A 57,671-nucleotide genomic window follows, 5' to 3' on the forward strand; every position below is an offset into this window, starting at 1 on the left:
TTTATTATCGAGTTCGAGGAACGCCTCGAAAAGCATATTAACTAATGGCAGTTACACAGAATCTGTTACAGGCTCGTAAAATTTTATATAAAATATGTTTGTTTTTGTAAATAACTTTCAGTTTTGTCGTGATATGTCTGTTTATTTTGCTATTTCTGTAATTAAATTACGAAAAATGCTTTATTTTTTGAAAGTATTGTTCATAATGTATTCATCACTCAGGTGATATCTAATTTAGTTACAAAATAGGAATTCAAAAATGAAACTGTCTACTTTCGCTATTGCTCTAACATTATCTGTTGCTGCCACTCAATCTTTCGCAAAAGATGTCGTACTAAAGCCAATTAACGACAACATCGAAACACAAGCATGTTTAACTGCTGCTGAAGATGGTTTTGGTCCTGCATTGCGTCTTATCCGTTCAAAAGGTTTTAACGCAGAAGAGTTCAGTGCATCTGTACGTTGCAACGGCGAATCACTTCGCACTTTTGCTTACATGTACAAAAACAACAAGGCGACTGAAAACGCGAAAACTGTAGCACTTGTTGCTAAAAACCAAGATGTTGCGTCACAGGCTTGTCTAGAAGCGCTTTCAGTAGGTAAAGAAGCGGCACTAGCGAAGTTTGGTTTGGAAGGTGAGAACATTATTTGTAACCACAAAACAATGTCTGATTTTGTTCGCGAATACAGTGCAGAAAACGTAGTTGTTCGCACTGCTGCTGAATAAGACTGCGTTTTAGGATAGCAACCTACTGCTAATATTTAGTACAGTTTCATGGCCTTTCGCTTGAAAGGGCGAAAGGCCTGACACTTTACGCTTCGCTTGATTTAATTCTACGTAAGTCTTCTCGCATCGGCCAACCTTTAGCCGCACCGTTCAGTTTTTTCATTTCGTATAGGCCTTAAAATAGGCGTAACGCTCCACCTATAGTTATTGGTTTTCATCTGAATGAATCAAATGAAACTCCGTTTGCCTGCCATCTAAATAGGTTACTGACTGACCATCAAAAAATGCATCTTCTTCCAGCATAATTCTAATTTCTTTGTTCCACTCTTTAATAAAGCTCGCTGCATTGAGTTCTATCGAATAAGTTGTTTGTGCAAACACTGGATAGTCACCTTGAACTGGTACTCCTTCCTGTGCATCCCACATTCCTATCGTTGGACCTGCCGCGTGCCCATGAAAACCAAGCGGGTGGGTGTAAATAGCGGGCGTGATGCCTTGTTCGATAGCCTGCTGTCGCGACATACTCAAAATAGTGTTACCTGTTCTGCCTACTTTAAAATTACCGGTCAGAATGTCCTGCAACTGGTTTCCAGATTTAAGTGCTTCCTTAAGTGAAGCTGGCGCGTCTTTTTCACCAGGCTTTAACACGTAAGCATGCTGCTGTTGATCAGTATTAAGTCGAAGGTAAGTAATGCCGAAATCGACATGAATGAGATCGCCCGGCCGAATGATGTTTTCACCAGGACGCTTGCTAAATGCGGTAATTTGGTCGAAGACTTCACTGTCTTTACGTTGAATTGAGACAGTAGGATGAAACCAGTTGGTCAGCCCTAAAGCGCGCGTTTGATCACGCAGCCACCACACCACATCGTCTGTAGTTGTCACGTTAGGGGTTATAACTTCATTTGAAAATGCCGTTGCTATCAGTGAATGACCAATTTGAGTAAGTACCGGATAATATTGCATTTCAAGGTCACTGCGCGTTTCCAGCCAACCGATTGAGAGTCTTTCGCCACTTACAACGCGGTTTTTCAGCGCTTTAGGAAGTACGGCTATAAATTTGTCGTGTTCGGTAGAGGTCATGCCATCAGCGAGGGCAAATGAATCAGACGTATTAATGGCGATTTTAGCGGGATTCCGGGCTTCGATAACGTGTTTCAATGCCTTCCACTGGTCGGGTTGTGCTTCCTTATCCCACGCTTTTTTAAATAGTGACCCTACCGCATATCTTGCAACGGCCAAACGTTCTAGCGGTTGACCATTGCCGGGGTTATAAATGACTAACATGGTATGACGTCGTGCGGAAATCCAAGTAGAAGGTAACATGGTTTTTAAAACGGGATCTTCGTTGTATTCCCGGGACATTAACACCCACATGTCGATGCCTTCACGCTCCATAATTTGGGGCAGCACAGAGTTGAAGCGTTCAACGGTGATCTTATCAATCAGCTCGCTTCGCTGTTTCATACTAAGAATGTTATTCGCCCATGCGTTTGCCGATAGGGACAACATTACTAAACCTAAACTTATCGCTAGTAACTTTCTCATCCATGTTTCCTGTCTATTATTATTAAAATGACCACAGTGCGCGTTCATTTTTAGTAAACAAACCTAGCAAACACAAATACAAAGTAAAACGCGCACGAGTGGGGTAACATTAATCTAACACTAAATTTGAAAGTTCAGCTAGGCGTATCACCAGATAGCCCTAGTTATATGAAACGACTTCAATCTCTATGTTTTGCTGAGCCATGAAATAAAAGCGTCTACCTGGTTCATAATCGCCATGGCTAAAAGTATTGAAATTTAGTGCCAGAACCCGCTGCTCTGTTTCGTCTAAATTAGGCACAACAATACCGATGTGGTTGATATTGGCGAGGGTTTTATAATCGCTTTCTATATCATTGATAATTTTAGGTCTGTAAAGGGCTAGGTAGTCTTTATCGTTTCCTACGTGCACCGTGTAGCCGTCATTTTTGGCGCCGCCGCTCCACCGTACTTTCCAACCAAATAGCGTACAAAGTAAGCTAGCTAGCTCATCTGGGTTTTCAACGGTGATATTCGCGTGCTCTAAGTATGCAGTTGTCATGTGTTTTTCCTTGTGTAGATAATCAACGAAAAACAGCTTAATATCTAAAGCTAACTTTAGATCAAGCGTTTTTTACCGCTATTTCGAAATTGGAAAAGGGGCGTTATGGCACCAGAACCTATGGTAAGCATTGGCTTTATTGCTAAACGTACTGGCAATGCTGTTTCATTAATTCGCTATTATGCCAACGAAGGACTAATTCCTTCTGTGCGCACAAATGGCGGAAATAGAGCATTTCCTCGATCAGTCATTCGCAGAGTTTCCTTTATTTTGATTGCGCAAAATATGGGGTATTCCCTTGCTGAGATAAAGAGTCTGTTGTCTACACTTCCAGACAACAGAACGCCAACACAAGCTGATTGGGCAAAATTAAGCACGGTGTTTAATCAGCATATCGAAGCAAAAATTGCGGCGCTGACCAGTTTGAAGACGTCGTTAGAAGGCTGTATTGGCTGTGGGTGTTTGTCATTAGACCGCTGTAGGCTTTACAATACCGACGATAAAGTGGCAGCCCAAGGTAGCGGTGCCCAGTTGCTCGATGAAAACGTGCAATCCCAGTTCTTAGTTTCACACAAAAAGTAGCGCTTCATGCACCCAAAAAATCTTCACAAGAACGGCTATCCTATGGATACGCTGTGCCAGACATACCCAGCGCTCAAGTCTTTTCTCGTTCGTGCTAAAAGCGGCAATACCAGTATAGATTTCACCAGCCCAAAAGCGGTGAAGGTGCTTAATGCGGCCTTACTTCATCACTACTACCGCCTTGAATATTGGGATATTCCTGATGGCTACTTATGCCCCCCTGTACCTGGAAGAGCAGATTATATCCACGGTATTGCTGATTTATTAAAAAGCAGTGCGCAGTGTGAGCAGAGTCAACAGGGGAAAGATCAAAACGTTCGTGGGCTTGATATAGGCGTGGGCGCAAATGCTATCTATCCTATTATCGGCGTTACATCCTATGACTGGTCGTTCGTAGGGAGTGATGTTGACGACGTCGCAGTAAAAAGTGCTAAAGCTATTGCTAGTAAAAATAGTGTGTTAGCCCATAAATTCCAAGTGCGTAAACAAGCGAATAGAGCAAGTATTTTCAACGGCGTGATTGAAGCAAATGAACGATTTACGTTTACTATGTGCAATCCTCCGTTTCATAAGTCTGCGCAAGAGGCACTGTCAGGCACGCGAAGGAAGACATCTAATTTAACCCGTAATAAACAGAAACGAAGTGGTGCGAAGTTCATCGATAATCGTGAGCAAGGTTTTGGGCATCGTACATCCAAGCTACAAGGTAAAAATGCCGCTTACCAAGGTAAGGACGCAAACTTGAATTTTGCGGGCCAAGCGAATGAACTGTGGTGCGAAGGCGGTGAACTTGCCTTTATTCAGCGCATGGTTAAAGAGAGTGTCTCTGTAAAAGACAATGTAGAATGGTTCACCTGCTTGGTGTCGAAGAGTGCCCATTTGAAACCAATTAAAACCAGTATTGATTATTACGGTGCTGCGCAGTGTAAAGTGATTGATATGGGACAGGGAAGTAAATTGAGTCGTTTTGTTGCGTGGACTTTTTAACCGTTGTAACGCTAAGTTAAATTGACCGAGTACAGTTGAAGCAGCGTAGTGCGAGCACGCATAGCATTTGCTAAGGAAAGTGGTTCTTATTCTGAAGAACCACTTTCCAATTCAACGTTTAGAAGCTGAAGGTTTTTGATACACCAAATACAATGCGCTCATCGGCGGTATCAAAATCAAGATTGGTGTTTTCAGCAGCAATTTCGAAATCGAACCCTTCATAGCTTGTTTGGTAAGCCAAACGGTAGTGGTAGAAAGAGGTGTCATCACCATTCCACAGCCACTTGTCACTGTCTAGTGAGTTAGATACGTCAAAGCTTGCACGTAAATGATGGTTGGGGGCGAGTTCAAAGGTATGAGCAACCATTGCGATAGCGTGTTTTGCGCCTGTTCCAAAGTAATCCCACGTGTACCAGAAGTTTAGTTCTGAACTACCGTAGTCACTGGCATAACCAAACTTGATATACACCTCTGGGTAATTGCCATCACTTGAATCATCGCCACCGTGATAAGAGTAATAAGCGATGCCGTAGTCCAAACTCACCGTTTCGGTTAGCATTTGGTAACGACCCACGTAAAAATCCCATTCAAGGTTTGTATCGCCACCAAAATCTACATTAGATGCCCACGTGCCTGCATAAGTGCCGTTATCAAATGCTTTATCAACGCCGCCCTGAAGAGCCGGGTCGTTTTGCGTTTGGCTAACGCCGTTGAAGGTATAATCTGAAACCGCAGAGATATTGGCGCTCCAATCAGCGAATGAAGCTGAAGAATATAACGCTGCGACAATAGCCACTGTGAAAATATGCGTGGATGTAAAAAAAGAATTCAATTTTTTCATTGTTAAACACCTGTTTTTATCATTGTTTTATTTGGCCCGCTTCCTAGTTAATGCGCTCTTACGCAAGCTTCGGGCAATACTTACCCCCATTGGCTCAAAATGAGCCAATGTTAAGAAGGTAAAAAGTAAATGATTTAGTTAGTTGAGATTTTCTATCTTGGTAAAGTCGATTTTGTTTTCTTTCGGCGATGTTTTGATGGCCGTCACCGATTTAAATTTCTGACTTAGAATGAAAGCAAAGCAGCTAAAGAAGATAGTGATAACTAACGCACCCACCCACTGAATTTGCAAGAAGTCTAGTTTGAACAGCAACGTAAGTAGCGAAAGCGCCACGATATTGAGAGCAATGTAATTGCCTTTACCGATGCGTTCAACGGTCATGTTTAGATTATCTGTGTACAGTCTAATCAGTGAATCAAGTGAGTTGATCACAAAGACGACACCCACGCATACCATGGCTAAATTGGTTATCCCCTCAGTAGGAATACCGGCACTGTGATAGTGGTACAGTACTGAAAACCAAGCCGCAATCGGGATAGATGGAATGACCATCATAGCCAACATGACTTGATAAGTTTTAAGACCGCCCACGAAACGAGACGTAAACTGACCAATCATGATGCTCCAGCTGAACCACCAGAATAGATAGAACTCGTGATACTCATTAATGGGTAATACGAAGTTATCGATGTTCGCAAAGTACCCGCCAATAAGACCTAGGTTGGTAAAATAAGCCGTTATCTCACTTTCACCAAATACAAATGCAGCCGCCCACATGCCAATAATAAGCGCTATAAATACCCATGTGGTTGTTAGGCTTAAAATACGCACGTATTTAATGCTAGTGCTCGAATATACGGCAAAAGCAATGGCTGCAAACACGATCAAGTAGAACGCAGGCACGACAGATTCTCCGTCGCCTATCGACGGTAAATACCACGGAAGGTTAGACAGCAGTAGAAACGCCGTGAAAGCACAGGTTCCGATGATTACAACGTTGTTTACGAACTTAACAACCGGAAGCTCGAAGAACTTTACTTTCGGTTCGATTACGCAGAAATAAAAACAAGTAAGAAAGTAGAATCCCCAAATTAAGAATCCCCAAAACCCAAACTCAATGGCGAGCGGATTGGTGAAGGCATATTCAGGACTTGCGCTTATGTCAGCATAACCAGCAAATTCAGTGAGCGGGAACATAATAAGGCCCACGTCCAAACCTGAGGTAAAGAGAATGGCAATAAAGGTAAAGGTTCTAACTGGCGTTACGCCGACCACTTTCATATTGCCCCATTTAACCAAAATATAGGCTACAGAAAGTAGAGTGAAAATAATGCCTGCACTAAGCCATATTGTCATTATCACCCTCCCAGTATTGATAAAAATAAAACATGTTTTTTCCTTTTTTCGTTATTAAACAGCCACCCAGCTACACACATTGTCACCTTAATCGGCTGCATATAGGCACTGTGGAAGGTGCGCTTATTGCAAGAACAAGCACACTAGTGCGAAATCGTTTTAACGTTTAGCGTTGCTCGGTTTGCCAATTAGGGTGGATATCTACCGCCACATTCTGTGGTGGTAAAGCGGGCTTACCCAGAATGATGTCTGCCGCCTTTTCCGCCACCATGATGGTTGGCGCATTTAGGTTTCCGTTTGGAATAGTGGGGAAGATCGAAGAATCCACCACTCGCAATCCTTCAATGCCATGAACATTGGTTTGAGAATCTACCACTGCCATCTCATCTTCACCCATTTTGCAAGAGCATGATGGATGGTAAGCGCTCTCAACGGCTTCACGCACAAAAGCGTCTATTTCTTCATCCGTCTGAATGTGCTCGCCAGGCTGAATTTCGCCGTCTCTGAAGTCGTCGAATGCTGACTGTGCGATGATTTCTCGTGTAAGTCTTACGCATGCTCTAAACCCTTCGATATCATCTGGATGCTGCAAATAGTTAAACAAAATTTTAGGCGGAACCGTCGGGTTAGCCGACTGAAGGGTTACGCTACCTCTACTTTTAGGTTTGTTGTGACCTACGTGCACTTGAAAGCCATCGCCATCAAACGCGGACTTTCCGTCGTATCGAATAGCGGCAGGCAAGAAGTGGTACTGAATGTCAGGCCACTCCACATCTGCTTTCGAGCGAATGAAGGCGCAAGATTCAAAGTGATTCGTAGCGCCCAACCCAGAACGGTTAAGCAACCAGCGAGCACCGATCAACCCTTTTGAAATTAAGCCCAGTTTGCGATTTAACGTAATTGGCTGTTTACACTTGTACTGGAAATAAAATTCCAAATGATCTTGCAGGTTTTGACCCACACCCGGCAGGTGGTGCTTAACATCGACACCTGCTTTTTCAAGAATATCTTTGTCGCCAATTCCAGAAAGCTGCAGGATGTGTGGCGAGCCAATAGAGCCGGCGCTTAAAATCACTTCGTTAGATGTGGCGGCAGTCTCGGTTTTACCGTTAACTACATATTCAACGCCTTTTGCGACTTTATCTTCCAGCACGACTTTAGTAACCAGCGCGCCAGTCACTATAGTTAAATTCTTACGCGATTTTACCGGGTCAAGATATTCACGGCTTGCTGAACTGCGTACACCGTCTTTCACGGTCATATGCATAGGGCCGAAGCCTTCTTGCTGCTTGCCATTGTAATCGCTAGTGATGTCGTAGCCCGCCTGTTCGCCGGCTTTAATGAAGGCCGTATAAAGCGGGTTCTTCATTTCGTTACCGTTGTTAACGCCGAGTTCACCATTGCCACCTCGGTACGCGTCGTTACCTTTGTACCAGGTTTCAGCTTTTTGGAAATAGGGGAGGCACGCCTGATAATTCCAGCCCTCTGCGCCGTGAGCTTCCCATTCATCAAAGTCTTTAGCGTGGCCGCGTACGTATACCATTCCATTAATGGATGACGAGCCGCCCAACACTTTACCGCGTGGGCAGTGCATTTCACGGTTGTTTAAATAGGGCTCTTTTTCAGTGTTGAATTGCCACGCATACTTGTCGGTATTCATAGGAATAGACAGCGCCGTTGGCATCTTGATGAAAATGCTTTTATCTGAGCCACCGGTTTCCAGTAGCAACACCTCGTGCTTTGGGTTTTCTGATAAGCGGTTCGCTAGCACGCAGCCGGCAGAACCAGCTCCAACAATAATGTAATCAAATGTCTGCATATGTACTCCTACTGCGGCTTAAAACGGGCTCTCAATTTGGCTCATACCTACATAAACCGATTTGGTCTGTGTGTAGCTATTAAGCGTTTCAACGCCGTTTTCACGTCCAATGCCAGACTGTTTGTAGCCGCCTACAGGCATTTCAGCCGGAGAGTTACCATATGCATTTATCCAGCAAATACCGGCTTGAAGTTGGTGGATAACGCGGTGCGCGCGCTGGATATCCTTACTAAATACACCGGCAGCTAAACCTAGCTCAGTGTCATTCGCGCGTGCGATCACTTCGTCTTCATCATCGAAAACTAACACGCTCATTACTGGTCCGAAGATCTCTTCTTTAACGATAGTCATATCGTCAGTGCAGTCAGTGAAAATTGTTGGCTCAACAAAATAGCCATTTGGCGCAGATGCCGGAGAGGCAGCGTTCCCGCCGGTTAATAGCGTTGCGCCTTCTTCTTTTCCTTTGGCAATATAGCCAAGTACCAGCTCTTGGTGCTTTTTAGAAATAAGTGCGCCCAGGTTTACGTTGGGGTCAAGTGGATCGCCCATAACAATGTTGTTTTCGGTACGGGCTTTAAGCTCATCAATAAAGGCTTGATAAACAGAACGTTGAACGTAAACACGGGTGCAGTTAGTGCAGATTTCACCTTGGGTATAAAAATTACCAAGCATAGCGGCGCTGATAGCTTGGCTAATGTCGGCATCTTCGAATACCACAAGCGGTGACTTACCGCCAAGCTCCATTGTCACGTCTTTTAAGTTCGACGCAGCGGCGCTTTGCATCACTTTTTTACCTGTGCCTACTTCACCAGTAAACGATACTTTCTCAATGTCAGGGCTATTTGTAAGCCACTGGCCTACTTGTGCTGCGCCTTGAACCACATTGAATACGCCGTCAGGTACGCCAGCTTCGGTGAAAATTTCAGCCAGTTTAAGCGCACCCATTGGGGTTTCTTCTGACGGCTTAAATATAAACGCATTACCTGCGGCAAGGGCGGGGCCTGATTTCCAGCAAGCGATTTGAATAGGGTAGTTCCATGCGCCAATACCGGCACATATACCTAGCGCTTCTTTGCGCGTGTAGAAGAAATCGCCACCCACAGGTTGCTGGGTACCTAGTTGAGTAGGAGCTAGGCCGGCATAGTACTCAATGACATCAGCGCCAGTTTCAATATCAACACAGTCGGCTTCTTGAATAGGCTTACCGGTATCGAGTACTTCAAGCTTAGCGAGTTCGTCATTACGCTCACGAAGCAATGCAACCGCTTTATTAAGAATGCGGGTTCTTTCAATTGGCATCATTGCTGACCACACTGAAAAGCCTTCTTTAGCGCTTTTGATTGCTTCTTGTTGAATAAACTCATCAGCCACTTCTACGTGGTAAATTACCTCACCGGTTGCGGGGTTGGTTACAGCAAAGGTTTCTTTGCTTTTGTTTGCCATCGGCTTGCCGTGAATGAAATTCTGATAAGTCGGTAATGACATGCATAAACTCCTACTTTTAAAAGGACTAAAACTTTCGCCAATTTGCGGGTACTGCGAATTAACTTCTATTACGAATACCTAATACGTAGAAATAGTTTCAAAATGATGAATAGTGTTGAAACTATTTTCTCTATTGAGTTGCTAACTTGCACGAATAGAACACTTTCGCTTAGTAAAAGTCACCCTGTAAAAACATCATCACCTACTGCGCCCATGACGCATTATTGAAGGTTTTAGGACGTAATGTCGCACGTCTTTTTACTGATGCTTTTATTTTAATTGGTCGTTCAATAAAAATAAATTGTATAGTGTTCTAACTATTGTTTCAACTTGTGAGCATTGTTACAGACGCGTAATTACTAGGAGTAACTTGCGAAACTTGCTGGTAAGTGAATGATTTTAAATGGTAAAAGTGTAAACATTAAATATATAAAGAATTAGCTATCCCCATGCTTAATTCCTTTTTGATTGACCAATTAAAGGTGAGAAAATGTTTAACTGAAACTAATTGAGTTGGAGGTAAGGGTTAACCTTGCGGGGCTAAAAGCAATTGCTCTAAGCAATTTGATACTGTTGAAAAGAGAAGTTAAAAGGGCAGCTGAGGCCCTTTCATCATGTGAGGTAAATATTAAGGTAGAGACTAAGCCTAAAACAGACAAGTAAGCGTCGATTTCGCTTTAGGTGCTTAAACTACAATGGTAATAACCTGAGTTGATCGATAGGGTAGCAACATCACCTTTATTCCAAAACACTACGTTCTTGTTGTTGGTGTATTTTGCCCCCGATGCTGAACGTGATAACTGCACAATGTGATGGGTGTTGTTTAATGATAAAGCCAATGTGTCAGGCCCCAGCGTATTTACACGTAATGTAGCGAGATTGGCATTAGGCGTTTCACATTTGTACGTTTTGGTCGACTCTTGTTCATTTGAGCCAACCACATCTTGTTTTTGCGATGAAGCCAGGTCAGACAATTTCGTATCTACATTACTTTTTGTCGCACTTGCCGATTTGTTTGTCGTCGATTGAGAAATCTGTGCAGCAATCGCTCTAATCGTTTCATTGCCATTACTGTCGTAAAGCACCAACCAAGTATTTTCCACTATCGAATAAGTTGCCGATGCGGCCAACATTTCGATGAAGCGTTGCTCTTGTTTCATCAGTGCAGGCGCACATGCCTTTTTGGTGAGAATGAGCTTATCAGTGGAAAAGGATTCAGCTGAGCTTTTATCACTAAATACCGTATCGGCTTCATCAACATCTAGCGCTCCGGTAAACTGATTACAACCTGTACTGCCGCTTACTCTGCTAGTGTCTCCGTTTGAATTTACGTTAAGCGTAACATGGCTGAAATCGATAATTCCTGCTCGGTCTATACTTTCAACCTGCCAATGACTGTCCGCTAACGTAAGTGGTTTGCCTTCGGTATGCTGTTGACTACCTTCACTTTCATTTGAATAGAGAGAGGAGACCGAGCTGCACGCTGTTAAAGAAAGAAGCGCAGAACCTGTCAAAGCCCAAAGGTACTTCCTGTAAGTCATGAAAACTCCAATTGTTTTTAATCAATTTCACTATGATTCGCGATAGCCAACTAAGTTCATCTTTAACCGTTGAGCTCAAATAGCACGAAGAGCACCACTATACCTCCACTTTGTCGTCAAAACGACAGTTCGTAAGCGAATGAACGGAGTAAACTAACACCTTGATATAACTTATGGGTGACGCAGTATGAAAAATTTAGAACAGCACTTGAGTGAGTACGCCAAGTACCACAGAGATCAAAGAAACATATACACCCATTATGTCGGTATTCCGCTAATTGTTTTCTCGGTTTTCTGTCTACTAAGTAAGCCTGCGTTTCTAATTAGCGCGCCAATTTTTGGAGATATGATCATAAGCCCAGCGCTCTTTGTTTGGGCAATTGGTAATGCGTTCTACATTAAGTTAGATATAAAACTTGGCATAGTGATGACGCTTATTACGGGGGCTATGGTCTATTTCGCTCAACCCATCGCACAGAATGAAGTGGGAACATGGCTTGCTATTTCACTTGGTATTTTTATTGGTGGTTGGGTGCTTCAATTTATTGGTCATCACTATGAGGGTAAAAAGCCTGCGTTTGTCGACGATATAATGGGGCTGGCGATAGGACCACTATTTGTGCTTGCGGAATTAAGTTTTGAGCTAGGCCTTCGAAGTGCACTTAAAGAAGAGATAGAGTGCCGCTCCGGACCCATAAAGTAACTGCTTTAGACAGCGCGTTGAAACAACTAGTCTCAACGCGCTGTTATAACATAATCGCTAAGCTTTCATCTTCTCTATCGTTTCTTTACGCAATTGTATTTTAGACTCAGCAAAAGACTGTCTAGGCAACATCTTCAACTTTTCTGCATAACCCATGGCTGTCGCTAATACCTGCTCTTGAGGTACTGCAGCATCTAAAAAGCCCGCTTTTACCGCTTCACTGCCTTGATAAATACGTGAAAAAAGCAATGCTTCAGTTTGAGACGTATTCGCTAGTCTTGCTTTGGCTAGCTCCATACCGAAAGGCGGTAGCACCATACCAATGGCGGTTTCATTAAGCCCATACTTAGTATCTGCGTCTTTACCAATGCGCAGGTCAGCAGCCATAAGCATAATTGCGCCCATTGCAATGCTGTGACCTTCAGCTGCAACGACAACTGGTAGTGGGAAGCTATATAGGCGTACGATTAACTCAGCGCCTTTTGACACCAACTCGTGCTGTTTTGCTTTGTCGTCGGCTTTCATTACCGATAAATCAAACCCGCCGCAAAACTTGCCTTCACCACCGTATAATACAACCGCTTTTGCGTTTTGCTCTGCTTCATCTAAGGCATCGTTAAACTGCTGAATAAGCTCAAACCCAACGGCGTTAACTTTTCCGTCGTCAAAGGTGATTACTGCAATATCGTTATTAATAGCTAAATTAAACGCCATGGTATGTCCTGTCACTTTCTTAGTAGGAATTAATTTACGTTACACTCTGTTAAGCGCAACTTTCTAGCAGTGATTGTAGGTAATTGATTTCTTTTATGATAGTGCTTTAGGCATCATCTTCGGGATATGTGCTATGAATATCGGCGTTGTCTGCGACGCGCTTTCGCGTTATTAGCCCGCCACTGCGCACGTTTGTCTTTCACAATTCGCTCTAGGTCTTGGCCATCCTCTATCAAAATTGCGTCGTTAATGGTTGTTCGTTTTGTCATACTAAAACTCCAGTTTTAGCTGCTTATTGCGCCATTTTTTCGAGCATTGGTTGAGTACGTGAAGCGAGACACTCTCAGTGGCTATCTGTCTCGCGAGGTTTAACGCTGCGCTGGCTTGCTCGTCGGTCAGGTTTTTATAGGCCGGCGAGGGAATGACCTCATACCACGCACAGCCGACAATATTGTCTAAAATCACCCGCATAAAGCAGTGGTCATGATGTATTGGCCAGGCGTTTTTCTTTGCAGATGCAATAGAAGGGAGCACATTTTTCGCGTAGTGTAGAAATTCTCGTAGGTTCTTCGTGTGCTCTGTTGAATTCGAAAGATAAGCGTGTGGGAATTGGTTCTGAAGGGAAGGTGTGTGCATGAGTGATTTAGCCCTCGTCCAATTCGTTTAGGCACTTTTATTACGACATAGCAAGAGTTTACACGACACCAGTGAAATTCAGAGTTACACTATTTTTAGTTTTACTGTTGTTGTTTATAGATTCTTAGTTTTATGAGTTTTAGCCTAGCGTTAAATGCTCATTGTTAATTACATGGTTGGTTAATGCGCCCTCATTTAAAAATTCTCGTTATAGAAGATGCTGTTGATTTATTAGAACAAATTACGTCGAGTATAGGCAACACCATCACTTACTTTGACCGTAGTGACGTTGAAATAAGCTTGCTTGAAGCGAACTCCGTTGCAAAGGCACTACAATTTGTTCGTGAAGACGGTGACATTCAGGCTGTGGTATTTAGCTGGGATGTGGTGGCGAAGGTCAAAGAGCTGACAGACGTAGTGCTATTAAATGGCGTATCTAATGAAAATATGAGCTCCGCAGCCGAAAGCGTTAGTTCACAAAACGCGAGCGAGAAAACCACAAGCGAAAAGCCGTCTGCACGCAACGCAGTAATAGATAACAATGCCAGAGTTATCGACGCCATTAAACGCATTCGCCCTGAACTCCCCGTGTATGTCTTAGGCGATGCAGTAAAAGGGTTGGATATTGTAAACCAAGCCAATGGCATTGAATCGTTCTTCTATCGTAACGACATTATTTCAGACCCAGAGTCTATTTTGGGTTATATCATCAACGACTTTGATGATAGAAACGAAACGCCGTTTTGGACTGAATACAAAGACTATGTGGTAGAGTCTAACGACTCGTGGCATACGCCAGGTCACAGCGGTGGCGCAAGCTTTAGAAATTCACCCTATATCAGTGATTTTTATCGTTTCTTTGGGCGTAACGTGTTTGTTAGTGACTTATCGGTAAGCGTAGACTCGCTGGGCTCACTATCAGATGGCACTCACGCTATTGGTAAAGCGCAAGCCGCTGTTGCGAATACATTTGAAGTTCGTCATTCCTATTTCGTCACAAACGGCTCTTCGACATCAAACAAAATTATTTTGCAGACGCTGTTGCGTGAGGGCGACAAAGTTATTGCCGACAGAAACTGCCACAAGTCAGTGCACTACGGCATTATTCAGGCGCGCGCTATGCCAGTGTATTTAGACAGTGTATTTAACCCTGAATACGGTATTTTCTCACCGCCTAGAATGGCGCAAATTAAGCAGCTTATTGAAGAAAATACTGATGCTAAACTTATCGTACTGACGGGCTGTACCTACGACGGGTTATTGACTGACCTTAAGCAAGTCGTAAATTTAGCCCACGAGCATGGCATTAAAGTGTTCATTGACGAAGCATGGTTTGCGTATTCCTTGTTCCATCCTGCATTGCGTGACTACTCGGCTATCGCCGCTGGGGCAGACTATATTACTCACTCTGCGCACAAAGTGGTGTCGGCGTTCTCGCAAGCATCCTTTATTCATGTAAACGATCCAGATTTCGATAAAGACTTCTTTAAAGAAGTGTTTGCAATTCACACCAGTACCTCGCCCAAGTATCAACTCATTGCCTCGCTTGATGTATGTCGTCAGCAGCTGGAAATGGAAGGCTACAAAATCCTTAATGAGCTATTGAGCAATGTTGCCGAACTCAAATCGCAAATGGCCAAGTTTAAGCGACTTAAAATACTTTCGCCTAGTGACTTTGCGAATATGTTTTCTCACTTTGAAAGTGACAACATTGGGCATGATCCGCTTAAAATCTTAATTGACGTATCGGCGCTTGATTATTCAAACCAAGAAATACATCGTTTCTTAATGGACGAAGTTGGTTTAGAAATCGAGAAGTTTACTCATAGCACTATTCTAGTACTGCTTACGCTAGGTGGAATGCGCTCTAAAATTGTAAGGCTATACAACGCGTTAAAACGTCTTGATGATGGCGCCGTTAACCTAAGCAAGCGCAAGAGCAAGAGTCCGTTACCGGCAGACATTCCGCCAATTCATTTAGACGACCTTCCGTCAAAAGCGTTTTTCAGCCCCAGGGAAGCCATACCATGGCAAAACAGTGTTGGACGCACAGCAGCAGGTTTAATTACACCGTATCCGCCTGGTATTCCGCTTATTGTCCCTGGACAGAAAGTGGAACAAGCGCATATTGATTACCTTCAGGCACTGGCAAGCCAGAAGCTTACCGTCCAAGGTATTTACGACGGTGAAATTTATGTTGTAGCTGACCAACAGTAGGAAAAAAAGCGAACCAAACCAGTTTGGACGGTGCTTTAGCTCTTAAGTGTTTTAAAACCCGTCCATCGAACAGTTTCTATTTGTTATTCCATTTTTTACCCTGTTTTTGGCTTCGAATGGAAGCCTAATAGAACAAGGAAATGTAAATGAAAGAGTTAAATACAAGTGAAATTGAGATGGTGTCCGGCGGCTTTGATGGTTGGGAGCAGCTAGGCGTTGGCATTGCTATGATTGGTTTGGGTATTGCCATTGTTGGCACAGCAGGGTTAGCAACTGTGCCCATTGCTCTTGCGGGCGCTGCAACGCTTGGTGAAATCGGAGTTGGTGTCGTTGGTATTGGTTTAGCAGGTGCAGGTGGATTTGCCGCTGGCACGTCATTAGCGTCAACGAGTGATGATACTCAAGAAGCAACAACATTAGACGAGTAATTCAATGTTTAAAGTACAAATTCAAGGTGGCGATATCACCTCAGTTGCATCGTTAAGAGTATTGCGTACTTTGTGGCCCCTTTCACTAAAAGCGGTAGAAGAGTTGGCTACAGCGTTGAAAAAGCAAAACGAGTTTGTGCTGGTGGAAGGTGTGACGGAAATATTTGCAACAGAACTTGCTCACGAGTTTAAAAGTGCAAATGTTGTATGTCAGATTTTACCAAGTGAAAAAGAAGAGGCCTGCTTATGTATTCCAATTGGTGAGCCACGCAAACGTTGGAACGCTTTAGGTGTCTTGGTATCTCGGTAATTAAAAAGGCGTTTACAAGTATATTTGAAACGCCTTTTTGATACTCTCTTTTATCCCGTATTTTTCCACTACAATCTTTTTCTCTCATTATTTGTTTCACTATTAAGCGTTGCCGCTTTGCGTTTTGGGTTTCATACCTTACACTTGCGCCGAAAGTTATAAAAAGGGCAATGCAAATGAAACTAAGTGACGTGAAAAAGCTTCATCAAAAGAAATTTAGAACGCAGTTCGGATTCTATTTGGTGGAAGGAGAGCACTTAGTTTTAGAGTTAATTAATGTTGCTCAGCATGACAGCAGTACATTAGGTGATATCACCCTTTATGTGACAGCTGAGCATGAGGCGTGGGTGAAAGAAAGACTTGATTCTTCAGTCTCTAATATGAAGGTAGAAACGGTATCGTCCCAACAAATGCAGCAACTCAGCGATACTAAGTCACCTCAAGGTATTATTGCTCGCGTTCCACTTCCTAACTCCGCGTTATATTCAGAGCGGTCACAATCCAGCATTTCAGCAAACAAATCTAGTGCCGAAAAGTACATTTATTTGTATGAAGTTCAAGACCCCGGCAACTTAGGCACCATACTAAGAACGCTAGCGTGGTTTGGTGATTTTACGCTATTACTAAGCCCGAACAGTGTGGACCCTTATAACTCGAAAGTTGTACGCTCAAGTATGGGGGCTATTTTCCATGTGAACATGGAATTAAACGTAGCACTTGCAAGCCTAGGCGAGCGGTTCAAACGTTTCGCTTTCTTGGATATGAAGGGTAGTAATATCACCTCTAACACCTTTGGTGATTATCAGTGTTATCTGTTTGGTAACGAAGCCCGTGGCGTGCCTGTTGACGCACTATCAAAGCTAAACGCAACGGCGTATACCGTTGCGGGAAGCGGTAAGATTGACTCGTTAAACTTAGCCAGCGCTGTGAATATCTGCGCTTATGAATTAACCCGTTAAGCACACTCCCCTCAACTCGATTACGATAGGAAACGACCATGGCATTACAATGGTTCCCAGGGCATATGCACAAGGCCCTGAAAGAAATTAAAGAGTCGCTTAATCAAGTAGACATTCTTATTGAGGTGCTTGACGCACGTATTCCATATTCAAGTGAAAACCCTGAAATTGCAAAAATACGCGGCGATAAGCCCTGTATTAAAATTCTTAATAAGTATGACCTGGCAGACCCAGAAATTACTGCGCGCTGGCAGGAGAGCTTAGAGAAAGAGCGCGGCGTGAAGACGATCACGACCTCTAGCGATAACCCGGGCAACAGCAAGCAAATTATGCAGTTGGTTAAAAGCATTTGTTCGTATAAAGAAGGTCAGCCAAAAGCAATTAAAGCTATGATCACAGGTATACCTAACGTGGGTAAATCGACGCTAATTAATATTCTAGCCGACCGAATCATTGCTAAAACAGGCAACGAGCCCGCTGTAACGAAAAGCCAGCAGCGCATAAATTTAGGCAGCGGTATTATCTTGTTTGATACACCGGGAGTACTGTGGCCTAAGCTTGAAAACCCACATTCAATTTATCGGTTAGCTTCATCGGGCGCTGTTAAAAATACTGCCATGGAATACGACGATGTCGGTTTTTTTGCGGCAGATTACCTCATTAAAGCGTATCCAGAGGTAATGAAGGAGCGCTACAAGCTGGACGAGTTGCCAGATACTGAAATAGAGTTTCTGGAAGCCGCCGCCAAAACGCGTGGGGCAATTCAAGCGGGTGGTCGTGTAAACCTTCATAAAATATGCGAGATCCTGCTTAAAGAACTGCAGTCGGGTAAGTTAGGGCGAATAACCCTTGAGACACCAGAAATGCTGGAAGTCGAAAAAGAAGAAATGGCACTTGAGGCGGCGAAGAAAGCTGAAGCGAAAGCCAAGCGTAAAGCAAAATTCAAAACAGGCTCGTTAACGCCGGATAAGAAAGATCGGAAAGAAAAACGAGAAGAGAAGCGTCAAGAACAAAGCCGTAGGATGAAGAAAAATAAGCGCTAACCAAAAAATAGGCTTAATCGATTAAGAAATAGGTTGCAAAAATTCGCTATCACTTGATACTAACATTAGGTTAACAACTTTTGTTGGATATTTGATGCGCGTATTTTTGCTCCTTCTATTGGCCGTCTCCTTGCCTTCAATAGCTAATGAGTTGTCGGTTCTCTCCCCAGATAAAAAAGTAAAGTTATCGTTCACAGATGATGGCGAATTAGCGCAATATCGGGTGTCATTTAATGGAGAACCCGTTTTAGGGCTCGGTAAGCTTGGTTTTACTTTTGCAAAAGCCGCCCCTTTATATCGCGACTTTAAAGTAGAAGAGATAAGCAGGAATACGGTGGATCAAACATGGCAGCAGCCGTGGGGAGAGCAGCGAAACATTCGCGACAACCACAATGAGCTTTTGGTCAAGTTCTATAACCCTAGCGATAAAGACCGCACTTTTCTTGTAAGAGCCAGAGTTTTTAACGATGGTATCGGCTTTCGCTACGAGCTACCTGCAAGCGGTAATCGCATAATTACTAGAGAGCTGACTGAATTTAACTTAGTCGATTCTCATCAAGCAAAAGCGTTTTGGATCCCTGCCCATGGTCGAGATAGATATGAATATGTTTATCAATCCACTAATCTGCAAGACGTTCACACCGCTCACACGCCATTCACGGTGAAGTATGAAAACGGCACTCATGTCGCTATTCATGAAGCTGCCCTTGTTGATTACGCGGGTATGAGCCTTAAAAGACAAGAGTTAGGGCGTTTTACAGCGTCGCTGGCACCTCGTCACGACGGGAGTTTGGTGCATAAAACTGGCAGTTTTGTTACTCCATGGCGCACTATTACGTTAGGAAATGACGCAACGGATTTGGTTAATTCATACCTTGTTTTGAATCTTAATGAGCCAAATAAACTCGGTGACGTGAGCTGGGTTGAACCAGGAAAATACATAGGTATTTGGTGGGGAATGCACATTGATGAGTATACGTGGGGCTCTGGAGACAAGCATGGTGCTACTACTCAGCGCACAAAGCAATACATGGACTTCGCCGCTAAACACGGTTTTGATGGTGTATTGGTTGAAGGTTGGAATAAAGGTTGGGATGGTGATTGGATAGCGAATTCAGAGTTATTTTCTTTCACAGAAAGTTATCCAGACTTTGATATTGAAGCGGTGACCAGCTACGGCGAGAAAGTTGGCGTGAAGTTAATAGGACACCATGAAACATCAGGAGGAATAACCAACTACGAAGCGCAGATGGAAGACGGTTTTGCCCTGTACAACAAGCTGGGGGGCTTTCAAATTAAAACGGGCTATGTTGCCCATGGCCAAAATCTCAAAGTGCGCGACGACAACAACGTACTGCGCTATGAATATACCGACAGCCAGGACGTGGTAAATCATTTCATTAAAAACGTCACAACCGCTGCGAAATATCAGTTGTCCATCAACACTCATGAATCGGTAAAAGATACCGGCCTTCGCCGTACTTATCCGAACTGGATATCGCGAGAAAGCGCTCGTGGTCAGGAATACAACTCAGGGTGGGCGGCACCTAATCCGCCTAACCATATTCCCATGTTGGCGTTTACTCGCATGCTCGCTGGTCCGATGGATTTCACACCTGGCATTTTCAATTTTGACTACATAAGAAAAAATGACGGCGGAATAGAGTGGGGCAAAGGAGAGGTTATGCGCCCTCAAACAACGCTTGCCAAGCAACTGGCCCAATATGTAGTGCTGTACAGCCCTATCCAAATGGCAGCAGACTTACCTCGTAATTATGAGAATAATTTACCGGCGTTTCAGTTTATCAAAGACGTCCCTACAGATTGGTCTCATAGTAGAGCGCTTCAAGGAGAAGTGGGCGAATATATTGTAATGGCGCGTAAAGCGAGCAAGCACACATCCTACTCTGAAAACGATTGGTTTGTTGGTGCGATTACGAATGAAGAAGCCAGAGAATTATCACTACCGCTAACCTTTCTAGAGGAAGGTCAGCAGTATGAAGCGCAGCTCTATCTGGATGGAGAGAAAGCGCATTGGAAAACAAACCCCTACGCAATGAACATCGAGAAAAAGGTAGTGACGTCTGCCGATGTCTTGTCATTAAAGCTTGCGCCATCGGGGGGAGGAGCGATACGCTTTAAATTACTAGCGCAATAATAGACAGGGTGTGATGTTGGATAAGATTCAGTATTTTGATAAAGCGTTGTTTGAAACGCTTAAACAGTCGGCTGAGGAAAGTCCTCGCCGACGGGCTAATTTGAACGTACATAAATCTTATACCGACATGGTACAGCGTTTGTTTATTGCAATGATGCCTGACTCCTACGTGCGGCCTCATCGACATGTACAGTCTCATAAGTGGGAGTTCTTCATGGTGGTAGAGGGCGAATTAGACATTCTATTTTTCAGCGACGATGGCGAAGTCGAAAACAGAGTAACGCTAACCGCTCGTGGAGAGACCTGCGGAATTGAGATTCCTCCTAATACCTGGCACGCAACGGTGTGTCATAGCCCAGTAGTTTTCATGGAAGTTAAACAAGGGCCTTACGAAGTCACCGATGATAAAGGTTTTGCAAGCTGGTCTCCTGAAGAAGGAAGCGACCAGGTCCCCAATTTTCTAGCATCACTTAAGCAAGCGGCGGTGGGTGATAGCGTACGTTTTTTAAAGCCTCTACTTGCCTAATAAAGCGCTTATAGCCGGCTTTCGGCACTTTCCTTTTCGGAAAGTCATTGCTATTGCTTATCTACATGGTATGGTTAAGGATAAGTGACAGAAGGCCGCTGCTATATATTTAAAAAGCACCGAGGCCAATACATTTAGCTTAGTCGCGGCAAAGGGCCGATTGTACAAGCACATTGTGAAAAGAGAATTATCATGCAAAACGTTTCAACTGGTTATTTTTATAATTTTAATTACTGATTGCACCTGACCGTCGGTGTTCAGGGGCAAGTATTGGCTTCTGGGCACTGCAGGTAGAACGTTTTGCAAAAGCCCAGAAGGTATCACCATCTGGGCTTTTTTAATGCCCGTAATTCTCGGTAAAAGACAATGAAAGAAATCACATTAGGTGACATCAGAAAGCAGCACAGAGTTAAACAGGAAGTCGTAGCAATGGCGTTATCGGTCACAGCTTCTGGTGTAAGTAAGTTGGAATCAAAACGTATTCAGGACGTTTCACTTCAACGTGCGGCTGCATATTTAGCTGCGGTTGGCGGGAACATGAAAATTGAAGTAACTATGCCTGATGGCGCTACTTTGCAAGTTGGGTAGTAGGGCGTGTTAATTTGTTGCTGCATAAATGCACAGCAAGGAACGACAAATCCTAGTTTTAATACCAGTCCTTATAGATTATTACCCACTCAGCGAGACTTAAAATGTTCGTAATCGCGGCGTGTTAACGCAGGTGAAAATATGGCTAATCCAACCACTGCTGGGTTGGACTTGCCATGTTATTGATTACTTTTTATTACAAGTTCGCACTACGTTTCCTAGTGATAGTATGCCGCGCTATTTTCTCTAAAGCGGCGTGACGTAGCAAAGGTGTGTAGCCATTCGTTAAAGGAAATACCTCGCGCACTCTGCTCATGATAAAATGGGCTAGGTGAGGATACTGGGAAGGCATTATCTTCACAAAAATCGTTTAGCACCATGTGGCAGGTGCCTTCACCAAGGTAAAATTGATAATTCCAAGTGAAAGCTGACAGCGCATGAAGTGACGCATTAGCCTGAAGCTGCCAGCCAAGTATGTAGCCTAAATCAGATTCTGTTACACCCCATGTCGTTGGGTCTAAATTACCTCTAGAGACCTGATCAGAGATTTTAGAAAACTGAATTTGAACAATGTCGGTTCCTGTTGAATATTGCGCAAAACGGTTCCAAGGGTACTGATAAGCTAATCGCAGCATCACCTGCTTATTGAGCGTTAGATGGTTAAAATTGCCAATCAGTGATTGGAAATTACGTGGTAGTGTATCTTCTATCCCCCATGGCCCTTGATAGTTTAGGACTGTTTGCGTAAAGCCTCGGGATATAACACCAAGCGACGCATCAGCGAAGAGGGCAACCTTTGTGCGACCAAACAGCGATTGGAAGTAGGGGAAGTTGAACGTTGCACCATAACCGCCCGCACTGCTTCCACTGAGTAGAACTTTGTTGGGTGATAAATCATCGTTGTTCAGTTTTTCTTTAATCCACTGCATAACAACTAGCGCGTTGTCGTGACCACGGTGCTTTAAAGTAACTTCGGCACCAGGTAGACCTGTAACGATACCAAGCTCGTCAACGTACTGCGTGTCTTTTGAGCCTAAGTGTAGGTCGCCAGTACAGTAGGGAATGAAAACTTTTGACCAAGTTTGAAAAGGGTTCTCTTGTGTATCTTCAAATATTCCGCCTGAAATAAATGGCGTATTTTCGATTACGGCTGATGGGTTATATGCGGCTCGCGACATCGGGTTGTCGTCAAACTCAAGCTGCATTGACGCTAAGCAAGTGGCACTGTCCCAGCAGGCGCCGCCACCATTGAAGTAGATAAGTAGGTTATCACTTTCTCCTTGTTCGAAATAAAACGAGAATGGGTTGGGTGCTAACCCCTCTGGTCCCGGTAAAGCGGGAAGAGAACATGATGGGTACACGGTTTTTTCACCGCCGCCAGGTACTGATACCACCACCTCATTTTCAGGAGTGATTTGCTCCCATTGTGCAAAGGCATTATGGGCACAGAAACTCAGTGCCATTACAGCAAAATAGCGAAAACGTTTAGCGTAAGAATGCATAAACAATTCCTTTTGACATAGATAAACATGGTTTGAATAGTAAGTTTGATTCGGCTGTTATGAGAAAATTGAACTTCCTGAAACTTTCTCAATCGATCTCATTAGCGCGTAACTACGACAATTCATAGCGAGCGCTATACATTCATGATCGTGAATTGCGCCACGAACTGTGGCTATAGCCTACGCACTAGGTTATAGCATTTATCCACTCTGTCTAGCGTTGATGTGGCGTTTTAAAGCATTGAATAAACATATTTTTACGACTAATCGCTTTAACTAAAATACTTCTGGGTTAAAATATAGCTAAATCGATTACAAGGAGTCTTACATGGCCGTTCACGAAATTACCCACCCGCTTATTGCGCACAAACTAGGGCTTATGCGATACGCTAAAATTAGCAGCAAAGACTTTCGCGAGCTTGCCTCTGAAGTAGGGAACCTTCTGACTTATGAAGCAACGCGAACACTGCCTACTGAAAGAGCGACGATTAAAAGTTGGTCGGGCGATGAGGTAGAAGTAAGACAAATTAAAGGCAAAAAAATTACTGTCGTTCCTATTCTTCGTGCAGGCCTAGGTATGCTTGAAGGGGTACTTGAACTAATTCCAAATGCGAAGATTAGCGTAGTGGGTCTGTACCGTGATGAAGATACGCTTCAGCCGGTCGCCTACTTTGATAAAGTGGTTAAAAATATTGATGAACGTACTGCACTAATTGTTGACCCGATGCTAGCCACTGGCGGTACTTTGATTGCAACAATCGACCTTTTGAAAAAGAAAGGCTGTCGAAAAATAATGGGACTATTCCTTGTTGCTGCGCCTGAAGGCATTAAAGCCGTTGTTGAAGCACACCCTGATGTTGATATCTTTACCGCCGCAATCGATGATAGATTGAATGAGAAAGGCTATATCCTACCGGGATTAGGAGATGCTGGAGACAAAATCTTTGGCACGCGCTAAGAGCGAAAATCTCTAAAAATTAAGCCATTGAGCAATTTGTTACACAACTCATCGAATTAGCGCTAAATTTCACGCGTTAAACGTTTAAGTTAATGATATAGTCAGAGGGTAGTCAGAGCGCACGCTTGCTACCCTTTTTTGTTTTTAAATCTGGGTAGTTAGTTTCGTGAAAAGAGCTAAAAATAATGAATAAAACAAAACTTACCCTAAAAGATGTTGCTGAACAGTTGGGCGTTTCAACGGCAACCATTTCAAATGCGTTTAACCGCCCGGACCAATTATCAAAAGCGAAGCGCGAAGAGATTTTAGCGCAGTGCAAAAAGATTGGTTACAGCGGCCCCAATAAAGCAGCACAGATCCTCAGAAAGGGCACATCAAATATTGTGGCTTTAGTATTAGCCGACAGCATTTCATATATGGTGAGTGACCCCGTCGCGAGTACTTTTATTAAAGGTGTTTCTTCTGCGCTTCAAGAAAATGGCAAGCATTTGTTACTGTACGCGGGCGACTCTGACAGCATTCTTGATGTTGTAGATTTTGTTGATGGTTTTATCTGTTACGGACAACCGCGCAACAGCAACTTGGTAGCGGAGTTGGCAGTGTCGCCAAAACCTGTGGTCACCGTTGACTTTGATATCGAAGACAAACCATCTATTAATATTGATAACGAAGAGGCGGCCTATCGCGTTGCGTCTCATGCGTTAAATGAAGGTGATAATGTGGCAATTTTTGGGCTTCGCCTGATTGACTCGCCTTCTACATGTCGTATTTACGATAGTCCGTTGATTGACGTAGACAGCTCAATTGCTCACCGTCGACTTGATGGTTATTTAAGGGCCGCTGAAGAAAAGAACATCACGGTAAGCAATGAGCGTATTTGGCACCTTCCAGAAAGTGACAGACATTTTGCAAGACAGGCTGCCAAAGAAGTACTGACCAGCTCTCCAAGACCTAATGTGGTTTTGTGTATGAGTGACATTATAGCCCTTGAGCTACTTCACTTAGCCTTGGATATGAATATTAAGGTACCGGAAGAGCTGAAAATTACAGGGTTTGATGGTATTGGGGAAGCCGAGCGTGCGCGCCCGCGTCTTACTACAGTTTGCCAATCCAGTAGTGGCAAAGGCGTAGAAGCAACAAAAGCACTGCTTAATCAAGTAACAGCAAAGAGTACGCTGCCTTTTGAATTGCAAGTCGGCGAGACGGTATAGGCTGAGCCAAGAGGTTCAGCCCGCGTTAAATAAGGTAGATTGCTTATCAAAGTTTAACGAGCAGCGATTAAAAAATGCGGCAAGTTTCTTTTCTTCAAAAAGGTCGCCGCTTTCCTTCAAAGAAGCGGGCTGATTGAGTGCCGGTGGCGGGAATACACCATAGCCAGACAACAAACAATGCCATGAGGTAGTGCTGAAATGTCGACCAATACCTTGCCGCTTTATTTCCTCAACAATATCCCCTTTTCTGTACCACACATCAAGTAAACTAAGCAGTGATTCGGACAGCTTCATATTAGCTCTGTTGTCTCTCCAGTAGTCACTGTCGTTGCGCCCGTTTAGCTTGTAATGACACACGATATAATCTCGGACGCGTTCAAAGCGCTCTGAAACTTCCCGATTAAACGCCTGTCTCTGTTGAGCACTTGTTTCGTTGAAAGAATAGTTGTCCGCGAAAAGCTCGATGCTCGTTTGAACTAGGTGTAGTGCCGTTGCTTCTAAAGGTTCAATAAACCCTTGCGACAAGCCTAGTGCAAGACAATTCTTCTCCCAGTGCCTTTCACATTGCCCTACACGCATAGACAAGTGCTTTGCTTCAACATCGGTATTTTCCATCCCCAATGCGCGTCGCAATTCACATTCTGCAGCGTCTTTCTCTTGGTACTGCTGACTATACACATATCCGTTTCCCGTGCGGTTGCGAAGCGGTATCTGCCAACGCCAACCGTTCGACATGGCAACCGACTCGGTTTCAACCGGTAAATTAGCGCATGCTGGTGTAGGCAACACAACGGCCGAGTCATTGAATAGGTTGTCACTAAAGTCCCTAAACGGTACGCCTAGCGTCTTTTGTAAAAGGAGTCCTGAAAAACCCGTGCAATCTATGAACAGATCTCCATCAAGTTTTTGTCCGTCTTGACAAACGAGATGTGAAATGTCGCCAGATGGTGAGGTATGCACCGATTCAATATTACCAACAACGTGATATACGCCTTTTGATTTAGCGCGCTCGCGTAAGAATCGTCCAAGTTTTAGAGAGTCAAAGTGGTAGCCGTATTCTATATCGAATGGAAAATTATGTGAGGGAAGAGGGGCAAGGTTTTTCTTTGCCAAATACCCCGCCATAAGAAACTTATCAGGTCGAGTTTCAACATCGAGACCCAGCCTTCTGGTTAAGGCATTAACGTGAAATGCTCGTTCACTAAAAACATCTAGCTGGCTAATAAAGGGGTGAGAGTAGCTGTGTGAATTATTGCCATTCCAGCCCGTGAACTTGATATTAACTTTATACGTTGCTTGGCACTCTTCCATCCAATCATACTCAGGAATATCAAGAGTTTGGAAGAAACGCTTGAGAGTAGGTGTCGAGCCTTCGCCTACGCCTATTGTGCCAATGTCTTCTGATTCTATGAGTGTGATGGTCACAGCTTGATTAGCCCAGCGGTGAGCTAAAAGGTTGGCAGCCATCCAACCTGCTGTGCCGCCTCCAGCAATAACAATTCGGAGTGGTGTTGTCATTAAAGGCTCTGCAATAAAAGAAGGGTGAAATTATACAGTATCAGAGTTGCGCATTACTGCCACACTTTACATGGCAGTAATGCAAGACACGTATCCACTATCTAAAGATGCGTGCCATTATTTTCGTACGTTCAAAAGGGATGGTCCCTTTTAATAGAACGAATAGTTGAGGTTTAGCATATAAGAAGGACCAAACTCGCGGCGGAGCGTAACAATGCCTGCATCATCAATGGTTTCTTCTTTCTCATCAGTCAGGTTGACGCCTTGTAACGATACTCTTAGCCCTTCCAAGTACTCAATTCCGCTATCTGCAAAATCGTAGCTAATTTGAGCATCGACTTGGGTAACGGCGTTACGAGTTGCTGGCTCAATTTTGTTTGAACCTCCACGCTGATATGTGAGGAACTCAGAACGATCGGTTGCCGCAACCCTAATCTCAAAGCCGTTCATCTCATAGTACGCTGTAATGCTGTACGTATTGTCTGATTGGCCTGGAATGGCTGTGCCATCTTCAAGCTCCGCATCTAGGATTGTTGCAGAAGCGGCAATACCAAATCCATCCAGAGAGTCAGTGAGCATTCTCAAGGGAACATTGGCCGTTAGCTCAACCCCTTTCATTTCACCTTTCAGGCCATCTTCGAAGAATGAATAGAAGCCTTGGTCTGGCGGAGTTACTAAATCGCCCACTTCGTAAGGCGTGTCTTGCGGGCCGTAGTTACCAGCAACGTCCACGATCCTGTCATGGAATCCAGGGATGAAGTAGTTAGCACCGTCATTGGTCACGTCATTCGTGAAATCAATAAGCTGGTTGCCGTCGCGGGTCCAATTAACCAAATCTTTATAGAAAAGCGCAATTGAGACATAACCTTCTTCATCGAAGTAGTTTTCAAATGAAATGTCAAAGTTGTTGGCTTCTAACGGACGAAGGGTTGGGTTACCCGTAAACTTAGACCAAGGCGATCCGAACTCTCTCACCGCCGCCTCAGAATTCTCTGTAGCAATCAGCTCAATATTTTGATCAAACTTAACAAAGCCCGATGCTTTCATTTGGTCGATACGCGCTCGACTAATGGTTTTCGATGCCGCCAAGCGCAGGTAGCGATTCTCATTAAGTTCGACACTTACGTTCAGGCTAGGTAGGAAGTGAGAGTAATCATCGCCATCGGTAATAATACAGTCCGCATCAACTACTTGGTTGCCATCGTCGTCACACACGGCAAAGTTCGGGCCTACAATACCAATGAAACCCGTTGAGCTTTGGTCTGTTTGTACATATTGTGCACCCACGTTACCTTTTACATTGAAACCTTGAACTTCAGTCTCAAAGTCTAGCTGGGCGTATAATGTAGTTACTTCTTCATCAATGGTGTAGGTATCACCTAAACGATCAGGTTCTAGAAGCCCTGCATCATTAAGCGTATATTCACCATCGTTGTAAGGGGCAAATCCGTCGTAGGCTACAACGTAACCCATGCCAGCCCAGGTTAAGTCAGCTAAGCCGTTGTACAGATACTGCTCAGGGATCGCTTCAGAAAATGGATAAGATGATGCGGTTGCGAAGAAACCTTTGTTATCTTTTGCTTTGTATCGGTCGCTATAGTTTACGCCGGCCGTAAAAGTGTTGAAGATTCCCCAATCTACATAACCAACTGCCTCAAAACGTATTGTGGTCAGCTCTTCTTCAAAATCAGCAAAGTTCAGGAAGCCGTCTTGGGCGTTGAAATAGCTGTAAGGTTGACCATTTGCCTGTAACACATCGGTGGTAAACTGATCGGCAATGTTAGCCATACCGCCCCCCCAAACTTGAGGACCCGCAAGCTGTAACATGGTGGGATCAGAGAATGCATCAAGGCCGCTACTGCCGGTAAAGTAAATACCATCAGTGCTCATTTCGAATTGACGTGAACCTAATTGCCCTTCGCCGAGCGCACCAGAACGCGCTAAACCAGCGTATGATTCACCACGCAAGTCACGTTTGTTCGACTCACTGTCTGCCACGTCTAAAGTAAGAGACCACTCATCGGTTATGTCGTATTTGATATTTAAACCGAAGGTTTTAAGCTCGCCATCTTTTTGCGCGGGATCTGTACGCAGTACTGGATTCGCGTTAACTTGCGTGCCCGAGTTGTTAATGCCTGTACCGCTTACATTTGCCGCAGCGAAGGGTTCGATGAAACCGCGAATAACACCTGAGTCGGAATAATCAATATCTAGCGCATCAAAAACAATGTCTAGTCTATCGGTGGGACGCCATTGAAGAATGGCTGAAATCGTGTCGCGTTCTAGCACGCGGCTAATGGCCTGAGTGTCTAAACCAAACGGAAGCACCTGACCATCGTCATTCTCACCATAACCCCACACACCGTATTTTCTCTCGTTTCTGGGGGACTCCGTTGATGCAATGGCAAGTGCGAGACCCACAGTGTCATCGGCAAACTTTTCTACAAAGGAAAGGGCGAACCGGTTGCCGCTATTGTCGAACTCTGGATTATCTAAATCGTTGCCACCAAGTTCGTAGACCCCAGTGACGGTAAGGGTTTCTTGGGCTGCTAGAGGGCGTACTGTTTGCAAGTCTACTGTACCGCCAATACCTTGGACAATAAGCGACGCGTCAGAGGTTTTGTAAATTGTGGCACCTGTCATGATTTCAGCAGGGTATAAGTCGTACTCTACGCCACGGTTATCGCCAATACCGATAAGCTCTCGTCCGTTCAGCGAGGTGCCGGTAAAGTCTTCTTTGAAGCCACGTACCGAAATACCAGACGTTCGTCCGCCTACGCGCTCACCTTATAGGCCTGGCAAGCGGGCAAGTGATTCTGCGATTGAAGAGTCTGGAAGCTTACCAATGTCTTCTGCGGAAATGGCCTCAACAATGGAATCGTTGTCCATTTTCACCGCTTGGGCGCGCATTAAAGAGCCTCGAATACCCGAAACTTGAATAATTTCTACTTGTTCGTCGTCTGGTGTGTCTTGTGCTACTACTGAACCGCTGTTAAGGGCGGCGGTAATTGAAATAGCGATTAACGCAGGTTTAAACGTACTGGTGTGCTTCATGAGTCATACCTTGCTGAGTGTGTTAAACAAAGGTTTTATTATTTACAACGTTTTAACAATAGTAGTTGTTTTACTCATACGCAAGTGTTTTCTTGATTGTTTAAGAAAAGTGTTTTCAAATACAGGTCATAAACGGCTATTCGTGGCTAGCAAGAATGCTTAATGCTTTTTCTTGCTACTTCTAGATAGTACCGAGAAAGTTTGGATAACGCCGATTGAAATCTGGCTAAGAGCAGAAGGGGGAGTGGCAAATTTTTTAGAGAATGAGAAGCGGACAATAAATGCTATAGCCCGCAACAGATATGAGGTTCAGTGACTGCTTATTTTAGTTAGGTTACTTGACGTTGGGATTTAGTCCCAAACCAGTTCTTTAAAGTGCTTGCGACACATTGATTCATAGGTGTCGTTGCCGCCAATTTGTACTTGATCACCATTTTTTACTGCATTGCCATTTTCGTCTAAACGTACCACGAAACTTGCTTTTTTACCGCAATGGCAAACGGTTTTTAGTTCAGACAGTTTATCTGCCCAAGCCAGCAAATAATGACTGCCTTCAAAGGTTTCACCTAAAAAGTCGGTACGCAGGCCGTAGGCTAGTACCGGCACATCAAGTTCATCAACTACGTCCACTAGCTGCTTTACTTGTGCCTTTGTTAAGAACTGTGCTTCGTCAATAAAAATGCAGTCTGGCTTTAACGCTTCGCAGTCTTTGCTTATTGAGGCAAACAAATCATCGCCTTTTGCGTATAGCTTGGCATCTGCTTGTAAGCCGATACGAGAAGTGACCTTCCCAACGCCGTATCGATCATCTAGCGCTGCGGTATAAATCACGGAATGCATACCGCGTTCACGGTAGTTATAAGCTGATTGGAGGAGTGATGTAGACTTCCCTGCGTTCATTGCAGAGTAATAAAAATAAAGTTGAGCCATGGTTTTTAGTAGTTTTCGTTATACCAAGAAATAAGGTCGTTGGCGTTCATTGGTCTAGCGAAGTAAAAGCCTTGCAAATAGTCGGTTCCAAGCTGCGACAAATGTTGCCTTTGCTGCTCAGTTTCGATGCCCTCTGCAATGGTTTTACAGCCAAACTCTTTAGCCATTAAAAGTGTTGCTCTTATTATGGTATCACTCTCTTCAGAGCTATTCTGTATAAAAGAGCGGTCAATTTTAATAAAATTGAATGGCATAGATTGAAGACGGTTTAAAGATGAATAACCTGTACCAAAGTCATCAATTGATATTTTGACATCACGGGCTACGAGTTCGCTCACTCGTTTAGTCACTAGATCTTTATCAATAGCGAATACGCTTTCAGTTATTTCTAGATAGAGGCGTTCTGGTGAAATTTTAGTTGTGCTGAGGGCATTGTCTAAAACTTTAAAGAAGCTGTCATCGAGCAGCTGCGCGACTGATACATTTATCGACATTGCGAGGCCGGGTTTGAACTGCCAATGTGAAAGGTCGATAAGCGCTCTATTTAATACCCTCGCACCTATTTCAGGCATTAGCCCGCTGCGCTCTGCAAGGGGGATAAACACCGCAGGAGAGATGTTTTCTCCGTCGCAGTTCCACCGTAAAAGCGCTTCTACTGACGACAAGGAGTTTGTCGTGACGTCAATGATAGGTTGATAAAAAACAGTAAATTCACTATTTTCAATGGCTAATCTTAAGCGTTCACAAAGGCGCTGCTCTCGCTTTATTTCGTTGTGCAACGTTTCGTTAAATACGCCAATAGAGCCTCTTTGCTTACGCTTTTGATCATACATAGTCAGGTCGGCCTGTTGAATTAAATCAACAGCACTGTCGCCATGGACGGGGAACATAGCGATGCCGATAGTGGCGTCTAACGTTACCTGATTGTCGTTAGCAATAATGGGAATAGTGACGCCACTGCGCATAGCGTGTGCTACGGCCTTTGCGGTATCAACATTAGCATAAGGAATTACGGCGACGAATTCGTCTCCTCCCCATCTTCCCAGGTGATTTTCTTCCGTATAGTTACGAAGTCTGTTGGCAATTTCGGCAAGGACAATATCGCCGACTTTATGTCCTAAACTGTCGTTAACTTGCTTGAATCCGTCTAAGTCGATAAATAGAAGGGCGAGCGAGTTATCAAGGGCTCGTGTGGTGTCTATCAAATTGTTGAGATGCTTGAGAAAGCCATTGCGATTAAGCAAATTTGTCAGTGGATCTCTGTTAGACAACCGATATAAATCCGCCGTTCTTCTTTCCACTTCCGCTTCAAGGTTGGCGTTAGATGCATCGAGCTTTTCGTTTGAAGCTATGAGTAGTTTGTTTACTTTAACTGTTTCACTACGCTCAATACGCATCTGTTCCATCAAACTATTATTCTTAGCTTTAAGGTGTAATGTACTGATGAAAAAGCGATGGTAGCGAAAAGCACTGGCGAAAATGCCAAACCAGAAAACCAAGCCAAGCACACCTAAAATAAAAAATTTCCCGCTAGCATCAATTAACGCACATAACGACATAGGTACAAGAAGAGCAGTAGAGTAGAACCCGACGAGTTTTATGTTCGGAGACAGGACGGTACCAGCTCCGCCGGACATCGCGGCGAGTACAACCATAGTCGCTGCTAGTTCGACAGTTGCCATGGATGAATAGAAAAGCACTGAATAAAGCGCCCAAATACAACCCGTAACATAAAGCCCGGTCGAAAACCGAATCAAAGCAGGGCGCGGGTTATAAGCTTTTCCTGCCAAATTAGTGCGCCAATACAATGCATCAATTAGCCTCAGAAGTGAGACGCACACCATTACTCCCCAAATCTGTAGTTTGTTTGCAAATGTTGAAGGGGAGTCGCTTTCAAAGAAAAATACCAGGCCAGAAAAGGCAAATATCGTCATCAAGAAGCCGACAAAGCTATTGCCAATTAGCATGTCGGTGGTGTCTCGTTCTATTTCAGTTTGTGATATCGATTCTTGATACGTGTTCTACCGGATAAAGCCTTAATTACATTGTGATTCAAATTTAATGCGTTACTTCAAAAGCAAATTTAGTCGTACAGAATAGAGCGAAGCGTACAAACTTAAGTGCACTAAATGATTGTAGTATAGGCTAAATATAATACATATGACGGAGTCATTTTAAAATTCGACTAAAGCAACCCGCTTTTGTTTATCTATGTTTTTTCACAGTTCGTTCTGAATACCTGAAAGTGTAGTGTTCTTAATCGATATTGCTTTTTATTTCTTATCTGCGATGTGAACCGCTGAATATAGCTAAAACTTTAGTATATAAAAGTTAAATAAGGCGCTGCGCAAGAGTAAAAACTCTTCACAGGATGTTTACAATGTTGTTCCTTTGTTATAAATTCTTAATCGATTAAGTTTGAATTGTGTTGCCTCCTCCCTACGTTAAAGGGGCAGAGGCTACCTTGGATTTAACAAATTCAACACATTGCCGGAGAAAAAATGAACAAAAATCACACACTCAATGCTTTGACCCTAGCGATTTGCGCCGCTTTTTCGGGCTCAGTTATCGCGCAGGAATCATCAACAGCTGATGCTGACGCAAAGTCGAAAGAAAAATTCGAACAGATTGTGGTTACCGCTGCACCGGGTGGTGCAACGATGCAAGAAGCTAGTGTTTCTGTAAGTGCATTCGATGAAGACGATATTCTTAAACTAGCTCCTCGTTCTACCGCTGAGGTATTTCGCGCATTACCCGGTATTCGTGCCGAGTCTTCAGGCGGTGGCGGTAATGCAAATATTACTATTCGCGGTATTCCACTTGCGACGGGTGGTTCTAAATTCTTGCAAATCCATGAAGACGGTTTACCTGTTTTAGAATATGGTGATATTAACTTTGGCAATGCCGATAACTTTTTACGCTACGACTGGTCAGTAGCGAATGTGGAAGCAGTGCGCGGTGGTTCAGCGTCAACATTCGCAAGTAACTCGCCAGGCGGTGTTATTAACTTGATCAGTAACACGGGCGAAGTAGGTGGCGGTGCCATTGGAACGTCATTTGGCGTCGATTACGAAGAGTTTCGTTTAGATTTTCGCTATGGCGGTGAAATTAGCGACGACCTTTACTACCACATTGCTGGCTTTGCCCGTGGTGGAGAGGGCCCGCGAGAAACGGGATACAATGGCGACCAAGGCGGTCAAGTTAAGTTCAATATCACTAAGATGCTAGATAACGGTCACATCCGTTTCTTCTATAAAAACCTTGATGACAAAGTATCAACATACCTTCCTTCTCCGGTATTGGTGAAAGGCGATGGTGAATATGGCCCGGTACCTGGTTACGATGCCAGCTCACAGGCATTAAACTCAGCTTACAACACAAACATTTCTACTTTTGACAGCTATGGTAACCCAGAGAATCGCGACGTCCGCGATGCTATCGAATCAAAAGTAAACTCATTTGGCGTTGAAGTTGACCTCGAAGTGGCTGAAAACTTGTTCTTATTAAACAAGTTCCGTATTTCAGATATCTCAGGTGGTTTTATTGCTCCATTTACTGATGGATTTCCAGCGGGCCCTGGCGATGTATCGAATTTCGCTTCTGCACTTTGTGCCGGCGCTACTGACGGTGACGGAAATGCGCTGAATTGCGACAGCACAAGTGTTGTGCTCGCGAACGGACCTGGCGCTGGTGAAGTGTACACAGGACAAGCATTTACAAACCTTCAGTTCGACACAAGAATCAACGATCTGGGTAACATGATCAACGATTTCAGCTTGCGTAAAGAATTTGATAACGGTATCGACCTCACAGTAGGTTATTACTACTCAAACCAGGACATCGCCACAAGCTGGTCAAGCTGGCAGACATTTATACAAACTCTAGACGGTGACAATTCACAGCTTCTAACAATTACAGATGGCGATGGCGTGGAACTTGTTTCAAACGGTTTATTGTCACCAAGCTTCCTTTCGTGGGAGTGGGACTTAAACTATGTAACAAAAGCGCCGTACATGAACGTTGGTTTTGAATTGTCTGATAACATTCTTATTGATGCATCGGTACGTCATGACACGACCGAAGCTTCAGGTGAACTCATCAGCTCATGTTGCGGCGGAAATGCTGACTTCGACCTAAACGGTAACGGAACTATTGAGCAAATTGAAGATGCTTCAGCAATCAACAGCGGCTTCATTAGCGGTGGTGTCATCAACTTAAATCGCGCCAGTGCGTCTTCTCAAATTGTTGATTACAGCGCGAATAATACGTCTTATTCAATCGGTGGTTCGTACCTGCTAAGCGATAGCCAGACGTTCTTCGCTCGTTACTCTAAAGGTGGCCGTGCCATTGCTGACCGCCTACTTCAAATTGGCGGTACGTTGAACGCGGATGGTAGCCTAACAAGCACAACTTCAGGTTACGACACAACCAAGCAGTTCGAAATTGGTTACAAGTACGGTACTAAAGACCTAATGGTTAACGCTACTTTGTTTGATACTGTTACTGAAGATACGCAAGCAGAAGTAACAAGTGGTCTAACTTTCATGCGTGAATACGAAGCAACTGGTCTTGAGCTAGAAGGTCGTTGGAATGCAACTGACAATTTTGTGATGTCAGGTAACTTAACATGGACAGATGCTGAAATCAGTAAAGATGTTAATGACCAATCGCTCGTAGGAAATACGCCTCGACGTCAAGCTGATTTGATCTGGACTATTACACCTGAGTATGTCACTGACAATTGGTCAGTTGGTGCTTCGCTGCAAGGTTCGACAGAGTACTACGTACAAGATAATAATGACCTGAAACAAGAAGGCTATAACCTTGTAAACTTATTCGCTACGTATTGGGTTAATGACCAGTTTTCAGTGTCGTTAAACATGAACAATGCTACAGACGAATTTGTAGTAACTGAAGTAGAAGGAACACCTTTTGGAGAGATTTCAACAGGTGATTATGTCCGCGGAAGACCGCTAAATGGTCGTACTACGGTACTTTCACTAAAGTATATGTTTGAATAGGCCAGCAACTTCGAGCACTCGATGGACAACACATCGAGTGCTTTTCAATTAGGAATTGAATACAAACAACGATGTTGGATGCTTCATTGCCGTAACTGCGTTATCAACAACTCTAAGACATCCTATAAAAATAATTAATAGGAAATATCAATTTATAAGGATTTAATAAATGAAATTAAAAGCTGCACTTATTGCATTACTTAGCGCTTCTTTTTCTTCTCATGCTGTTTATATCGATACCAACTACGAATACAATCCATCTGAGCCTTCTTGGTACAAGCTTTTGGATTTGGCGGAAAGTTGGGTTAGAAAGCAAGGTTCGAAGACTGAAGGTCCTAGTGAGATTGTTTATGTAGGACAAGCCCCGTCTTTAGGAGCTTGGCGAAGAGCTACGAGAGATTGGACCCCAGGTGCGTGTCTTAGTTCTGTTGCTGACAATACTGGCGTTTGGATAAGCGATCCGTCCAAAGCAACTAGTAAAAGTGACACTTTTTTTACCTACGATGGTTTAGCAGGTAAAACCTCTTCCTATAAAGAGTATGTTGTTTCTACGGGGGCACCTTTTGAGTTCGAAAGTAAAAACTACAAATCAGCCGGGTTGAAGCGATTTGCAGACTACTACCACTCATTTAGGGTCGATGGTCCCAACGGCCTTTCCACAGTAATTGACAAAAAACAAAAACATAGTTACCGAACTTCGCATGTTTTTGCTCTAGGCCAGTCTACGCTCAATAGCACAACTCTAAGTAATTTTGAGTTTTTCATTGGAATAGGTGGAGATTTTTCAGATTTTAGCTACCAAGAGGGATTCAACTGGGCCGATTGGTCGAAATACAAAGTAAAAGCAAAGCTGAAGGGTAAAAATTTCTATTTAAGTGATTGCGGCTTTTCGAGCGTCATTGCTGAGCGAAATACTAAGCCGGTAATTCATGGTGTCGACTTTGATAGGACTACTCAAGTTGGTGGTGGGGGCTTCCTTAATACTAAGAGCATTACATTTAAACCTAGAGCAGAAGATAAGCATTCAGCGGAAAAAAACTTGATATATTCATGGGTAATAAACGGGCAAGTACATTATGGTAAAACACCACATTTTACCGTCGGAACTTATGTTGCGCCAAAAACGTACAGCTACCGCTTGACTGTGAGTGATGGAGATATGTCCACGCTTTATATTGGCTCAACCAGATTCTAGAGATGGGAAAAAGAGGCATTCGTTTGCCTCTTTAGAATTAAATGCTAAAAAAGAAAACTCTAACATTTGTTCTGTTGGCTCTCAGCTTCTTTCTTTTGGCCTCTATGGCTTTTGATTCAAGTGATAAAACTAAGCAAGCAGCGGGCTTACCAGCTGACTTAGAAAAGAATATGCAAAGTTTTGCAGGCCACATTGATCCCTCCTTCGTGATTGAAATCTCCCAAGAAAGAGAAAAAAGCCATATAGATGAGCGTCCTATTGAATCTACTAAATCACTCTTTAACGAAATCGAAAATCGAAACTTTACAAATATAAGTAAGTTCCACCAAGAAAATCTAGTATGTTCTTCAATAAAAGGGTTTTCTAATATGGATGAATACTTGGCCGAGCTTGGGCAATACTCTGACATTGACATTGGAGAAGCGTTAAAAATATTTGAATCATGCAGTAAAGTTGACATAAAAGGCTTCAATGATCTGGAAGCGCTGTATTTCGAGGCTTTAGAGGCAGGGGTTGTAGAATCAGAATTTTTATTGGGAGTTTTATATCCACCGAGTTTTAGCGATAGTATTTACTGGTTGTCTAGGTCAGCTACCTGGAATGAAGAAAGTATCCGTTTGCTGAGCGAAACAGTTTATTCCTCTAGTGCTAGCGATGTTTACAAAGCATTTTGGTCCTATGCCTTCATAGGGGAGAATAATTTGCGAGTTATTGATTTAGATAACCATATAGCTACTCTAGAAATGCGTTTAAATGAAGAGACTCGTCAGGTTTTAATAGATTTAGCAAATTCATGGGGGGCAGCTTCGTCTGAGAGTGAACGTAGGAGAATAATAAAAAAGCTTGAGGCTCTTTAATTGATTTTCAATGACATATATTGTGAAGAATTGTTTCCACTCACTCTTCAATATTGTCGAAAGTCTCACCTCTCATTGTCTAATCTATTTGAAATTGCATTTGACAATGCACTGTAAAGATATGCATGCTTCTTGTTTATAACATGTACCAATTTATGTTCAACAATGGGCAAAAACTCAATGCCTTGCTTTTCGAAAATAGCATTTTGTGTAAAGTCGCTGGGCAGAATGGCGTAATTAAAACGACCATTCACAAGCAGTTCTAAAACATGATTGAAATCATCAAACTCGAAAATGTTAGCCGCAATACTGGCTTTGGGTTTACCCATGTTAGAAAAAAACGAGTTGTTACCGCTATGGCATTACTGGCATCATTAATGATGTCGCTGTGACACGGTGCATTGCGAATGCACAACAAAAAAGACGCACCCTGTGAGAAAGGCGGTTCAATCGCTATGATATTGTTTGAAGGCGTAGCAACAACGTCGTAGCGGATAACATCGGCATCAGTCATTCCTTCTTCTAGCAGGCGTAAACCTCGCTCTCCACCCACTTCAACAAATTCGGCAGTAATACCAATATCGGCATACACCTGCTCCATGAATGGTTTGTAATGGCTTAGTACTCTGGGGTGACTGACGTAGCCAATAATAAAGCGGTCTTCGTTTGCTGAAACACAAAGTCCAATAGACAACAATGTTATTGCTAACAGTAAAGTAAACGCAATTCTCACTCTTACATCATTGAAACTCGAAAAATACGCATGTTTGCAGCTATGGTATATCGAAATAAAAGTTAGACTATAGTTGAAGTATTGTCTAATGAAGTGGCGCGTTAAGAAGTTAAATTTTATTCAGGTAAAAAAAGCCCCGGCATTGCCAGGGCTTTGGGTTACTAACGCTGCTTAGGCTGCGTTTTGACCGCCATCGATTGCTTTAAGCGTTTGAGACGCTGGAACAAGTTCCATATCGAACGTGTATTCGTCTACACGAACTGCTAGCTTGCGCTTCTCGTTATAGTCGTGAAGCTTAGCGGCTTCATCAACCGTTACTACACCTTTTTCTTGAAGCTTGTTAAGTGCATGTTCAAAAGAAATGAACGGCACTACAGGCTCTTTGCGAAGTGCTTTTTGCACTTTACCAAGAAGGTGCGCTACCGCGTGCTTCGCTTTGAACGCTTGCTCGTTGATGTCGTTGCCATCTCCCGGCGTAACGCGAACAAGGTGAGTAAGCTGCTCTTTCACGCTGTTATCTTGCATAGACGCGATAGAAAGCTCACGCACTAGGTCATCGCTGATACCCGCAACACTGTTGGTGTAGGTATTTGTAAGAAGACGCATTAGACCACGTGTCGCCGTGTTCGGGAAATTGTTGATAAAGTTAACAATTGCCTGATCAGCTTGTTGTAAAGACCACTGCATTGCGTATTCGAAATACGGTAGCGCAAGTTTTCTGTCTTCAATGCGCTGCTCGTAGAAACGAATTGCCGCCATTGCGCCGTATAGGTAGCTCATTACGTCACCTAGACGTGCTGATAAAAGCTCAGCTTTCTTAAGGTCACCGCCTAGTACTGCAAGTGACAAGTCAGCAAGTGGAGCTAGCTTTGCAGAGATGCTGTTAACACGCTTCTCGTACTTGCGAACTTCTGGTAGTGCAGACTCGCTCTCGCGTAGGAAAGGAAGGTAGCCTTTACCTAGGCTGCGGAATGCATTTTTAACGCTGAAGCCAACTGTTTTACGAAGTACTTTGTTGAACTCTGCATCCGCAGAACTTTCGTTGCTGTGGATTAGGTCAACCATGTCTTTCAAGTACGGGTGACAACGCATTGCACCTTGGCCAAAGATCATCAGGTTACGGGTAAGAATGTTTGCACCTTCTACCGTAATAGCAATAGGAAGCGCAGCATAGCCGCCCGCTAACGTATTCTGAGGACCGCGTTGAATCGCTTTACCAGCCTGGATGTCCATAGCAGAGTTCATCACATCACGACCTAGTTCAGTCATGTGATACTTAGCAATAGCGGTTACTACTGATGGCTTCACGCCTAAGCCTAGACCTTCAGTTGTAAGAACACGCATCGCTTCAAGTAAGAACGTCTTACCCGCGATGTCTGCCATTTTCTCTTGAATACCTTCAAAGCGACCAATTGGAAGACCAAACTGCTCACGTACGAATGAATACTCAACCGTGCCTTTAAATGCTGATTGTGCAGTTGCTACGCCCATTGCTGGAAGTGAAATACCACGACCTGCACCTAGACAGCTAACTAGCATCTGCCAACCACGACCAATGTTATTTTGACCACCAATGATGAAGTCCATAGGAATGAACACATCTTGACCACGAGTAGTACCGTTGTAGAAACGTACGCCCATTGGGTCGTGACGGTTACCAAGTTCAACACCAGGGTGAGACTTAGGAAGAAGGGCACAGGTAATGCCAAGCTCTAGTTTGTCGCCAAGTAGTTGGTCTGGATCGAATACTTTAAACGCAAGACCTAGTACGGTCGCAATTGGTGCAAGTGTAATGTAGCGCTTGTCCCAGCTTACGCGTAAACCAAGCACTTCTTCACCGTTGAATTCGCCTTTAGTCACGATAGCCGCGTCAGGAATAGCACCAGCGTCAGAACCTGCTTCAGGGCTGGTAAGCGCAAAGCACGGAATATCGCGACCGTCTGCTAGACGAGGTAGCCAGTAATCTTGCTGCTCGGTCGTACCATAGTGCATAAGAAGCTCGCCTGGACCTAATGAGTTAGGAACCATAACGGTTACTGCAATGGCACCGCTTTTCGCTGCGATAGTGGCAACGATTGTAGAGTTTGCATACGGGCTGAACTCAAGACCACCAAATTTCTTTGGAATGATCATAGAGAAGAAGCGGTTCTTACCTAGGAAGTCTAAAACGTCCTGAGGAATGTGCTTGCCGTTGCCTAATTCAAAGTCATCGATCATGTTCAGCAACTCGGTTACTGGACCGTCCATGAATGCTTGTTCTTCTGCGCTCAGTTTTGCCTGAGGGATATCGCGTAGCGCCTGCATGTCAGGCTTACCCTGATAAATAGAAGATTCAATCCACACGTCGCCTGCATCTAAGGCTTCTTGCTCTGTGATTGAAATTGGGGGTAATACTTTCTTTAAGCTAGTTCTGATACTCATAATAACTCATCCGCTCATCTGACCAGTTGTTTAGGTTAATACTACACTTAATTTAAAAAAGATCAAATTTTGTAAAAATTATCAAATAATCATGTGGTTATGTGAACTGTCTGCGTCTTTTTTATACGAAAGTGTGATGTAAGGGATTAACATTGCTGATATTTAATGGTCAAAAAACGCTCTGGTTGTTGTGTCACCTTGATGTAGAACCACTATACCTGCGGTAACACGCCGCGATTACGAACATTTTACTTCTCGCTGTGTGGGAAATTATCTATGCGGACTGGTATAAAACCGCTTTTTCGTGCAGCTATCAGTTAACTGTATTCATCTAAACTCTGTTTGTTCGTTTTAATCAGAGGCATTGTCTTTTATAGTGAGCGTTCTTTAACATGGAGAAGTAATTAAAATGCGCCGTCTTTCATCATTTTTCGCTAAGTTCCTTATTGGAAGTTCAGCTATAACAAGCTTGGGTTTTTCTGGACTAGCATCAGCCAACGGATATGCAGTGGCAAATATTGGCTTTGGCAACGTAGATACTGAAATAGATAATGAGTCTGATATTAGCTATTCAGCTGCTTTAGGCTATCAATTTCACCGTCAGTGGTATGTAGAAGGTGGCTATATCTCTTTTATTGATACAGATAACGACGAACAATCAATCTCATCTAAAGGCCCTTATTTGGCGTTACTAGGTAAAGCGAGTAGCCAGAAAGGTGAGCTGTATTATAAATTAGGCGTGGCAAGCGTTGACATCGAGCACGCGTCGATAGATAGCAATACCTGTGGCCCAGAAGCCGCTGTGTGTGAATACGATGACACAATTATCGCAGGATTAGCTGGGCTAGGCTTCGATTACTACTTAGGCTTACAGTCGATGGTACGCGTGGAATACACCTACTTTGGTGGCAAAGATGATTTTTCTGCGCATATTGTAAATTTAGGTTTTCGCTACAACTTTTAGGTTGTAGTTATTAACTCGCATAGTCGTTTTAAATATAGGCCCTAGATAAATCCAAAAATCGTTTGATTGTGTAAAAATAGATAAATTCTCAACAATGGATTTACAATGAAAAACGAATTAGACAGCAAGTTCTTACTTCAGGTTTTCGACAAGATCCGCCAGCATGGCGCGAAAGAAGATGAACAGTATAAGCTTAATGGGATCACTGCGTTTACAGATCACGATGGCTATACGCTTTACATTGAAGACGTTAATGTGAAGCTGCAGTTCGGCTTTCACAATCAATACCATTTTGACTATGACTCAAAAGAACAATATGAATCGTTTGAGAAAAAGTTGAAGCAAATCGATAAAGAATATTAGTGACCTGATTTCAGTTTGTATTGATAACAAGCAATATGTTTCTTAAGCAGAGAAAGCAAGTATGGGCTCTCTCTGCTCAAGCGCTTTTATTTATCGCAAGGGCACTGTGGGCTGTCTGTCTCAATTAGCCCCACCAAAAACCTTCTGCTACAATGCCGCCCACTTCGTTTCAAAGGATACAGACATTGGCGGCGGCAATTAAAGCTCCTAAATTTAAACTAGCATTTTTAGGCCCTAAGTTTTGGCCTGTATGGTTAGGTGTTTTCGTTCTTTATACGATTACATGGTTGCCTTTACCCGTGATACGCGCTATCGGTGGCGGTACCGGTAAACTTATCGCATTAATTGTTCCTAAACGGGCAAAAGTCGCAAAGCGTAACTTGACGCTCTGGAACCCTACACTTTCCGCCAGTGAAGTAGAGGCGCTTTACAAAGAAAATGTGCGGCGCACAGGCATGGCACTATTTGAAACTGCTATGGGATGGTGGTGGCCTAGCTGGCGCGTAAAACGAGCTATTGAGATTGAAGGCACTGAGCATGTTGAAGCGGCCCTTGCAAATGGCAAAGGTGTCTTTGGTATGGCACTTCACAATATGAATCTGGAATTTGCCTGTAGAGGAATTGGCTTCTTCCGTCCAAGCATCGCGTTTTATCGCAAACACAACAACCCTCTCGTTGATTACCTTCAGTATCATGGGCGAAACCGCTCGAACAAATACATGATTGATAAGCGCAACGCAAAAGCCTTACTTGCTGCACTTGACGATAAAGAACTTTGTTTGTATTTGCCCGACCAGGATTATGGCCCGAAACAAAGTATCTTTGTTCCATTTGGTGGGGTGAAAGATACCGCGACAACTACAGCAACGCTGATGTTTATTCGACGTAGTCACTCTGAGCCAATGATCATCACGTCGCAATACACCAAACGCGGTTACAAAATTAAAATCTATCCACCGCTTTCTCAGTTAGGTGATATGGAAGACGCTGAAGCACTAACATTACTGAATCAACATGTAGACGCTGCGGTTAAAGAACAGCCAGAAAGCTATTTGTGGATGCACAAGCGATTTAAAACCAGACCGGAAGGTAACCCTGAATCGCTGTATAAATCACTATAGCTGTGTATGAATAAACACCTAGCGATGAAAATTAGATAAATAGAATAATAGGCTTTCCGTTCGAAGGTAGACTAAAATAGAAGAATTATGCTTAAGTTCATACACATAGCATAAGCTGATTTTCGATTAAAAGTGGCTACACATTGGTAAGGTATGGGACAGACAAGTTATTCAAGTTCATCGTTTTGGGCAAAGCAAATTGGCATAGCAGCAGTGCTTGTGATCATTGCTGGCGTACTCATTTACATGCTTCAAACACAGGACCAAGAGCCTGTTCCGCAAGGGCAAGCGGAAGAAAAGTCTGTATCACGTGGGTTAAGTGAGTTCTATCGAGACTTCCGTATGTCTGCTACTGACCCAGAAGAAGATGAGCAGGGAGATTTTGTTCTGGATATTGCGGGCGTTGATCCTAATTTAGACAACAAGCTTGCACAAATGTCTAGCCAAACCCGTCCGGTTGAAAAGAATTGGACCGGCGAACATAAATACCGCACGTTCCAGGAAGGGAACACACTGCGCGAAGCTATTTCGCAATACGCTCAAGCTGAAGGCATGCAGGTGATATGGAACCTGGAGCAAGACTTTGTTATTAAGCACCAGTTTCAATTGGACAACACGGTTGCAGGATCGCTTGCTAAAATTGCCAGTGCCATAGACAGTAGTTTTGAAGGGCAAGTAAAAGCATATTTATGTGCAGAGCAACGCTCGCTGGTGGTGACTGCTCAAGAAACAGAATTTCTCACCACCAACTGTCGTTTGGTTAGAGGTTAAGCTTCATCGCCTAGCCGCTACACGTGCCAAATAGTGCATTCCAGTGAATGGTTACTTGTTCTCGTATGGCATCTAGTTCTTCGCTCTGATCTGCGTACTTGGTATCAGCTAACGTTAAATGGTGGTATTGCTCTCGCAGCTTTAAATACGCCTTTTGCAGTTTGTGCGCAGTGGCGACATCAATAATGTTGCTCTTAGCTGCGGCGTCAAAAATGCGAAGATTGTCAGGATATTCTGTCATGGCAGCCTGTGACTTTGCATTAGCGAGTACAAGATATTGAGCCATGAACTCAATATCGGTAATACCACCTACACACTGCTTTAAGTCTACCTTGTCGTTGTCCTTTGAAAGCAAGTGCTCCCGCATTTTTAAACGCATTTTGCACACATCGTCAGCCAACGTTTTAGCGTTTCTAGAGCGAGTTAGTATGGAACTTCTTACCTGCGTGAAGTCATTCAAAAGGCGAGGGGCTCCGCAAATGGCTCTTGCACGAACCAGCGCTTGATGTTCCCAAGTCCATGCTTCTTCGGTCTGGTATTTCTCGAAACCATCGATATGGCAGCATAACAATCCCGCATTTCCAGAAGGGCGTAGACGCAAGTCGGTTTCGTATAATTGTCCAAACAACGTCTTCGTATTGAGAAGATGCATGATGCGCTGCGCCAACTTAATGTAAAACTGTTGCGCTTCAATAGACTTCTTGCCGTCTGTACTTATGCCGCGAGGAGCATTATGCAAAAACACTAAATCTAAGTCTGAGCCGTAACCTAATTCATACCCGCCTAGTTTTCCATAGCCGATAACGGCAAATCCTTTGTCAGTTCCCTCTAGGTGTGCTGGAACGCCATAGCGCTGTTGCATTTGCATCCAGGCAGCATCTACTACGTTCTCCAATATCACTTCAGCTAGTACCGTAAGCTTATCGCTCACGTTGTTTATAGGTAGTGATTCACTGATGTCGCTGGCGGCTATGCGAAGCTGTTGGCAAAGTTTGAACTGCCTCCACCCATCCATAAGCATTTCAACATCGTCTTGTTCAATACGAAGCATGATTTCACGCAGTTCCAGCTGATATTCCTGCTTGCTGGTATGGATATCGGTATTTTGCTGACCGAGGTATAACGGCGTGAGTAATTCGTCTAATAGTAACGGGAAGCGCTTAATTTCTTGAGCAATCCAGTCGCTTCGTTCACATAGCCTTACTAACTGTTTTAGTACATCCGGATTTTCAAGTAACAAGTCAAGGTAAGTGGTTCGGCCTGTAATCGCTTCAATAACACCGAGTAAACGGTCGAGTACTTGTGGGATGTAGTTTGGATGTTGGTTGATGAGCACATACAAAATTTCGGGAAGCAACTTATTTAACGTGTCTTCACCTTTTTGGCCTATGCGATAATTGCGTTGCTTATCCTTGAAGGCGACAAGAATAGAATATACGCCTTTAATATCGCTAGCAGACAGGTATTGGCCAAAGGTTTCAGTAAACTCATCCTCTTGCAATGCAAGACGCCACGCATCTTGGCAGGCAGTGAAAAGCTGGTCTTCTTCTGAGTGCGTGTCATGAGACTCTTCTACTAACTCGTTGAAATGGGCATGAATACGCGCCATTACAGTATCTAAATGCACTAAAAATTCACTGTAAGAATCAAAACCCATGACTTCAATAAGCGCAGCTTGTTGCCAAGGTAACTCAGGAAGAGTCTGGGTCTGGCGATCTTGTGCTTGTTGAAGCGTGTGTTCTACTTTTCTTAGGAATAGATAGTCACTTTTTAGCTGTTGCGTTACGTCGCGTTCGACTATATCGAGTTCAGTTAATGCATCTAACGTGCGAAGTAATGACTTACTTTGTAATGCTGGCTCTCGTCCTCCGTGAATCAGCTGAAAACTTTGGGCAAAAAACTCCACTTCACGAATGCCACCTGCGCCGAGTTTTATATTGTTACTCAGTCTGCGTCTGCGTATTTCTGTGGCGATCAGCTTTTTCATGTTACGAAGGGCATCTAATGTGGTGAAGTCTAAGTAACGACGGAAAGTAAATGGGTGTAAAATGCTCTTTAACCATTTCACATCTTGCGAATTATCATCGTTAATCACCCGCGCTTTTACCATGGCAAAGCGCTCCCAGTGTCGCCCCTGGTCTTGATAATAATCTTCAAGTGCCGCGAAATGCATCACAAGGGGGCCAGAATCGCCGAAGGGGCGTAAACGCATGTCAACGCGGTATACTTGACCGTCATTAGTCACTTTGTTCAATGCTTGGATTAGTTTTTGCGCGAGTTTGGTAAAAAACTGCTGATGCTCAACGCTTTTTCGACCACCTTGGGTTTCGCCTTTTTCTGGGTACGTAAAAATTAAATCGATATCAGAAGAAAAGTTGAGTTCCTTTCCTCCTAATTTCCCCATACCCAAGATATACATGTGCATGTCTTGGTTATGGCTTTGCGGTTTTCCATAGCGCACTGCTAAATGTTGATAAAGCCAGTGGTACGCACCGTTAATAAGTACATCAGCTAATGCTGAAACCTGCATAAGTGATATTTCGATGGGTTGCTTGTTCAAAACGTCGAGGAAAGTAATCCGCGCCATCTCTTTATTTCTAAATTCCCTCAACACTTGCAGTAAGTCATCTTCGCTAGCAACGGTGTGCAATTCATTGTTTAGGCTTGCGAGATAGCTAGATGACATGGTATTGCCAAGAGATTGAAGCGTTTCACTTTTCTCAAGGGTTTGATAATGCTCAACGATGCGAGAAACAAATGAAGGATTTTGAATCAATGTCTCAGCCAAGAAAGAGGAGCGCGTGAAGGAGAGAATTAGTTTTTCACAATGAGCCTCAATTACGGCTCTGTCACTTTCGCTAATTGCTGGCGCTGTTAACAACTGCTGCCAAAATTTTTCGGCAAGTTCTACGTTTGTCATGCTATTTTCGTTGTCTGTTGGCATAATGCTCGCGTCTTATGAGATATCGCTCGTGTTTTACGGTTGAATACTCACAATTGCCATTGCAAGTACTCAAAACAAGGTCTGCTAAGTGCGCTAACGTGCAGCTCTGCATTCAATGTGGTTAAGTGCCTGCTAACCCAGGGTGTGATCTACAGGTCATTTAGCCCTAACTAAAATAAATCTGAACAAGTTCGATGTCATCGTTGTACAAGTTTGTATTAGATGAACGCTATTCAATTAGCCATCACTGATTTTTCGAAACTACATCAAAAACTAATCAGAAGAACTTTGTGTGTTCAAGGAGCAAAGATAACGTGGAAGCCTTAGTAAAACTAGTACCTCTAACGCAAGAACTGCTGATATATCTCGCTATGGATGTCGCAATTGCGTTAGTACTGCTAATGATTATGAAGTGGCTGACAGGCGCATTTAGGAAATACTCGGTAACAGAAGAACTGGGTGTTAAAGATAATTTCGCATTTGGGATAAGCATTGCGGGAGGCATGCTGTCGTTGTGCATAGTATTGAGCTCGGTTGTTGGCCGTCATATTGGCGTGGGTTATAAAGAAGCGGCGATTGGAATGGTAACTTTCGGCATTGTGGGCATTATATTGGTGAAGTTCGGACGCTTCGCTCACGATAAATTAGTACTTAATAAAGTTGATACGCATGCGATGATTGCCGAAAGGAGTGTGAGTGTGGCGCTGGTTGATGCGGCTAGTTTGGTGGCAAGCGCAATTGTTTTACGCAATATTATGGTGTGGGTTGATGGCAGCGACATGAACGCAATCATTGCTATTGTGACCGGCTTTACCGTGGTTCTGACCATGTTGCTTGTTATGACGCGTATTTTAGAGTTTAGATATGCAAGAGATAATCAAAACGACTCATTTCAAGGGGCGCTAGAGAAGGGGCAGTTAGCACTCGCTATCGAGCACACTGGTAATTTACTTGGAACTGCTATGATTGTGTCGGCAGCGAAGAATTTACTCATTTATAACCCATCAGGCTACGTGAGCAATATAACAGGTTGGCTGATTGTTAGTGTTGGCCTAGCAATCGCACTTCATATTTTGGTACTAGCGAGCAAAAAAATTATTTTGTTTGGCATGAATTTCCGGCAGGAAGTCGACCAACAGCATAACGTTGGTGTAGCTGCACTTGGGTTTACCCTTAGCATAGGAAACGCCATGATCATTAACGGTGTCTTAGGCGGGTAGGGGAATACTCTTTTCTGGATAACGAACCTAACGCAACCCAATGTCTTAATCTTCAAATTGGGTTTTCATACACATTAGCTCATTGAGTTGCCCTTTACGAATAATCCCGTTTTTTTGAGGGCGGCTCATTCTCTTTACCTCATATTCAAGCTTTGAGGCATGTGACTTGTCAATCATTTCGAATATGGCTTTAAAGGTCAGTGGTGCCTTACCTTTTAAGGCCTTGGCGCCCCCTTTTAACTCTCCTCGGTGTTGCGCTATGCGACGCTTGGGGTTAGTGGTAATTCCTGTGTAAAGTTGGCCAAGCTTATTTTCAACTAAGTAGAGATACCACGTAGCTTTTGTACTTCCCTGGTGGGTATTGCCTTCGTTGGCTGGTATACTTTGTGCCAATGTAATTCAATGTATAGAAATTTCTCGTAGCTTTATATTAGCAGAATTAACTAGTGCTTGTTGACCTTTGCTGTACAACATAGATCAACCAGCCCTTAAGACTCGGCGTGAATATATTACTTCGATAATCGCGCGATGTTGGTTACCATATATACGAGAATAAGCGCGCTGTTTCGAATTCACGTGTTCGCACTCATGTTTTCGAACGCACATTTTTAATGGAAAAACGGTAAATTGCATGTACGAAAGTTATTATGGACTTAACTCGAAACCGTTTCAGTTAACCCCAGATCCAGAATTTTTCTTCGCAAGTAAATGGCACAAACGCGCCATGTCTTATCTACAGTATGGACTTTCTCAAGCTGAAGGGTTCATTGTTATTACCGGCGGAATTGGAACCGGGAAAACCACCGTAGCAAACAGCTTGCTTGAAGAAATTGAAGACGACATTGCGGCAGCTCAAATTGTTACGCCAAAGCTGTCGCCAGACGAACTGGTAAAAATGGTCGCGTCTAAATTTGATATTCCTACGGAAGGTCGCTCAAAAGCCGATATTTTAAAAGCGCTTGAAATTTTCTTATACGATCTAAACAAAGCGGGTCGCCGCGCCTTACTATTGGTTGATGAAGCGCAAAACCTTCCGTTAGAGACCATTGAAGAATTAAGAATGCTGAGTAACTTTCAGCTGAACGGCAAACCGTTGATTCAAAGCTTTTTGCTGGGGCAAGAAGAACTGCAGCCTATTCTGCGCGCACCGAATATGGAGCAATTTAGGCAACGTATTGTGGCGTCTTGCCATCTCGCTCCGCTTTCATTGGAAGAGTGCAAAGAATACATTGAGTACCGATTGCACCACGCGGGATGGAACGGCTCACAGTTATTCAGTGAAGAGGCGTTTGAACGAATTCACATGTTCTCTCGCGGTATCCCTCGTAAAATTAATACCCTAATGGATAGGGTAATGCTCTATGGCTTTTTAGAAGAACTAGAGAGCTTTGACGCGGACGCGGTAAACGAAGTAATTGAAGAAGTAAAAGCAGAGATGTTCGAGCCTGATAAAACGGGCGCGGAAGTGACGGAGCATATGGGCTTTGCTGACCACCCGGAAAGCCAAACTATCATGACACCTAAAGGCAATGTTATTCGCGACACCAAATACTACTTGGATATGTTAGCTGAATTAGTTGATGCCTTAGATGACGCCATTTCACAAAAAGTGAAAATGACGCAATACGTCGATAAGCTTATGAAAAAGAAGTTCAAAACGTATGTCCGACTTAAAAGTGATGATAAGAAAGAGTGATACTTTCTTTGTAGCCACCATCATTTGATAAACAAAAAAAGCGCCTTTTTACTAACGTAAAATCGGGCGCTTTTTTATTGAGTTTAGTTGACTAGTACTGCCTACAAACTACAACCGGTTGATTGAAAAATTCAGTGAATTAGTCATAGGTGTAGGTAATAGATGCGCTTAAGCGTCTGTCGGTATAGTTGTTACCAAACTGAGATATGCCTGTATTCAAATCTCCCTCTTGCTTGAGGTACCTAGCATCAATACTTGCTTTTAACCGGCGACCGAACTCTCTTTCTAAACCAATGGATGCATTCCAGTTGTCGCTTTCGCCTCTAAATACGTCTTCTGCACCCTGACCTGTGATATTGGCGTAGTTAATACTGCTAGTTATGTTGGTATAGCTACCAATTTTATAGGCTACGTTTGTACCGAAAGAGTAGGTGCGTCTTAGTCTATCTTCGTCTAAGTAATCATCTTCGGCATATCGCCAAGAAAAAGCGAGGGTAATTCTAGAAAAGTCATAACCTGCTTGAAAATTTGCACTTTTTCGCAGAATGATGTTGTCATCAAACTCTAGATTTTGTGAAGTAAGCTGCACCAATTGCTCTCCCGCGGAGGGTGTATAACTTAAGCTATTGGGCTGAAAACAGTCAGCAATGGATGTCGATGAAGTTGGGCAAACAAATACGCCTAAGTTCTCTGGGTCAGCTAACAAGCGAGAGGTGTTAGTAACGTCTTCCGAATAGCTGAACGAGGTTCGTAAGTATTTGGAATTGTAGCTAATATTTGCCGATGCCGATTCACCATAGAAACGACGCCCGTAAGTAGCAGCAATCCGTGTGCGAGTGCTCAGTGCCCATTGCATATCAACACCTACGAATGTTTCACCATCGTCTTCCCCTAGATCGGAATCACTCTTATTGGCCGTTAACGATATATAGCGATTCTCAGCTTGACGGTAAGTTAACCCCACCCCATAAGAATTAAACTCCCTAACCAAACTGTTCGTGTCATCTCTGTCTGAAATTTGGTTAGCTTCGTGCCTTGCAGTCAAACGAATGGCCCAGTCGCCATAAATTCGAGTATCTATATAACCGTCACCAGTTCTCGATTCAAAGTCACCATTGTTTGCTTGACCTCGCTCAGTATTCTGATAAGTGCCCGTAACTGACCAAATGAAATACTCGGCTTCATCACCGTTTATTAACTTGCCGCTCAGTTGATAACTATCATTATCGAGAGCATTGCTGTTAGTCAAAGACCGTTCTGAAGCTGTATCTGAGTAGGAGGCTGTGCCTTGTCCTCTTACCCAGTCGCCTTGGTCAAGTGTCAGCGTTGATGAGAGTCTGTTGGAGCGTGTTTTTGCCAAGCTGTCAGAATTAGCAATAAAATCTGTTACCAGAAAATTTGAAGCATTAGTATTCTGATAGCTTAATGCCCCAGCGGCTTGAAAAGATAATAAATTTTCAAGAGGTTCCCACTGAGCAGAATAGCTGTACTCTGCATAATCTTGGCGCTGGCTAGCATCGTCGTTATCGCGTTCCAGATGGGTGTATGTACCGGACCATAACCCTCGAAATGTTCTTGTTTGATAAGTAGCGTTTACTTTTGGTGCCACAGTCACTGTTGTAAGTGAACGGTTTCCATTTTCCTCAGTATCGACACTTTGGTAGATGGTTTCGGCTGTGGCAACAGCATTCACGTCAAGTTTTGCAAAAGCAGGTAGACTTGTTGCGACGGCTGCAGCAACAAGTGTCGGCTTTATTATTCTTCTTTTAGGCATTGTATTGCGCCTATTCGCTGCGCTCTGAGTAATAATACCCATAATATCCGCTTCCATCGGTGTCGTTATGTACAGACTTGTTCACTACAAATCCTATGGCCATCTCTGGGTTCAATCGCTCCACAGACATTTTAATATCGCCTATCTTCGCTTTGCCCTCTTCTACGACAACAACCGCTTGGCCAGCGAAATTAGCGAGAATAGCACTCTCGTTTATACCAATGAGAGGAGGCGTATCAAAAATAACTATTCGATCTGGGTATCTATTTGCAAATTCATTAACAGTGTCATGCATTTTCTGGCTTGCTAGCAGTTCGGTAGACAAATGGTGCGATTTTCCAGCAGGAATAATTTTCAGCTTATCGATGTTGGTTGGGTACAGCACATCTGAAATATCGTCAACGTCCCCGGTCAAGTATTCCATTAGCCCTTTACGACGCTCTAACCCTAAAGTGTTTAATACATTAGGCTTAAGTACGTCGGCGTCCACAAGAAGTACGGTTTTATCCTGCTCCGATGCGATACTCATCGCCAGGTTGGTTGCAGTGAATGTCTTCCCTTCAGAAGGGCGACTACTGGTAACCATAATAATGTTCGGGTTGTGAAGGGTTTTCGCTAGTGAACCAAAAGCATTTGCTAAAAGCTTACGCTTTATTTCTCGGTACTCTTCATTAATTTGTTTTCTCTCACCGTTAAGCGAAATATGTCCGTTCTTATCAAGTCGCACGAAATCAATAACAAACTCGTCAAGTGGAGTTTTTTTATTGATAAATTCCTTTTCTTCAGCAATTACGGTTTCAACAGGAAGCTCTGCGGGTGCAGGTTTGTCAATTGATACCTTCGACTCTTCAGGCGCGTTTGAATGACTAGCGTCTTCAATTTTTTCTGTAGACGAAGTCTTATGACTTGCTGCTTTCGCCTCTTTTTGTTTTTGAAGTGCCTTCTCAATTGTATTTTTCATTAAAGAAGCCCTCCAAACAAATCTATATTCATAATTTCAGCGGCGACCAAGGCGCCGTACATTGCCAAAATAGTACCACTGGAAAGCAGAAACACTAAAAGACGGTTTCTGTTTGTTTTATTTATTTGCTCAATGTTCAAGTGGGTTACAGTACCCCATATAGGATAATCTGACACATTGAGTAACTGCTTAGGCCTAATCAAAATAGGATTAAGTTGGCTTATAAGAAATGCGATGCCAATTCCTGTACCGAAACCCAAAATTAACACTGCAGTGTAAAAAATTAGCCTGTTGGGGCCTGAAGGGCGCTTGGGAAGAAGCGGGGGCTCTATAATTCTGAATTGAAGGTCTTCTGCTGACACATCAGCTCTTCGAGATAAGTCTGCTGATTCTTTTCGTGACAAAAGTTCTTCATATTTTCGTTTTGTAACATCGTAATCTCTATTCAATGCAGAGGATTCTGCTTCAATCTGAGGAATCAGGTCTACTTTACTTTCGAGTTCTGCAATTTTTCTTTGCAAATCACTATCTTTAACACGAAGGGATGCAATTTGGCTCTCTAGACGGCTGGCTTCGAGCTTAATCTCTCGGTTCAGTTCCGTCAAAGGTTGAGTATTATTACTTTCATCAGCGTTTAGGAAGGCATCTATCTCTTTTTGCCTAGACTTCTCAAGACTTTCTAATAAAGCTCGTGATTCAACGACGTCAGGGTGAAGATCTGTAAATCGAAGAGATAGTCTATCTAGTTCTTCCTCTAGCGCTTTTATTCTTTCGTCATATCGTGTCTGTAAAACTGAGTCATTCTGATTGGTAACACTAAAACTGTCAGCTCGTTTTACATTACCGATTTGATTTTTAAGTGAATCAACTTGTTGCTGAGTTTGCCTTATCTGCAATCGAGTAGCTTCAAGTTCATTATTTAAAGTCTGTAGGTTTGAATAATATGTCCCGGCTAGCGGGAGAATATCATTATATTGTCTCTTAAAATTAGCCAGACGCTGTTCCGATTCTGATAGTCTCGATTCATACTCCGCAATTTGTTCATCTAAAAACCTACCAGCGGTGTCTGTATCCTTCCTGTTATTACCCAGTGCGCCTTCGACAAATAAGTCTAGCGTTTCTTGAACCACACGTTGAGCTGTGTTGGGAGATTGGTTGGAATACGTTATATTGTAAATATTATCTCTACCAGTTTTATTCAACTGTATGCTATTGGATAGCCTGTTGACCAAGTCATCAAACTCATCTTCATTTTGCGTCGTTATATCAAGGTCACTCTCTCGAGCAATTTTCTCTACATTACTTCTACTGAGTAATGTTTTGGCCATCATTTGAATCTCTTGGTCAGGATTAGTCTGAATTGCTAATCCTTTCAGTAATGGCTGTAAAACCGAGCGAGTATCTACGAACACTTGGGCTTTTGAAGAGTAGACATCGGGAAGGCTGGCAACATATAAAAAGCCAATAGGGCAGATAAGCCATGAAAAAATAATCACGTAACGCTTTTTAATCCAAACCCCTTTAATGTAATCAAGAATTTGGATTAGCGTTTGTTGTAAGTCCTGCATTTTATTATTTGTTCCGTTTACTGCTTTACAACTAGAACCAAGCTTCTGGAATAATTACAATATCACCAGGTAGCATATCGACATTTTTTGAGATATCACCATCTCTAATCAAATCGTCAATGTTTATTTCGAACGTTTTTTGTTTTCCGGCGATTACTCGAACCAGTTTCGCGTTATTTCCGTCTGCAAATTCCGTTAAACCACCTACGGCTATCATTAAATCCAGTAACGTCATGTGCTCTGAGTAACTTACAGCACTTGGATTTGTAGCTTCACCAATCACGCGAACCTGTTCACTCAAAGGACCAGTGAAATTGTTCACACTTACCGTCACTCTCGGGTTGTTTATGTAGGTAGAAAGCTGTTCTTCTATTTCCCTTGCAAGCATTGTTGGCGTTCTACCAGCCACATCAATATCTTCCACTAGAGAAGTGGTCACCTTTCCGTCCGGTCGAACAATAAAATTGCCAGAAACCTCTGGGTTTCTCCAAACAAAAATAGTTAGGGAATCACCTGGGCCAATTAAATATTGGTAATCATTAACATTGGTAGTTAGTGAAGGTCGGGTAGTTGCTTCAGGCAGAGTGCCAGTGTTACTGCAACCATTAAGACCGATAAGTAAAAGTGGAGCACAGCACGTTATTAGTTTTTTAAAGCGGAACATAAGAGATCATCCTACACTCATTATGGTTAATTTATGGCTTTTGCCGTTTACCCTACGGTAAATGTCACTATAATGCCAATAACAATTGTAGTCTATTGGAATAAATCCCTTTATGATGGGAAAAACGCCGCAGTTTTAGGGGGCCAGGGGTGGCAGTAAACAAGCGCAATCAAAATAAACGCTCAAATATACTAGTAATAACAGAAGCGTTGCTCATTGCTTACATGGGTTATATTTCTCACTTTATCCTTACGCAAATTGGAATGTCGCCAAATGTGGCGGTGGAAAAACTGATAATCAACGTAGGAATGCTTACAGTTTCAATATTGTTGTGTTCGTTATCCGTTGGGTTGTATGAAGCGAAGTTAAGAGAAACTTTTCGGGGTATCATCCGTCGCATATTCGTAAGCGTGGGACTGAGTTATTTTTTAGTCGAAGTGCTAAGTCGAGCATTTTTTGATGACTTGGTTATGGATTCTTATTTCCTGCCGGCATCGGTTTGTTCAATTATTATAACCTTAGTTGTTTTCAGATATTTCACAAACCGTCTTGGCTTGTTAGGCCTAGGGAAAGTGCGCATATTAGTCCTTGGGCAGGGGAAAGAGCTTCAATTATTGAAAAGCGTATGCGCAGAGATGTGGATAGAATTGGGTTTGAGCTTGTAGGGTTCATCCCAATTCCAGGAGACAATCGCGAAGACGGAATTCGAAAAGAGAAGATTATTCATCTTAAGGTAGACGAGAGTTTTCAACAGTTCATTGCAGATAATGAAATAGAAGAAATAGTCATCGCTTGCGACCAACGTCGTGGAACGCTTCCTGTAGAAGTGCTTTTTGACTGCAGGCTTAGAGGGATTGAAGTTACCGAGCTTTTAGATTTCATGGAGCGAGAAACAGGGCAAATAGTGGTAAACCTGATGTACCCGAGTTGGGTCATTTATTCCAATGGATTTCAGAGCCAGAATTATTTGCGAGACGCGCTAGATTACACCCTCAACGCGTTCCTAGCGTTCATCATATTCCTCTTTGTTTGGCCAATTATGCTGATTACCGCATTCATTATTTATTGCGATGATGGCAGACGTACAGGTGTGTCCGTTTTCTATAAACAAGAGCGAGTGGGGTTAAACGGAAAGCTTTTCAAAATAATTAAATTCAGAAGTATGCGACCTGATGCAGAAAAAGATGGCGCTAAATGGGCAAGCAAGAATGATGATCGCGTTACTCGTATTGGCCACTTTATTAGAAAGTACCGCGTAGACGAATTACCACAGCTTTTAAATGTGTTTAAAGGTGAAATGGCATTTATCGGACCTCGTCCAGAGAGACCTCAGTTTGTAGAGCAGCTTGTACGCGAAGTGCCCTATTACAATCAGCGTCATAACGTTAAACCAGGTTTAGCTGGCTGGGCACAGCTCAATTACCCTTATGGCGCCAGCGTAGAAGACTCTATGGAAAAGCTTAAGTTCGATCTTTATTATGTAAAACACCAAAGTTTGCTGTTAGATATTTTGATACTTATCCGTACGGTTGAAATTGTACTGTTTGGCAAAGGGCGATAATCATGAAGCTAGATAATCGACTCAATGCCATGACAGTAGATGTGGAAGACTACTTTCAAGTTTCTGCTTTTGAAGGCGTAGTAAACAAAAGTGATTGGGATTCGATTGGCTTGAGAGTGGGAGATAATACCCATCGCCTTCTAGATTTGTTTGCTCAAAATAACGTTAAATCGACATTTTTTACGTTAGGCTGGGTGGCGCAGCGCTGTCCGGACGTAATTAAACGGATAGTAAGTGAAGGTCATGAGCTTGCGAGCCACGGACTAGCGCATCAGCGCGCTACAACGATGTCCGAGCAAGAGCTTTTCGATGATATTAAGCAAAGCAAAGAGATTCTTGAAGATATAGGCGGTGTGGCGTTAAAAGGCTATAGAGCGCCGAGTTTTTCAATTAACGATTCGAACACGTGGGCGTACGATATCCTAAAGGAGCTTGGCTTTGTTTATTCTTCTAGTACTTATCCAATCAACCACGATCTCTATGGTGTACCAGATTGGCCGCGCTTTAAATACAAACGTGAGAATGGTCTGATAGAGATTCCAATACCAACAGTTCGTAAGAAAGGAACAAATATTGGGATTGGTGGTGGCGGTTATTTTCGTCTTTATCCTTATTGGTTATCTAAACGCCGTATTACTGAGTTCATGCAATCTGAAAGTGCGCCATACAGTTTCTATTTTCATCCTTGGGAGATAGATGCTGATCAACCAAAATTTAATTCTGCTCCATGGAAGTCTAAAGCTCGTCACTACATCAACTTGTCAAGAATGGAAGGCAAAGTAGAAAAGCTGCTTAAAGACTTTAACTGGGTAACAATGCAGCAAGCTTACGAGATAAAATAGGCTGTAACTATTAAAGTAAGAATAAAGGGGCAGGGAAATGCATCTGGGTAATACTGGCGCGAGAGACAATAACCAGCGGAAAGCGGTAAACCTATCTTTTGCGAAGAACAAAG

47 protein-coding genes and 2 pseudogenes (1 of these 49 running past the window's edge) are annotated in these 57,671 nt (G+C 43.3%); 26 read left to right on the forward strand and 23 right to left on the reverse strand.

Annotated elements, in window-relative coordinates:
- Positions 1 to 259 precede the first annotated feature (259 nt).
- Positions 260 to 727, forward strand: coding sequence for a hypothetical protein (locus WA381_RS14345; protein WP_014950289.1), 468 nt, complete (start codon positions 260 to 262; stop codon positions 725 to 727).
- Between the two features lie 204 nt (positions 728 to 931).
- Here the strand turns inward: WA381_RS14345 and WA381_RS14350 are convergent, their stop codons facing one another.
- The gene (locus WA381_RS14350) at positions 932 to 2,275 is read right to left on the reverse strand and encodes a M24 family metallopeptidase (RefSeq protein ID WP_156086714.1); all 1,344 of its coding nucleotides are present in this window, start codon (positions 2,273 to 2,275) and stop codon (positions 932 to 934) included.
- Between the two features lie 160 nt (positions 2,276 to 2,435).
- A complete protein-coding gene (locus tag WA381_RS14355) occupies positions 2,436 to 2,816 on the reverse strand; it encodes a VOC family protein (protein WP_131136797.1) in 381 nt (126 codons plus the stop codon).
- A gap of 105 nt (positions 2,817 to 2,921) precedes the next feature.
- Here WA381_RS14355 and soxR point away from each other — a divergent pair, with 105 nt between their 5' ends.
- Complete coding sequence (gene soxR / locus WA381_RS14360; RefSeq protein WP_014977126.1) at positions 2,922 to 3,398, forward strand: redox-sensitive transcriptional activator SoxR; 477 nt, start codon at positions 2,922 to 2,924, stop codon at positions 3,396 to 3,398.
- Between the two features lie 6 nt (positions 3,399 to 3,404).
- Positions 3,405 to 4,385: a 23S rRNA (adenine(1618)-N(6))-methyltransferase RlmF gene (gene rlmF, locus WA381_RS14365; RefSeq protein WP_156086713.1), complete on the forward strand. Its 981-nt coding sequence runs from the start codon at positions 3,405 to 3,407 to the stop codon at positions 4,383 to 4,385.
- Between the two features lie 118 nt (positions 4,386 to 4,503).
- On the opposite strand, the gene WA381_RS14370 is transcribed toward rlmF, so the two are convergent.
- The 5 genes from WA381_RS14370 to WA381_RS14390 all read right to left on the reverse strand — a co-directional run bounded on the left by WA381_RS14370 (position 4,504) and on the right by WA381_RS14390 (position 11,427).
- The gene (locus WA381_RS14370; protein ID WP_156086712.1) at positions 4,504 to 5,226 is read right to left on the reverse strand and encodes a TorF family putative porin; all 723 of its coding nucleotides are present in this window, start codon (positions 5,224 to 5,226) and stop codon (positions 4,504 to 4,506) included.
- A 138-nt stretch (positions 5,227 to 5,364) separates the two neighbouring features.
- Complete coding sequence (locus tag WA381_RS14375; protein WP_156086711.1) at positions 5,365 to 6,582, reverse strand: BCCT family transporter; 1,218 nt, start codon at positions 6,580 to 6,582, stop codon at positions 5,365 to 5,367.
- A 166-nt stretch (positions 6,583 to 6,748) separates the two neighbouring features.
- A complete protein-coding gene (gene betA, locus WA381_RS14380; protein ID WP_156086710.1) occupies positions 6,749 to 8,401 on the reverse strand; it encodes a choline dehydrogenase in 1,653 nt (550 codons plus the stop codon).
- A gap of 18 nt (positions 8,402 to 8,419) precedes the next feature.
- Positions 8,420 to 9,886, reverse strand: a complete 1,467-nt coding sequence (gene betB / locus WA381_RS14385) for a betaine-aldehyde dehydrogenase (RefSeq protein ID WP_014950281.1) — start codon at positions 9,884 to 9,886, stop codon at positions 8,420 to 8,422.
- A gap of 677 nt (positions 9,887 to 10,563) precedes the next feature.
- Positions 10,564 to 11,427, reverse strand: coding sequence for an META domain-containing protein (locus WA381_RS14390; RefSeq protein ID WP_156086709.1), 864 nt, complete (start codon positions 11,425 to 11,427; stop codon positions 10,564 to 10,566).
- Positions 11,428 to 11,614: 187 nt separating this feature from the next.
- Here WA381_RS14390 and WA381_RS14395 point away from each other — a divergent pair, with 187 nt between their 5' ends.
- Positions 11,615 to 12,130, forward strand: a complete 516-nt coding sequence (locus WA381_RS14395; protein ID WP_156086708.1) for an Mpo1 family 2-hydroxy fatty acid dioxygenase — start codon at positions 11,615 to 11,617, stop codon at positions 12,128 to 12,130.
- A gap of 57 nt (positions 12,131 to 12,187) precedes the next feature.
- On the opposite strand, the gene WA381_RS14400 is transcribed toward WA381_RS14395, so the two are convergent.
- From WA381_RS14400 to WA381_RS14410, 3 genes are all read right to left on the reverse strand, one after another.
- The gene (locus WA381_RS14400; RefSeq protein WP_156086707.1) at positions 12,188 to 12,844 is read right to left on the reverse strand and encodes a crotonase/enoyl-CoA hydratase family protein; all 657 of its coding nucleotides are present in this window, start codon (positions 12,842 to 12,844) and stop codon (positions 12,188 to 12,190) included.
- Positions 12,845 to 12,975: 131 nt separating this feature from the next.
- Entirely contained in the window at positions 12,976 to 13,113 is a 138-nt protein-coding gene (locus tag WA381_RS14405; protein ID WP_168463548.1) for a hypothetical protein, read from the reverse strand.
- A 1-nt stretch (position 13,114) separates the two neighbouring features.
- Positions 13,115 to 13,480 carry a hypothetical protein gene (locus WA381_RS14410; RefSeq protein WP_156086706.1) on the reverse strand — a complete coding sequence of 122 codons (366 nt, stop codon included), beginning with the start codon at positions 13,478 to 13,480 and terminating at the stop codon, positions 13,115 to 13,117.
- Between the two features lie 183 nt (positions 13,481 to 13,663).
- Here WA381_RS14410 and WA381_RS14415 point away from each other — a divergent pair, with 183 nt between their 5' ends.
- The 8 genes from WA381_RS14415 (at position 13,664) to WA381_RS14450 (ending at position 21,709) form a co-directional block, all read left to right on the forward strand.
- Positions 13,664 to 15,697 carry an aminotransferase class I/II-fold pyridoxal phosphate-dependent enzyme gene (locus tag WA381_RS14415; protein ID WP_156086705.1) on the forward strand — a complete coding sequence of 678 codons (2,034 nt, stop codon included), beginning with the start codon at positions 13,664 to 13,666 and terminating at the stop codon, positions 15,695 to 15,697.
- 146 nt (positions 15,698 to 15,843) lie between these two features.
- Positions 15,844 to 16,125 (forward strand): hypothetical protein, encoded by a 282-nt coding sequence (locus WA381_RS14420; protein ID WP_014950274.1) that lies wholly within the window; start codon positions 15,844 to 15,846, stop codon positions 16,123 to 16,125.
- A gap of 4 nt (positions 16,126 to 16,129) precedes the next feature.
- On the forward strand, positions 16,130 to 16,435 hold the full coding sequence (locus tag WA381_RS14425; protein WP_014977116.1) for a hypothetical protein: 306 nt from the start codon (positions 16,130 to 16,132) through the stop codon (positions 16,433 to 16,435).
- Between the two features lie 176 nt (positions 16,436 to 16,611).
- Positions 16,612 to 17,394 (forward strand): TrmH family RNA methyltransferase, encoded by a 783-nt coding sequence (locus WA381_RS14430; RefSeq protein ID WP_156086704.1) that lies wholly within the window; start codon positions 16,612 to 16,614, stop codon positions 17,392 to 17,394.
- A gap of 38 nt (positions 17,395 to 17,432) precedes the next feature.
- The gene (ylqF, locus tag WA381_RS14435; protein WP_014977114.1) at positions 17,433 to 18,437 is read left to right on the forward strand and encodes a ribosome biogenesis GTPase YlqF; all 1,005 of its coding nucleotides are present in this window, start codon (positions 17,433 to 17,435) and stop codon (positions 18,435 to 18,437) included.
- Positions 18,438 to 18,531: 94 nt separating this feature from the next.
- Positions 18,532 to 20,595, forward strand: coding sequence for a glycoside hydrolase family 97 protein (locus WA381_RS14440; protein ID WP_156086703.1), 2,064 nt, complete (start codon positions 18,532 to 18,534; stop codon positions 20,593 to 20,595).
- Positions 20,596 to 20,608: 13 nt separating this feature from the next.
- The gene (locus WA381_RS14445; RefSeq protein ID WP_156087354.1) at positions 20,609 to 21,121 is read left to right on the forward strand and encodes a WbuC family cupin fold metalloprotein; all 513 of its coding nucleotides are present in this window, start codon (positions 20,609 to 20,611) and stop codon (positions 21,119 to 21,121) included.
- Between the two features lie 366 nt (positions 21,122 to 21,487).
- The gene (locus tag WA381_RS14450; RefSeq protein WP_014950268.1) at positions 21,488 to 21,709 is read left to right on the forward strand and encodes an XRE family transcriptional regulator; all 222 of its coding nucleotides are present in this window, start codon (positions 21,488 to 21,490) and stop codon (positions 21,707 to 21,709) included.
- 218 nt (positions 21,710 to 21,927) lie between these two features.
- Here WA381_RS14450 and WA381_RS14455 read toward each other — a convergent pair whose 3' ends face one another.
- A complete protein-coding gene (locus tag WA381_RS14455; protein WP_156086702.1) occupies positions 21,928 to 23,211 on the reverse strand; it encodes a pectin acetylesterase-family hydrolase in 1,284 nt (427 codons plus the stop codon).
- Positions 23,212 to 23,539: 328 nt separating this feature from the next.
- Between WA381_RS14455 and upp the strand changes: the two genes are divergently transcribed.
- Together upp and WA381_RS14465 are read left to right on the forward strand one after the other, a co-directional pair.
- The gene (gene upp / locus WA381_RS14460) at positions 23,540 to 24,169 is read left to right on the forward strand and encodes a uracil phosphoribosyltransferase (protein WP_156086701.1); all 630 of its coding nucleotides are present in this window, start codon (positions 23,540 to 23,542) and stop codon (positions 24,167 to 24,169) included.
- Between the two features lie 185 nt (positions 24,170 to 24,354).
- On the forward strand, positions 24,355 to 25,380 hold the full coding sequence (locus tag WA381_RS14465; RefSeq protein ID WP_014950264.1) for a LacI family DNA-binding transcriptional regulator: 1,026 nt from the start codon (positions 24,355 to 24,357) through the stop codon (positions 25,378 to 25,380).
- A gap of 15 nt (positions 25,381 to 25,395) precedes the next feature.
- Here the strand turns inward: WA381_RS14465 and WA381_RS14470 are convergent, their stop codons facing one another.
- The 4 genes and pseudogenes from WA381_RS14470 to WA381_RS14485 form a co-directional block, all read right to left on the reverse strand.
- Positions 25,396 to 26,898 (reverse strand): tryptophan halogenase family protein, encoded by a 1,503-nt coding sequence (locus WA381_RS14470; RefSeq protein ID WP_156086700.1) that lies wholly within the window; start codon positions 26,896 to 26,898, stop codon positions 25,396 to 25,398.
- A gap of 150 nt (positions 26,899 to 27,048) precedes the next feature.
- Positions 27,049 to 29,952, reverse strand: a pseudogene (locus WA381_RS14475) (TonB-dependent receptor).
- 351 nt (positions 29,953 to 30,303) lie between these two features.
- Positions 30,304 to 30,882 carry a thymidine kinase gene (locus tag WA381_RS14480; RefSeq protein WP_014950261.1) on the reverse strand — a complete coding sequence of 193 codons (579 nt, stop codon included), beginning with the start codon at positions 30,880 to 30,882 and terminating at the stop codon, positions 30,304 to 30,306.
- 5 nt (positions 30,883 to 30,887) lie between these two features.
- The gene (locus tag WA381_RS14485) at positions 30,888 to 32,849 is read right to left on the reverse strand and encodes a putative bifunctional diguanylate cyclase/phosphodiesterase (protein WP_156086698.1); all 1,962 of its coding nucleotides are present in this window, start codon (positions 32,847 to 32,849) and stop codon (positions 30,888 to 30,890) included.
- A 534-nt stretch (positions 32,850 to 33,383) separates the two neighbouring features.
- On the opposite strand from WA381_RS14485, the gene WA381_RS14490 reads away from it, so the two are divergent.
- The 3 genes from WA381_RS14490 (at position 33,384) to WA381_RS14500 (ending at position 37,955) form a co-directional block, all read left to right on the forward strand.
- Positions 33,384 to 35,903: a TonB-dependent receptor gene (locus WA381_RS14490; protein WP_156086697.1), complete on the forward strand. Its 2,520-nt coding sequence runs from the start codon at positions 33,384 to 33,386 to the stop codon at positions 35,901 to 35,903.
- Between the two features lie 169 nt (positions 35,904 to 36,072).
- Positions 36,073 to 37,098, forward strand: a complete 1,026-nt coding sequence (locus tag WA381_RS14495; RefSeq protein WP_156086696.1) for a hypothetical protein — start codon at positions 36,073 to 36,075, stop codon at positions 37,096 to 37,098.
- Positions 37,099 to 37,139: 41 nt separating this feature from the next.
- Positions 37,140 to 37,955: a hypothetical protein gene (locus tag WA381_RS14500; protein ID WP_156086695.1), complete on the forward strand. Its 816-nt coding sequence runs from the start codon at positions 37,140 to 37,142 to the stop codon at positions 37,953 to 37,955.
- 262 nt (positions 37,956 to 38,217) lie between these two features.
- Here WA381_RS14500 and WA381_RS14505 read toward each other — a convergent pair whose 3' ends face one another.
- Entirely contained in the window at positions 38,218 to 38,688 is a 471-nt protein-coding gene (locus WA381_RS14505) for a hypothetical protein (protein ID WP_156086694.1), read from the reverse strand.
- 171 nt (positions 38,689 to 38,859) lie between these two features.
- Complete coding sequence (locus WA381_RS14510) at positions 38,860 to 41,109, reverse strand: acyl-CoA dehydrogenase (RefSeq protein ID WP_156086693.1); 2,250 nt, start codon at positions 41,107 to 41,109, stop codon at positions 38,860 to 38,862.
- A gap of 409 nt (positions 41,110 to 41,518) precedes the next feature.
- On the opposite strand from WA381_RS14510, the gene WA381_RS14515 reads away from it, so the two are divergent.
- The 4 genes from WA381_RS14515 to WA381_RS14530 all read left to right on the forward strand — a co-directional run bounded on the left by WA381_RS14515 (position 41,519) and on the right by WA381_RS14530 (position 44,328).
- Complete coding sequence (locus WA381_RS14515) at positions 41,519 to 42,073, forward strand: outer membrane protein (RefSeq protein WP_156086692.1); 555 nt, start codon at positions 41,519 to 41,521, stop codon at positions 42,071 to 42,073.
- 105 nt (positions 42,074 to 42,178) lie between these two features.
- Entirely contained in the window at positions 42,179 to 42,436 is a 258-nt protein-coding gene (locus WA381_RS14520) for a DUF3081 domain-containing protein (RefSeq protein ID WP_014950255.1), read from the forward strand.
- A gap of 185 nt (positions 42,437 to 42,621) precedes the next feature.
- On the forward strand, positions 42,622 to 43,557 hold the full coding sequence (lpxL, locus tag WA381_RS14525) for an LpxL/LpxP family Kdo(2)-lipid IV(A) lauroyl/palmitoleoyl acyltransferase (protein WP_014950254.1): 936 nt from the start codon (positions 42,622 to 42,624) through the stop codon (positions 43,555 to 43,557).
- Positions 43,558 to 43,710: 153 nt separating this feature from the next.
- Entirely contained in the window at positions 43,711 to 44,328 is a 618-nt protein-coding gene (locus WA381_RS14530) for a TcpQ domain-containing protein (RefSeq protein ID WP_156086691.1), read from the forward strand.
- A gap of 10 nt (positions 44,329 to 44,338) precedes the next feature.
- Here WA381_RS14530 and glnE read toward each other — a convergent pair whose 3' ends face one another.
- Complete coding sequence (gene glnE, locus WA381_RS14535; protein ID WP_156086690.1) at positions 44,339 to 47,272, reverse strand: bifunctional [glutamate--ammonia ligase]-adenylyl-L-tyrosine phosphorylase/[glutamate--ammonia-ligase] adenylyltransferase; 2,934 nt, start codon at positions 47,270 to 47,272, stop codon at positions 44,339 to 44,341.
- A 314-nt stretch (positions 47,273 to 47,586) separates the two neighbouring features.
- Here glnE and WA381_RS14540 point away from each other — a divergent pair, with 314 nt between their 5' ends.
- Complete coding sequence (locus WA381_RS14540) at positions 47,587 to 48,492, forward strand: DUF350 domain-containing protein (RefSeq protein ID WP_014950251.1); 906 nt, start codon at positions 47,587 to 47,589, stop codon at positions 48,490 to 48,492.
- 45 nt (positions 48,493 to 48,537) lie between these two features.
- On the opposite strand, the gene WA381_RS14545 is transcribed toward WA381_RS14540, so the two are convergent.
- Positions 48,538 to 48,885 carry a GIY-YIG nuclease family protein gene (locus WA381_RS14545; RefSeq protein ID WP_014950250.1) on the reverse strand — a complete coding sequence of 116 codons (348 nt, stop codon included), beginning with the start codon at positions 48,883 to 48,885 and terminating at the stop codon, positions 48,538 to 48,540.
- A 238-nt stretch (positions 48,886 to 49,123) separates the two neighbouring features.
- Between WA381_RS14545 and WA381_RS14550 the strand changes: the two genes are divergently transcribed.
- A complete protein-coding gene (locus WA381_RS14550) occupies positions 49,124 to 50,188 on the forward strand; it encodes an XrtA/PEP-CTERM system-associated ATPase (protein WP_014977100.1) in 1,065 nt (354 codons plus the stop codon).
- 139 nt (positions 50,189 to 50,327) lie between these two features.
- On the opposite strand, the gene WA381_RS14555 is transcribed toward WA381_RS14550, so the two are convergent.
- Genes WA381_RS14555 through WA381_RS14570 form a run of 4 tightly spaced genes read right to left on the reverse strand, consistent with a single transcriptional unit; the run spans position 50,328 to position 55,155 of the window.
- On the reverse strand, positions 50,328 to 52,004 hold the full coding sequence (locus WA381_RS14555; protein WP_069944662.1) for a hypothetical protein: 1,677 nt from the start codon (positions 52,002 to 52,004) through the stop codon (positions 50,328 to 50,330).
- A complete protein-coding gene (locus tag WA381_RS14560; protein WP_069944661.1) occupies positions 51,973 to 52,923 on the reverse strand; it encodes an XrtA-associated tyrosine autokinase in 951 nt (316 codons plus the stop codon). The genes WA381_RS14555 and WA381_RS14560 overlap by 32 nt, the downstream gene beginning before the upstream one ends.
- On the reverse strand, positions 52,923 to 54,491 hold the full coding sequence (locus tag WA381_RS14565) for an XrtA system polysaccharide chain length determinant (protein ID WP_069944660.1): 1,569 nt from the start codon (positions 54,489 to 54,491) through the stop codon (positions 52,923 to 52,925). The genes WA381_RS14560 and WA381_RS14565 overlap by 1 nt, the downstream gene beginning before the upstream one ends.
- Positions 54,492 to 54,522: 31 nt before the next feature.
- Positions 54,523 to 55,155: an XrtA/PEP-CTERM system exopolysaccharide export protein gene (locus tag WA381_RS14570; protein ID WP_014977096.1), complete on the reverse strand. Its 633-nt coding sequence runs from the start codon at positions 55,153 to 55,155 to the stop codon at positions 54,523 to 54,525.
- Between the two features lie 149 nt (positions 55,156 to 55,304).
- Between WA381_RS14570 and WA381_RS14575 the strand changes: the two are divergent.
- From WA381_RS14575 to xrtA, 3 genes and pseudogenes are all read left to right on the forward strand, one after another.
- A pseudogene (locus tag WA381_RS14575) lies at positions 55,305 to 56,716 on the forward strand (TIGR03013 family XrtA/PEP-CTERM system glycosyltransferase).
- A gap of 2 nt (positions 56,717 to 56,718) precedes the next feature.
- Positions 56,719 to 57,558 carry an XrtA system polysaccharide deacetylase gene (locus tag WA381_RS14580; protein WP_069944659.1) on the forward strand — a complete coding sequence of 280 codons (840 nt, stop codon included), beginning with the start codon at positions 56,719 to 56,721 and terminating at the stop codon, positions 57,556 to 57,558.
- A gap of 37 nt (positions 57,559 to 57,595) precedes the next feature.
- Positions 57,596 to 57,671 carry the 5' portion of an exosortase A gene (gene xrtA / locus WA381_RS14585; protein ID WP_069944658.1) on the forward strand. It continues 1,418 nt past the right edge of the window, so 76 of the gene's 1,494 nt are visible here — the first part of the coding sequence; it begins with the start codon at positions 57,596 to 57,598; its stop codon lies off the right edge, out of view.

It is taken from the genome of Alteromonas sp. CH_MED4-4 (assembly GCF_037029575.1).
Lineage (GTDB): Bacteria > Pseudomonadota > Gammaproteobacteria > Enterobacterales > Alteromonadaceae > Alteromonas > Alteromonas macleodii.

Excerpts from the sequence above, each read along its gene's own strand:
- WA381_RS14465 (WP_014950264.1), top strand. The coding sequence starts at position 24,355 with ATGAATAAAACAAAACTTACCCTAAAAGATGTTGCTGAACAGTTGGGC.
- WA381_RS14565 (WP_069944660.1), bottom strand. The coding sequence starts at position 54,491 with ATGCAGGACTTACAACAAACGCTAATCCAAATTCTTGATTACATTAAA.
- WA381_RS14520 (WP_014950255.1), top strand. The coding sequence starts at position 42,179 with ATGAAAAACGAATTAGACAGCAAGTTCTTACTTCAGGTTTTCGACAAG.
- soxR (WP_014977126.1), top strand. The coding sequence starts at position 2,922 with ATGGCACCAGAACCTATGGTAAGCATTGGCTTTATTGCTAAACGTACT.
- WA381_RS14395 (WP_156086708.1), top strand. The coding sequence starts at position 11,615 with ATGAAAAATTTAGAACAGCACTTGAGTGAGTACGCCAAGTACCACAGA.
- WA381_RS14420 (WP_014950274.1), top strand. The coding sequence starts at position 15,844 with ATGAAAGAGTTAAATACAAGTGAAATTGAGATGGTGTCCGGCGGCTTT.
- WA381_RS14490 (WP_156086697.1), top strand. The coding sequence starts at position 33,384 with ATGAACAAAAATCACACACTCAATGCTTTGACCCTAGCGATTTGCGCC.
- glnE (WP_156086690.1), bottom strand. The coding sequence starts at position 47,272 with ATGCCAACAGACAACGAAAATAGCATGACAAACGTAGAACTTGCCGAA.
- ylqF (WP_014977114.1), top strand. The coding sequence starts at position 17,433 with ATGGCATTACAATGGTTCCCAGGGCATATGCACAAGGCCCTGAAAGAA.
- WA381_RS14510 (WP_156086693.1), bottom strand. The coding sequence starts at position 41,109 with ATGAGTATCAGAACTAGCTTAAAGAAAGTATTACCCCCAATTTCAATC.
- WA381_RS14530 (WP_156086691.1), top strand. The coding sequence starts at position 43,711 with ATGGGACAGACAAGTTATTCAAGTTCATCGTTTTGGGCAAAGCAAATT.
- WA381_RS14455 (WP_156086702.1), bottom strand. The coding sequence starts at position 23,211 with ATGCATTCTTACGCTAAACGTTTTCGCTATTTTGCTGTAATGGCACTG.
- WA381_RS14390 (WP_156086709.1), bottom strand. The coding sequence starts at position 11,427 with ATGACTTACAGGAAGTACCTTTGGGCTTTGACAGGTTCTGCGCTTCTT.
- WA381_RS14485 (WP_156086698.1), bottom strand. The coding sequence starts at position 32,849 with ATGCTAATTGGCAATAGCTTTGTCGGCTTCTTGATGACGATATTTGCC.
- betB (WP_014950281.1), bottom strand. The coding sequence starts at position 9,886 with ATGTCATTACCGACTTATCAGAATTTCATTCACGGCAAGCCGATGGCA.
- WA381_RS14345 (WP_014950289.1), top strand. The coding sequence starts at position 260 with ATGAAACTGTCTACTTTCGCTATTGCTCTAACATTATCTGTTGCTGCC.
- WA381_RS14430 (WP_156086704.1), top strand. The coding sequence starts at position 16,612 with ATGAAACTAAGTGACGTGAAAAAGCTTCATCAAAAGAAATTTAGAACG.
- WA381_RS14440 (WP_156086703.1), top strand. The coding sequence starts at position 18,532 with ATGCGCGTATTTTTGCTCCTTCTATTGGCCGTCTCCTTGCCTTCAATA.
- WA381_RS14350 (WP_156086714.1), bottom strand. The coding sequence starts at position 2,275 with ATGAGAAAGTTACTAGCGATAAGTTTAGGTTTAGTAATGTTGTCCCTA.
- WA381_RS14400 (WP_156086707.1), bottom strand. The coding sequence starts at position 12,844 with ATGGCGTTTAATTTAGCTATTAATAACGATATTGCAGTAATCACCTTT.
- WA381_RS14375 (WP_156086711.1), bottom strand. The coding sequence starts at position 6,582 with ATGACAATATGGCTTAGTGCAGGCATTATTTTCACTCTACTTTCTGTA.
- WA381_RS14370 (WP_156086712.1), bottom strand. The coding sequence starts at position 5,226 with ATGAAAAAATTGAATTCTTTTTTTACATCCACGCATATTTTCACAGTG.
- WA381_RS14570 (WP_014977096.1), bottom strand. The coding sequence starts at position 55,155 with ATGTTCCGCTTTAAAAAACTAATAACGTGCTGTGCTCCACTTTTACTT.
- WA381_RS14495 (WP_156086696.1), top strand. The coding sequence starts at position 36,073 with ATGAAATTAAAAGCTGCACTTATTGCATTACTTAGCGCTTCTTTTTCT.
- WA381_RS14580 (WP_069944659.1), top strand. The coding sequence starts at position 56,719 with ATGAAGCTAGATAATCGACTCAATGCCATGACAGTAGATGTGGAAGAC.
- WA381_RS14410 (WP_156086706.1), bottom strand. The coding sequence starts at position 13,480 with ATGCACACACCTTCCCTTCAGAACCAATTCCCACACGCTTATCTTTCG.
- WA381_RS14445 (WP_156087354.1), top strand. The coding sequence starts at position 20,609 with ATGTTGGATAAGATTCAGTATTTTGATAAAGCGTTGTTTGAAACGCTT.
- WA381_RS14555 (WP_069944662.1), bottom strand. The coding sequence starts at position 52,004 with ATGGGTATTATTACTCAGAGCGCAGCGAATAGGCGCAATACAATGCCT.
- WA381_RS14480 (WP_014950261.1), bottom strand. The coding sequence starts at position 30,882 with ATGGCTCAACTTTATTTTTATTACTCTGCAATGAACGCAGGGAAGTCT.
- WA381_RS14550 (WP_014977100.1), top strand. The coding sequence starts at position 49,124 with ATGTACGAAAGTTATTATGGACTTAACTCGAAACCGTTTCAGTTAACC.
- upp (WP_156086701.1), top strand. The coding sequence starts at position 23,540 with ATGGCCGTTCACGAAATTACCCACCCGCTTATTGCGCACAAACTAGGG.
- betA (WP_156086710.1), bottom strand. The coding sequence starts at position 8,401 with ATGCAGACATTTGATTACATTATTGTTGGAGCTGGTTCTGCCGGCTGC.
- WA381_RS14500 (WP_156086695.1), top strand. The coding sequence starts at position 37,140 with ATGCTAAAAAAGAAAACTCTAACATTTGTTCTGTTGGCTCTCAGCTTC.
- WA381_RS14470 (WP_156086700.1), bottom strand. The coding sequence starts at position 26,898 with ATGACAACACCACTCCGAATTGTTATTGCTGGAGGCGGCACAGCAGGT.
- WA381_RS14425 (WP_014977116.1), top strand. The coding sequence starts at position 16,130 with ATGTTTAAAGTACAAATTCAAGGTGGCGATATCACCTCAGTTGCATCG.
- WA381_RS14560 (WP_069944661.1), bottom strand. The coding sequence starts at position 52,923 with ATGAAAAATACAATTGAGAAGGCACTTCAAAAACAAAAAGAGGCGAAA.
- WA381_RS14355 (WP_131136797.1), bottom strand. The coding sequence starts at position 2,816 with ATGACAACTGCATACTTAGAGCACGCGAATATCACCGTTGAAAACCCA.
- rlmF (WP_156086713.1), top strand. The coding sequence starts at position 3,405 with ATGCACCCAAAAAATCTTCACAAGAACGGCTATCCTATGGATACGCTG.
- WA381_RS14405 (WP_168463548.1), bottom strand. The coding sequence starts at position 13,113 with ATGACAAAACGAACAACCATTAACGACGCAATTTTGATAGAGGATGGC.
- WA381_RS14415 (WP_156086705.1), top strand. The coding sequence starts at position 13,664 with ATGCGCCCTCATTTAAAAATTCTCGTTATAGAAGATGCTGTTGATTTA.
- WA381_RS14450 (WP_014950268.1), top strand. The coding sequence starts at position 21,488 with ATGAAAGAAATCACATTAGGTGACATCAGAAAGCAGCACAGAGTTAAA.
- WA381_RS14515 (WP_156086692.1), top strand. The coding sequence starts at position 41,519 with ATGCGCCGTCTTTCATCATTTTTCGCTAAGTTCCTTATTGGAAGTTCA.